Below are 44,725 nucleotides of genomic sequence, written 5' to 3'. Positions count from 1 at the left end.
AAGCGATGCCTAGCGGGGCAGCCTCAAAAAAATCTTCAGAGACAGTTGCTCCCACAGGGATAGCACAGCCTTTGAGGCCAATACAGTTGCGGCGTCGATCATGGGGAAAGCCCTGCGGCGGTGTAAATAGGATTATTTCCAATTTACACCGCCGCAGGACCAAGCGGTTTGTTACCTGTCAGGCAATCGCCGCATCCACCAGCACCTGTGCTTCCTGCACCAGGCGCTGCAGGTGCGCCTCGTCGATGAAGCTTTCGGCGTAGATCTTGTAGATGTCCTCGGTGCCCGACGGGCGCGCGGCGAACCAGCCATTGGCGGTCATCACCTTCAGCCCGCCAATCGCCTGGCCGTTGCCCGGCGCATGGCTGAGGATCTGCACGATCGGCTCACCCGCCAGCTCGGTCGACTTCACCTGCTCCGGCGCCAGCTTGCTCAGCAAAGCCTTCTGCCGGGCATCGGCCTTGGCTTCGACACGGGTGGCGAACGGCTTGCCCAGCGCCTCGGTCAGGTCGGCGTAGGCCTGGCTCGGGTTGCGCCCGGTGCGGGCGGTCATTTCGGCGGCCAGCAAGGCCGGGATCAGCCCGTCCTTGTCGGTAGCCCAGACCGAGCCATCACGGCGCAGGAACGAAGCCCCCGCACTTTCCTCGCCACCAAAGCCCAGCGAGCCGTCGAACAGGCCCTGGGCGAAGAACTTGAAGCCCACCGGCACTTCGTAGAGCTCGCGGCCCAAGCGCTGAGTGACGCGGTCGATCAGGCCGCTGGACACCACCGTCTTGCCGACGGCGGCATCGCTGCGCCATTGCGGGCGGTGGCGATACAGGTAGTCGATGGCCACGGCCAGGTAGTTGTTCGGCTGCAGCAGGCCATCCGGGGTGACGATGCCATGGCGGTCGTGGTCCGGGTCGCAGGCGAAGGCCACGTCGAAGCGTTCGCGCAGGCCGATCAGGCCCTGCATGGCGTATGGCGAGGACGGGTCCATGCGGATCTGGCCGTCCCAGTCGACGGTCATGAAGCGGAAGGTCGGGTCGACCTCGGTGTTCACCACTTCCAGGTCCAGCTGGTAATGCTCGGCGATCGCCGACCAGTAGCGCACCCCTGCCCCGCCCAGCGGGTCGACACCCAGACGCAGCTTGGCGCCGCGGATGACGTCGAAGTCGATGACGTTTTCCAGGTCGGCCACGTAGTTGCTCACGTAGTCGTGGCGCCGGGTGGTGGATGCCCGCAGCGCCTGGGCATGGTCCATGCGCTTGACGCCCGCCAGGTCAGCGGCCAGCAGTTCGTTGGCCTTGGCCTCGATCCACTTGGTCACGTCGCTGTCGGCCGGGCCGCCATTGGGTGGGTTGTACTTGAAGCCACCGCTTTGCGGTGGGTTGTGCGACGGGGTGATGACGATGCCGTCGGCCAGGCCCTGCGCGCGGCCACGGTTATGGCAGAGGATGGCGTGGGATACCGCCGGCGTCGGCGTGTATTCGTCATCCTTGGACAGCATCACCTGCACGCCATTGGCCGCCAGCACTTCCAGGGCGCTGGCAGTGGCCGGTGCCGACAGCGCGTGGGTATCGGCGCCGATGAACAGCGGGCCGTCGATGCCCTTCTCCTGGCGATACAGGCAGATGGCCTGGGTGATGGCCAGGACGTGGTACTCGTTGAAACTCAATTCAAGCGAAGTGCCCCGGTGCCCCGAGGTGCCGAAGGCCACCCGCTGGGCCGCCACGGCAGCATCGGGGCGGCCGGTGTAGTAGGCGGTGAGCAGTCGGGGAATATCGACCAGCACGCTGGCCGGAGCCAGCTTGCCTGCCAAAGGACTGAGCGTCATGCAGAAACCTCGAGTTCAACGGATGTTGGTGTTGGAGCGTGCAGTGTACTGAGAGTTGCAAAGGCGCGCGATGGGCGGCAGCAAAGAATCTGTGAGCGCACCGCACACCCTGTGGGAGCGGCTTTAGCCGCGAAGAATCCAACGCGGTGCATGGCACCGGCTGCGCCGGTGTTCGCGGCTAAAGCCGCTCCCACAGGGTACTTGCCAGCCACCGCGGTGCCTGCTTCGCGGGCTCGCCCGCTCCCACAATTGACCCGCGCATGCCCCTCATATCTGTAATGACCGTCTAGAGTGGTACCCATACCCCCGAAAACGAGGCCCCATGGCTTTCCACCGCCTGACCCACACCCACCCGCGCCTGAGCATCGCCACCGTGGTCGGCCTGCTCGGCGCCTGGCTGATCCCCGCTGGCGACAGCGTGCAGCACATCCTCGCCGGCTGGAACCTGGGCGTGTGGCTGTACCTGCTGCTGGTGCTCTACCTGAGCTGGAGCGCCAGCGCAGAGAAGGTGCGCAAGGTCGCCCGCGTCGAAGACGAAAACGCCGGTCTGGTCCTGCTCACCGTATGCATCGCCGCCATCGCCAGCCTTGCCGCCGTCACCCTGCAACTGGTGTCCAGCCGAGGCCTGCAAGGCAGCGCCCTGGCCTTGCACTACCTCTACACCGGCCTGACCGTAGCCGGCTCCTGGCTGCTGATCGGCTGCATCTTCAGCCTGCACTACGCACGGCTGTTCTATACCGGACAAAACCACGAACCGCCGCTGCGCTTCGTCGATGGCGAACGCAACCCCGATTACTGGGACTTCCACTACTTCTCGTTCACCATCAGCGTGGCGGTACAAACCTCAGACGTGGGCGTCGCCGGGCGGGGCCTGCGGCGGGTGGTGCTGGCGCATTCGCTGGTGGGGTTCGTGTTCAATACGGCGATTTTGGGATTCACCATCAATATCGCTGCTGGCCTGCTGGGCTGAGCCTGCCATCAATTCTGCTAGTTGCAACCGTTCGGCCCACCAAGAGACTCTTGATGCCCGAAGTGTAAAAGGGTTAAGCCATGAAAACGACTGGTTCGAAAAGTTTGCTGATTCAAGCCGACACCGCAAGTACGATCATGGGCACGGCTGCAACGCCATCGCAACAGGTGTATTCACCTTATGGGGTTAGTAAGCCGAATTCCGTTGAAAGCTTGTTAGGTTTTACTGGAGTTCTCTATGACGCTGCTTCCAGAACCTATTCGCTTGGAAATGGCCATAGAATCTATAGCCCTTTACTAATGCGCTTTTACCAACCAGACAGCTTTTCGCCTTTCCATGACGGCGGTCTGAACTGTTATGTCTACTGCCAAGATGACCCTATAAATTTCACCGATCCAACGGGCCGTTTCAAAATGCCGCGTCGACCAATGGCACAGGCCAGAACAAATGGCGTCCCGAAAAATAGCTTCCGCGCATCCCAAGGTTTTACTACCCAACGCCCTCGCAGAGTTCAACAAAGGGCCGAGCAACGACAGCAGCAACGAGCACAACGCCCGCAGGGCCGGCCGCAAAGAGAACCACAAGATAATCACCAGGCCCCGCAGCCGCACCAAGCTCCGGAAATGAACCTTGCACAACTGATGCAAGTGATGGATCAGGCCGTCTTGCAAGCACGGAATATCGGCCTCCAGGCTGTAATCACTCAACAAATCCACCCTGCTGAGCTAACTCTCGGGGGCATGACGCTCGCCATGTCAGGAGCTTCGATCCTGGAGGCGGTCGTTACATGGATGACGACGGGAACCGTCAGGAATCCCATGGATACTACCCGTGCGATGGCAAACTACGCCCGGTTATTCACTTCGACGTCCTCCCGTGGGCTGAGGAGCAATGCCGCTCGTCCGAAAGTACCATGCCCCAGTATCAATTGCCCCTGCAGAGTTCATCGGAATATCTGCCGCCATCGCACGCGGAAAACGTTTGCCTGAGCGACGGTCTCCAAGCTGCCGTCCCTCACAAGGATGTGACCGCTGTCATGCATTAGCACATTTGTCGTATTTGCAGCCGAGAATACTCCGTGGCAGGTGCTATGGTTAATTTCCCGGCGGCCGCATCGATGTGGCCACCCGCTCACCACGTCCAGGTACGGACAAGGAGGCTGGCATGAACAAGATGACGTTCCCCAACGCCTGCCAGGTGATGCGCTGGCATTTCCACCCGCTGGGCTTCGAAGCCAGCATGGATGCGCCACGCAGCATGGTTGCGCGGCTGTTTGACCGCGCCACCGGCGAAACCCTGCTGGCGATTGCCGGCATCCCCTGCTCGGCGATCATGGCCGCCGCCGATGTAGAGCGCATCATCGAGGCCGTCGAGGCGGAGATGGATACCTTCATGCCCGCCTCCACCTTGCGCGACGCGGTCTAGCCCGCTGCCGTGCTTTCCTGGTGCATGGCCTGCAACTTGCCCATGAACTGCTCGGCTGGCACCGGCTGGCCCAGCAGGTAGCCTTGCAACGAATCGCAGCCCAGGCGGGTCAGGAAGTCCTGCTGCTTGTCGGTCTCCACCCCTTCGGCAACGATGCGCAGGCCCAGCGCCTGGCCTAGCGCGACGATGGCTGACACGATCGCCGCATCGTCACTGTCCTGCTCCAGCTCACGCACGAAGCCGCGGTCAATCTTCAGCTCGTTGGCTGGCAGGCGCTTGAGGTACATCAGGCTGGAATAGCCGGTGCCAAAGTCATCGATGGACAGGTCCACGCCCATGTCGGACAACTGCTGCAGCACCGTGAGGCTGGCATCGGCGTCGTGCATGGCGGTGGTTTCGGTAATTTCCAGGGTCAGGCAGTTGGCCGGCAGGTTGCTCTGCTGCAGGGCCCGGGCCACGCTCTCGACCAGCCCGGCATGGCAGAACTGGATGGCCGACAGGTTCACCGCCATGCGCCAGCCCTGGTACCCCTGGTCCAGCCACTCGCGCATCTGCCGGCAGGCTTCGATGAGCACCCACTCGCCAATAGGGATGATCAGGCCGGTCTTTTCCGCCAGGCCGATGAAGCGGTCAGGCAGCAACAGGCCCTGCTGCGGGTGCTCCCAGCGCAACAAGGCCTCGGCCCCGATCGGCTGGCAGGCCTGGGCGTCGAACTTGGGCTGGTAGTGCAGGCGGAACTGACGCTGCTCGAGGGCCTGGCGCAGGTCCTGCAATAGCTGCAATTGCTGGCGGGCGTTGCTGTTCATCGACACGTCAAAGAAGCTGTAGCCATTCTTGCCGGCGCTCTTGGCGTGGTACATGGCGGCGTCGGCATTGCGCAGCAGCTCGTGCTGGTCCTGGCCATTGCCCGGGTACAGGACGATGCCCAGGCTCGCCGTCAGTTGCAGGTCATGCTCGGCCACGCGGAACGGCCGTGACACAAGGTTGACCTGCTTGACCGCCACATCCATGGCATCGTTCGGCTCCCGCAGCTCCACCAGCAGCACGAATTCGTCGCCGCCGATGCGCGCCAGCGTGTCCTGGCTGTGCAGGTGACCGCGCAGGCGTGTCGCCACGGCCTTGAGCAGCAAGTCGCCGACATGGTGGCCAAAGGCATCGTTGACCGGTTTGAAGCCGTCCAGGTCGATGAACATCAGGGCAAAACAGCCGCCCTGCTCCGCTACCTTGGCGATGGCCTGCTCGATGCGGTCGGCCAGCAGGGTACGGTTGGGCAGGTCGGTGAGGGTGTCGTGCAGGGCCAGTTGGGTCAGTTCCTGGTTGGCCAGGGTCAGCGAGCGGGCCAGCTCGGCGGTGCGCGCCTCCAGGCGGGCGTCCAGCACCGAAGTGAGCAAGGCCACCGCCAATACTGCCAGGGTGGTGATCAGCACCAGGTAGACCAGGCCGTCACCTTGCAGGCCTCCCCCCGCCAGCGCACCGCAGAAGCTGCCCTCGGGGAAATTCGCCGCGGCCATGCCGGTGTAGTGCATGCCGACGATGGCAAAGCCCATCACCACCGCCGCCAGGCCGCGGATCTGCCGCACATAGGGGGTGTGCGCACGTAGACGGAAAGCGATCCACAAGGCCGCTGCCGAGGCGCCCACGGCAATCAGCAGCGAAGCACCGAACAGCGTCGGGTCATAGTCTATGCCCGGCAGCATGCGCAGCGCGGCCATCCCGGTGTAGTGCATGCAGGCAATGCCAGCGCCCATGATCAGCGCACCAAACCCCAACTGCAGACCCGGCAGGCTCGGCTGGCTGACCAGCCACAAGGCAAAGCCCGAGGACAACACGGCAATCAGCAGCGAGAACGCGGTCAGGGCGAGGTCGTAACCCAGGTCGATGGGCAGGCTGAAAGCGAGCATGCCGATAAAGTGCATCGACCACACACCGATGCCCATGGCCAACGCGCCACCACCCATCCACAGGCAGGCAGCCCGGCCTTTGGCCGTGGCGATGCGGCCGGTCAGGTCAAGGGCGGTATAGGACGCCAGGATCGCCACGCACAGCGAAATCAACACCAGCGAAGAGGAGTAGCTACCGGTCAGCATTGGGAGTTCCAGCGGCGGGACGGGAGGCCCGGAAAAAGCTGACGATTGTACTCAAGCTTAAGCGAAACGCACGGGGTTTTTGCGAATGGGAAAGGATCCAGAGAGAAGACGCTAAACCGCCTCGCAGAAATGCATTCTCTTTTGTGGGAGCGGCCTTGTGTCGCGAAAGGGCTGCGAAGCAGCCCCAGCAATATCAGCCATTGTGCCGAGAACCTGGGGCCGCTTTGCGGCCCTTTCGCGACACAAGGCCGCTCCCACAAAGCACTGCGAATATTTCAATCCCGCTCGGCAAACGCCTGTTCCGCATCCCAACCACCGCCCAGCGCGGCAACCAGCTGCACGCTGGCCACCAGGCGCCCCTGCAGCAGGTTCAACACACTGCGCTCGTTGCTCAGCGCCGTGGTCTGCACGTTGACCACATCCAGGTAGCCGATCAACCCGGCGCGGTACTGGTTCTCGGTCAGACGCAGCGACTCGCGGGCGGCATCCAGTGCCTCCTGGCGCACCACCGCTTCATCGCCATACACCTTCAACTGCACCAGCAAGTTTTCCACTTCCTTGAAGCCGTCGAGCACTGTCTGGCGGTACTGCGCCACGGTCTGGTCATACACCGCCACCGTGCGGTCCACCTCGGCGCTGCGCTTGCCGGCGTCGAACAAGGTCAGCGCCAGCTGCGGGCCAACCGACCAGTAGCGGTTGGGCAGTTCGATCCAGTTGCTGAAGCTGCTGCTGGAATAGCCGCCGCTCATGCTCAGGCTCAGGTCCGGGAAATACGCCGCCCGCGACACGCCGATGTTGGCGTTGGCAGCCATCACGTTGCGTTCAGCAGCAGCGATGTCCGGGCGTCGCTCCAGCAACTGCGAGGGCAAGGCCACCGGTATTTGCGGCAGCGCCGGAATGGCCTTGCTGTCGGCCAGGGCGAAGTCGGCAGGGGGCTTGCCCAGCAACACGGCAATGGCGTTCTCGAACTGCGCGCGCTGCCAGATCAGGTCGATCAGGTCGGCCTGGGTGGTCTTGAGCTGGGTACGCGCCTGGGCCACTGCATCCGGGCCGGCGACGCCGGCGCGGTACTGGTTTTCGTTCATCCGCAGCGAGCGCTCATAGGCTGCCACGGTGGCTTCCAACAGGCGCTTCTGCTCGTCGATCACCCGCAACTGCAGGTAGTTCTGCACCAGTTCCGACTGCTGGCTGAGGCGGATCGAGGCCAGGTCGGCCAGGCTGGCTTCGGCACTGGCTTCGTTGGCGTTGAGGGTCTCACGCAGCTTGCCCCACAAGTCGATTTCCCAGCTGACACCCAGCTGCGCGTTGTAAGTGTTGCGAATGCCGCTGCTGTTGTTGGACAGGCTCGAACTGGAGCTGCCGGTGCCCTGGGCCGAGCGAGTCTTGCCAACGCTGAGGTCCAGGCTGGGGAACAGCGCCGCCCGACTGCTGCGCACCAGCGCCTGGGCCTGGCGGTACTGGGCTTCTGATTGCGCCACGGTCTGGTTGCTGCGGTTGAGCTCTTCGACCAGCGCATTGAGCCCGGCATCGCCGTAGATTTCCCACCAGGCGCCGCGGGCGATGGCATCGGACGGCGTGGCCTGGGTCCAGCCTTCGGCGTGCTTGAACTGCGCAGTGCTGCTCAGCTCCGGGCGGTGGTAGTCCGGGCTCAGGGTGCAGGCGCTGAGCAAGGCGACGCACAACCCGGCGCCGAGCAGGCGCGAGCCACGCCCACGGGTCAGCGTCTGCAGGGCGCGGTGAAGTGGGGTCTGGGCAAAAGTCATAGCGGGGTTTCCAGGGCGGCGTCGGTGCGCACGCCACGCCAACGGTTGAAACGGTGACGCAGGCGGTCCAGGTACAGGTAGACCACCGGTGTCGTGTAAAGGGTGAGGATCTGGCTGAACACCAGGCCGCCAATGATGGTCAGGCCCAGTGGCTGGCGCATTTCCGCGCCTTCGGCGCGGCTCAGCAGCAGCGGCAAGGCACCGAGGATGGCCGCCAGGGTCGTCATCAGGATCGGCCGCAGGCGTAGCAAGCAGGCCCGGCGGATCGACTCTTCCGGTGTCAGGCCCTGGTGGCGCTCCAACTGCAGGGCCAGGTCGATCATCAGGATGGCGTTCTTCTTCACCACGCCGATCAGCAGGAACAGCCCCAGCAGCGAGATCAGGCTGAACTCGCCGCCGGTGACGTACAGCGCCAGCAAGGCACCGACGCCGGCCGAGGGCAGTGTCGAGAGAATGGTCAGCGGGTGAATGTAGCTTTCGTAGAGAATGCCCAGCACCAGATAGACAAGCACCAGCGCGCCAAGGATCATCAGCGGCTGGCCTTCCTGGGTCTTGGCAAAGGCATCGGCAGTACCACCAAGCTTGGCGATCACTTCCTCGGGCAAGCCCAGCTTGGCCACCGCACGCTCCAGCGCCGCCATGGCCTGGTCGGGGCTGTAGCCTTCGGCGACGTCGAAGGCGATGCTTTCGGCGGCGAACTGGCCTTCGTGGCTGACCCGGTCGTTGGCCAGGCTGTTCTCATAGTGGGCAATGGTCGACAGCGGTACGCGGGCACCGTCGGCGGTAATCACCTGCACCTGCTCGAGGGTGCTCGGGTCCCAGGCGTACTTCGGGTTGATCTCCAGCACCACCTGGTACTGGTTGAGGCTGTCGTAGATGGTGGAAATCTGCCGCTGGCTGTAGGCGTTGTTCAGCACCGTGGTGACCATGTCCATGTCGATGCCCAGTCGCTTGGCCTGGTCGCGGTCGACCACCAGGGTCACCTGCTGGGTGCCGGCGCCGTCGCGGGCGTCGATGGCAGTCAGCTGCGGCAGTGCACGCAGCGCCGCCACCACTTTCGGGAACCATTCGCGCAACGCCGCCAGGTCGCCGCTCTGCAGGGAGTACAGGTACTGCGAAGAGGTCTGGTCACGGCCCCCGCCGCCCAGTTGCAGGTCCTGGTCGGCCATCAGGAACAGGCGCCCACCGGGTACCTTGGGCATTTCCTTGCGCAAGCGCTCGATCACCTTCTGCGCATCGATCTTGCGCTCGCTGATCGGCTTCAGGCGTACCAGCACAAAGGCATTGTTAGTCCCGCTGTTGCCACCGATGAAGCCGGCAACGCTCTGCACCGCCGGGTCGGCCAGCAAGGCGCGGCGGTAGATTTCCATTTTTGGCTGCATCACGCTGAACGACAGGCCATCGTCGCCACGGATGAAGCCCATCAGCTGGCCGGTATCCTGCTGCGGCATCAGCGTCTTGGGCACCACCACGTACAGGGCGATGTTGATACCGATGGTGGCCAGCAGGCTGATCAGAGTCAGGCGCTTGTGACGCAGGGCCCAGCCCAGGCTGCGGTCATAGGCCTCGACCATGCGCTGGTGCAACTGGTCGCTCCAGCGCTGCAGGCGGGTCTGTTCGGCCTGGTGTGGTTTTAGCCAACGGGCGCACAGCATCGGCGTGAGGGTCAGCGACACCACCAGCGATACGATGATCGCCGCCGCCAGGGTGATGGAGAACTCCTGGAACAGGTTGCGCACGATGCCGCCCATGAACAGGATGGAGACGAACACTGCCACCAGCGACACGTTCATCGACAGCAAGGTGAAACCCACTTCCTTGGCCCCGAGGAAGGCCGCCTTCATCGGCGGCTGGCCATCCTCGATGTGCCGGGAGATGTTCTCCAGCACCACGATGGCGTCGTCCACCACCAAGCCGGTGGCGAGGATCAACGCCATCAGCGACAGGTTGTTGAGCGAGAAACCGCACAGGTACATGACCGCGAAGGTGCCCACCAGCGACACCGGCACCGCCAGGCTCGGGATCAGCGAGGCACGCAGGCTGCCGAGGAACAGATAGACCACCAGAATCACCAGCACCACGGCGATCAGCAGGGTGTGCTCGGCTTCCTTGAGGGTGGCCTTGATCACAGGCGAGCGGTCCATGGCCACGTTCAGTTGCACGCTGGCCGGCAGCAGCGACTGCAGGGCCGGCAGCTGTGCCTTGATCTGGTCAACCGTTTCGATGATGTTGGCGCCGGTCTGGCGGTTGACCACCAGCAACACCGCGCTCTGGTCATTGAAGAAGCCGCTGTTGTAGCGGTTCTCGACGCCGTCGGTGATGGTCGCCACATCGGACAGGCGCAGGATGGTGCCGTTCTGCTGGCGGATCACCACCGGCTCGTAGTCCTTGGCGCTTTCCAGCTGGTCGTTGGCACGCACCTGCCAGCTGCGCTCGGCGTCCTCGACAAAGCCCATCGGCCGCCGCTGGTTGGCGTTGGATACCGCCGTGCGTACTTCATCCAGAGAAAGGCCGTACTGGTTGAGCAATTGCGGCTCGACAGCAATCCGCACCGCCGGCAGCGAACTGCCGCCGATCTGTACCTCGCCTACCCCCGGTACCTGGGCCAGGCTCTGCGACAGGATGGTGTCGGCCAGGTCGTACAGCTGGCCTTTCTGCAGCACGTCCGAGGTCAGCGACAGCACCATGATCGGTGCCTGCGACGGGTTGATCTTCTTGTAGGTGGGCATGCTGCGCATACCGCTGGGCAGCAGGTTGCGGGTGGCGTTGATCGCCGCCTGTACCTCGCGCGCCGCGCCGTCGATGTCGCGGCCCATCTCGAAGCCGATGATCACCCGTGTGGAGCCCTGGTTGGAGCTGCTGGTCAGCGTGGTTACGCCGGCAATGCTGCCCAGCTTGCGCTCCAGCGGTGTGGCCACGGTGGCCGCCATGACTTCCGGGCTGGCGCCAGACAGGTTGGCCGACACCACGATCACCGGGAAGTCCATCTGTGGCAGCGGTGCCACCGGCAGCAGGCCGAAGCTGACCCCGCCCAGCAGCATGATCGCCAGGCTCAACAGCATGGTCGCCACCGGACGACGGATGAAAGGACCGGACAGATTCATGCCTCGACCTGCTTCACGTCAGTGGCCGGGCGCCAGCGACGGGCCAGGCGGTCGAAATACAGGTAGATGACCGGGGTGGTGAACAGCGTCAGCACCTGGCTGACCAGCAACCCGCCGACCATCACCAGGCCCAGCGGCTGGCGCAGCTCGGCGCCGGAACCGGTGGCGAGCATCAGCGGCACGGCGCCGAACAGCGCGGCCAGGGTGGTCATCAGGATCGGCCGGAAGCGCAGCAGCGCCGCCTGGTAGATGGCATCGCGCGGGCTCATGCCCTGCTGGCGCTCGGCCTCGAGGGCGAAGTCGATCATCATGATCGCGTTCTTCTTGACGATGCCGATCAGCAGGATGATGCCGATGATGGCGATCATGCCCAAGTCGTTACCGCTGATGAGCAAGGCCAGCAAGGCGCCGACCGCCGCCGACGGCAGGGTCGAAAGGATAGTCACCGGGTGGATGTAGCTCTCGTACAGCACGCCCAGCACGATGTACATGGTCACCACCGCCGCCAGGATCAGCAGCAAGGTACTCGACAGCGATGCCTGGAAGGCCTGCGCTGCGCCCTGGAAGCGGGTCTGCACGCCCAGCGGCATGCCAATGTCCTTCTGCACCTGCTCGATCACCTGCACCGCCTCGCCCAGCGAAGCGCCGTGAGCGAGGTTGAACGACAGGGTCACCGCCGGGAACTGGCCGATGTGGGAAATGGCCAGCTGGGCCTGGCGCTGCTCGATGCGCGCCAGCGCCGACAGGCGCACCTGGCCGCCATCGGTGGCCTTGACGTGGATCGACTCCAGCGCCTGCGGGCCGATCACCGCCGCATCCTGCGATTGCAGCACCACGCGGTACTGGCTGGCCTGGGTGTAGATGGTCGAGATCTGGCGCTGGCCGAAGGCATCGTACAGGGCGTTGGTGATCTGCGACACGCTGATGCCCAGGCGGCTGGCCATGTCGCGGTCGATCACCAGGTACACCTGCAGGCCCTTGTCCTGCAGGTCGCTGGCCACGTCGGCCAGTTCCGGGCGCTGCTGCAGCGCCTGGACCAGCTTGCCACTCCACTGCGCCAGCAGCTCGGCGTCCGGCGATGACAGGCTGAACTGGTACTGGGTACGGCTGACCCGGTCTTCGATGCTCAGGTCCTGCACCGGCTGCATGAACAGGCGGATGCCCACCAGCCGGTCGACTTGCGGCTGCAGGCGGTCGATCACCTCGCTGGCAGTGACATTACGCTCGCCATGAGGCTTGAGGTTGATCAGCAGGCGGCCGCTGTTGAGCGTGGCGTTGTCACCATCGACGCCGATGTAGGACGACAGGCTCTGCACTGCCGGGTCCTGCAGGATCACCTTGCTCAGGGCCTGCTGGCGTTCGCTCATGGCGGCGAACGAGGTGGACTGCGGCGCTTCGGAAATGCCCTGGATCACCCCGGTGTCCTGCACCGGGAAGAAGCCCTTGGGCACCACCATGTACAGGAACACGGTGAGTGCCAGGCTGGCCACGGCCACCAGCAGCGTCAGCGGCTGACGCTTGAGTACCCACTGCAGGGCACTGCCGTAGTGCCTGATCAGCCAGTCGATCCAGGCGCCACTGGCGCGGTAGAACCGGCCCTGTTCCTCTTCCTTGGGCTCGCGCTTGAGCAGGCGCGCGCACATCATCGGCGTCAGGGTCAGCGATACCACCAGGGAAATCAGGATGGCCACCGCCAGGGTAATGGCGAACTCGCGGAACAGGCGGCCGACCACATCGGCCATGAACAGCAGCGGGATCAGTACCGCAATCAGCGAGAAGGTCAGCGAGATCAGGGTGAAGCCGATTTGCCGGGCGCCCTTGAGCGCAGCCTGCATGGGCGTCTCGCCCTCCTCGATGTGCCGGGAGATGTTCTCCAGCATGACGATGGCATCGTCGACCACGAAGCCGGTGGCGATGGTCAGGGCCATCAGCGTCAGGTTGTTGACCGAGAAGCCGGCCAGGTACATCACGCCAAAGGTGCCGATCAGCGACAATGGCACGGCGATCGACGGAATGAGGGTGGCACTGAAGCGGCGCAGGAAGACGAACGTGACCATTACCACCAGGGCGATGGCGATCAGTAGTTCGTGCTGTACGTCCTTGACCGCGGCGCGGATGGTCTGGGTGCGGTCGGTGAGCACCGAAACATCGAGGCCGGCCGGCAGGTTGTCGGTGATCGACGGCAGCAGGGCTTTGATGCGGTCGACCACTTCGATGACGTTGGCGCCCGGCTGGCGCTGGATGTTCAGCAGCACCGCGTGGTTTTCATTGGCCCAGGCAGCCAGGCGCTCGTTTTCGGCGCCGTCGACGATTTCGGCCACGTCTTTGAGACGCAGTGGTGCGCCGTTGTTGTAGGCCAGGATCAGGTTGGCGTATTCCTCAGGGGAGCGCAGCTGGTCGTTGGCGTCGAGCATCGACACCCGGGTCGGGCCGTCGAAGTTGCCCTTGGGCTGGTTGACGTTGGAGGCGCCGATCAGGGTGCGTACGTCATCCAGGTTCAGGCCATTGGCGGCCAGGGCATCGACGTTGACCTTGATCCGCACCGCCTGGCGCTGGCCGCCGGCAATGCTGACCATGCCCACACCGCTGATCTGCGCGAGCTTCTGTGCCACGCGGGTATCGACCAGGTCGTTGAGCTTGGGCAGCGGCATGGTCTTGCTGGCGATGGCCAGGGTCAGCACCGGGGTGTCGGCCGGGTTGACCTTGTTGTACACCGGTGGCGCCGGCAGGTCGCTGGGCAGCAGGTTGCTGGCGGCGTTGATCGCGGCCTGCACCTGTTGCTCGGCAACGTCCATGTTCATGTCGAGGTTGAAGCGCAAGGTCAGCACCGAGGCGCCGCCGGAGCTGGTCGAGGCCATCTGCTCCAGGCCCGGCATCTGGCCGAACTGGCGTTCCAGCGGCGCGGTAACGGCGCTGGTCATGACCTGCGGGCTGGCACCGGGGTACAGGGTCATGACCCGGATGGTCGGGTAATCCACCTGCGGCAGGGCGGAAACCGGCAGCAGCTTGTAGGCGATCAGGCCGGCCAGGACGATGGCCAGCATGCTCAGCGTGGTGGCAACCGGCCGCAGGATAAACAGGCGCGAGAGGTTCATGCGCCCGCCTTGCCTGCTGCTTTGCCAGGCTGTGCTTCACCAGCTTGCGCCGCCCCCTTGGCTTCCTGGCCTTGCAACTGCTGGCCCGGCGTGGTCGGCACTTGCGAGCTGTCTTCGACCACTTCCACCTTGGTGCCTTCGCGCAGGCGGTCGGTGCCTTCCAGCACCAGGCGTTCGCCGGCCTTCAGGCCTTCGAGGATGACGCTGTTCTGGCCGTCGCTGGCCCCCACCTTGAGCTTGCGCACATTGACCTTGCTCTCGGCGTTGACCACATAGGCGAAGGTACCGTCGTTACCGAACTGGATGGCCGCCGCCGGGGCCATGGTCACCTGCTTGAGGGTGTCGGCCAGCAGGCGCACGTTGACGAATTGGTTGGGGAACAGGGCCAGGTCCTTGTTCTCGAAGCGGCCCTTGAACTTGAGCGTGCCGGTGGTGGTGTCGATCTGGTTGTCGATGCTGCCCAGCACACCGGTGGACTGCAGCTTGCTGTCACTGCGGTCCCAGGCCTCGACCGGCAGGCTGGCGCCGCTGCGGTAGCGCTCCAGCACGGTGCTCAGCTCGGTTTCCGGCAGGGTGAACGCGACGCTGATCGGCTCGGTCTGGGTAATCACCACCAGCGCGGTGGTGTCGTTGGCCGCCACCAGGTTGCCCAGGTCGAGCTGGCGCAGGCCCACGCGGCCGTTGATCGGCGCGCGGATCTGGGTGAAATCGAGGTTCAGGCGGGCGTCGTTGACCTGCGCCTGGTTGGTCTTCACCAACCCCTGGAACTGCGCCACCTGCGCTTCGGCGGTGTCGAGGGTTTGCTTGGCAATGCTGTCTTCGGCGTACAGGCCCTTATAGCGGGCCAGGTCGACCTGGGCATTCTTCAACTGCGCCTGGTTCTGCGCCAAGGTGCCTTCGGCCTGTTGCAGGGCAATGCGGTACGGGCGCGGGTCGATCTCGGCGAGCAGGTCGCCGGCCTTGACCTGCTGGCCTTCCTTGAAGTGGATCTTGACCAGCTCACCAGCCACGCGGCTACGCACGTTGACGGTGTTGGTCGCGGTGACTGTGCCCAGGGCCTTGTAGTACAGCGGGAAGTCGCCCACCCGCACCGGCTCGACGCGCACCGGCACCGGGTCGCTGGAGCCGCCGAAGCCCGGGCGCCCGCCCATCATGCCCATGCCCTTGCCACCGCGCCCGCCACCGGCTTCTTTAGGCGCAGGCGCTGCTGCGGGCCACAGCCACCAGGCCAGTGCAGCCACCAGCAGCAGGATCAGCAGGCCTACAAGCCAGCGACGAGGGGAACGGGAATTGGACGCTTGCATGGGTTGAACGAACCTTGTTCGGAATGACGACTTGGGGAGGATGAACGATAAGCACTGGCATCGTTTTAGCAAAGCGCCTTTACCAGAGGTTTACCTTTGCCTGACGTTGCCAAGGGGTTGAACTTTAAATGAAAACGGCCCGGAACGTGTTCCGGGCCGTTTACAGGGTGTTGCCTGGAGCGGTGGCGGGCTGAAAGGTTTCGGTTGCCTGTGCCGGCCTCTTCGCGGGCTTGCCCGCTCCCACAGGTACAGCACAGGTTTCAAAGGCTGTGATATCCCTGTGGGAGCGGGCAAGCCCGCGAAGAGGCCGGTACAGGCAACAGATGCCCGCCCTGCCCCACACAACGCTTACTTCAGCACAGCCAGAGCTGCGTCGTAGTTCGGCTCATCAGCGATTTCGCCAACCAGCTCGCTGTGCAGCACCTTGTCGTTTTCGTCCAGCACCACCACGGCACGGGCGGCCAGGCCGGCCAGCGGGCCATCGGCGATGGCCACGCCGTAGTTTTCGAGGAACTCGCGGCCACGCAGGGTCGACAGGTTCTTCACGTTGTCCAGGCCTTCGGCGCCGCAGAAGCGTGCCTGGGCGAACGGCAGGTCAGCGGAGATGCACAGCACCACGGTGTTGGCCACATCGTTGGCCTGGGCGTTGAACTTGCGCACGGAGGTAGCGCAGGTCGGGGTGTCGACGCTCGGGAAGATGTTCAGCACCTTGCGCTTGCCGGCAAAGTCTTTCAGCGACTTGTCAGCCAGGCCTTCACCGACCAGGGAGAAAGCCGGCGCCTGGGCGCCGGTTTTCGGCAGTTCGCCTTTGACCTGAACCGGGTTGCCTTTGAGAGTCACTTGAGCCATGACGAAATCCTTATGCGGGGTTTGAAAAGGACACTGAGTTAAGCATGAAGGCGGGCGGGTGCCTATGGGGGCAGGTAAAATTGTTCTATTGCCGGACAATTCCTGTGGACAAAAAAATGCCCGGGTCGCGACAAGCGACCCGGGCATTCGTTATTGCAGGCGGTGTATCAGCCGAGCAGGCCGTATACCACCGAGGTCAGCGCAACCAGACCGACTACCACCACGAACACGTTGGAGGCAGCACCGCTGTACTTGCGCATCGACGGCACGCGGCGAATGGCGTACATCGGCATCAGGAACAGCAGCACCGCGAGGATCGGGCCGCCGAGCGACTCGATCATGCCGAGGATGCTCGGGTTGAGGGTGGCGACGATCCAGCACACCACCAGCATCAGCGCGGCAACCACGCGGTCCAAGGCCTTGGCGCTCGGGCGAGCGCCGGCCTTGGTGATGATGCCCTTCAGGCCTTCGCTGGCGCCGATGTAGTGGCCGAGGAACGACTTGGCGATGGCCACGAAGGCAATCAGTGGCGCAGCGAACGCGATGGTCGGGTTGCTGAAGTGGTTGGCCAGGTACGACAGGATCGACAGGTTCTGCGCCTTGGCCTCGGCCAGCTGGGCGCTGCTCAGGGTGAGCACGCAGCTGAACACGAAGAACAGCACCATCACCACCATCAGCAGGTGGGCACGGCGCAGGATCTGGCCGCTACGCTCATCGGCATGCTCGCCGTAGCGGCGCTTCTGGTCGACGGCAAAGGCGGAGATGATCGGCGAGTGGTTGAACGAGAACACCATCACCGGAATCGCCAGCCACAGGGTGTGCAGGAAAGCCGAGGCCGGCGGCACCTGGGCGGCGCTGTCGAGAATGCCACCGGTCCAGTGTGGCACCAGGTACAGGCCCAGCAACGCCAGGGCAACGATGAACGGGTAGACCAGCAGGCTCATGACCTTGACCGTGGCCTGCTCCCCGCAGCGCACGATGGCCAGCAGGCCGAGGATCAGCACGAACGACAGGATGGCCCGTGGCGGCGGCTGCATGTGCAACTGGTGCTCCAGGAAGCTGGACACGGTGTTGGTCAGCGCCACGCTATAGATAAGCAGGATGGGGAAGATCGCGAAAAAGTACAGCACCGTGATCGAGGCGCCGGCGGTGATGCCGAAGTGCTCCTTGACCACTTCGGTGATATCGCCGCCATCGCGCCCGGAAAGGACGAAACGGGTCAGCCCGCGGTGAGCGAAATAGGTCATTGGGAAGGCCAATATGGCCAGGATCAGCAGCGGCCAGAAGCCGCCGAGGCCGGCGTTGATCGGCAGGAACAGGGTTCCGGCGCCGATCGCTGTGCCGAACAGGCCCAGCATCCAGGTGGTGTCGTGACGCGACCAGCTGCCGAGGGTGGCGGGGGTCGATTCTGCAAAGCGTTGTTCAACGCTTGGGGCCTGCTCATTCATTCCGGGTGAAGCTCCACTCGCAAGACTGCAACAGGCTGAGAATGGCGAAATAGACGTTTCGCCCAACTCAACCGAAAAAGGGAGCGCGATTGTGCACTGAAAGGTTGCACTTGCGAAGCCCTTTTCCGAGGAGCGGTTGCACTTGTCTTTACAAGCGGGTTATGCCGGTGGACTGCAGGGGGGATTTGGGAGGTGTGGGAGCGGCCTTGTGTCGCGAAAGGGCCGCAAAGCGGCCCCGGCAATATTCGCGGCGAAGCTGCAAACGCCGGGGGCGCTGCGCACCCCTTTCGCGACGCAAGGCCGCTCCCACAAAGGCCACACTGCCACAAAGGCCGCGGCCCCGTGCAGCGTTACTTCTGGACGGCGGCGAACGCTTCGGCAACCCGTTGCAGGTTGGCCGGGCGCAGGCCGGACATGCACACGCGGCCGCTGTCGATCAGGTACACGCCGAACTCGTCACGCAGGCGGCGCACCTGCTCGACGCTGAAGCCGGTGTAGCTGAACATGCCGCGCTGGCGCAGGAAGAACTGGAAGTCCTGGCCTGGCAGCAGCACGGCCAGGGCATCGACCAGCGCCTGGCGCATGTCGAGGATACGTTTGCGCATCACTTCGACTTCCTCGGCCCACTGGGCATTGAGGGCGGCATCGCTCAGCACCCCAGCGACCAGCTGGGCGCCGAAGTTGGGCGGGCTGGAGTAGTTGCGGCGCACGGTAGCCTTGAGCTGGCCGAGCACGCTCTGGGCAGTGGCATCATCGTCACAGACCACCGACAGGCCGCCGACCCGCTCGCCATACAGCGAGAAGATCTTCGAGAACGAGTTGCTGACCAGGCACGGCACGCCGGCGCGGGCCATTTCGCGGATGGCGTAGGCGTCTTCCACCAGGCCTTCGGCAAAGCCCTGGTAGGCGATGTCGAGGAACGGGATCAGTTGGCGTGCCTTGACCACTTCAACCACTTGTTGCCACTGGTGCTGTTCCAGGTCGGCACCGGTGGGGTTGTGGCAGCATGGGTGCAGCAGCACCACGCTGTTGGCCGGCAGGGTCTGCAGGGTGGCCAGCATGCCATCGAAGTCCACGCCACGGGTGGCCTGGTCGAAGTACGGGTAGGTGTGCACCTTGAAACCGGCGCCTTCGAAGATGGCGCGGTGGTTGTCCCAGGTCGGATTGCTGACCCAGACTTCGGACTGCGGGAAGTAGCGCTTGAGGAAGTCGGCACCGACTTTCAGGGCGCCGGAGCCACCCACGGTCTGCACGGTGGCCACGCGCCCGCCGGTCACGGCCGGGTGATCGGCGCCGAACAGCAGCGCCTGGATCGCCTGGCGGTAGCTGGCCAGGCCTTCCATCGGCAGGTACAGCGAGGCTTCGTGGTCCTGGCCGGCAATGCGTTTTTCCACCGCATCCACAGCCGCCAGTTGCGGCACCACGCCGGCCTCATCGTAGTACAGGCCGATGCTCAGGTTGACCTTGTCGGCGCGCGGGTCGGCCTTGAAGGTTTCCATCAACGAGAGGATCGGGTCGCCGGCATAGGCATCGACATGTTTGAACACAGCGTGCAGCTCCTTGGATCAGGACAGTTCGAAAAGGCAGCCCTGAGCATACCCGGAGTGCGGGCTCAGGAACATCCACTATTGTGCAAGGTTGTCTATGCAACATTGCATGGCCGAAGATCTGTGCTGGATTCTTCGCGGGCATGCCCGCTCCCACAGGGACTGCACAGGTCTCAATGGCGGTGATATCACTGTGGGAGCGGGCTTGCCCGCGAAGAGGCCGGGTCAGCCAAGCAACTCTTTCAGGCCTTGCAGCTCCTGCTCGGTCACCGCCACCCCCTCCTCATCGGCCACCTCACGCTCGCGGTAACGCCGCTCGCCCGGCATGCGCGTCAGCCCCACGGCCTGCATCTGCTCGACCAGTTCGCGGCTGCGCTGGGCAAACCGCTCGCCCTCGGCCTTGCTCGGGTCGATGACGATGATCAGCTGCCCGGTCCACGGTGTCTTCGCCCCCGGGTGCCCCGACCAGTCGAACTCCCAGGAGAAATGCCCGCCGGTCAGCGCCGCCGCCAGCAACTCGACCATCATCGACAAGGCCGAGCCCTTGTGCCCGCCAAATGGCAGCAAGGCGCCACCTTCCAGAATCGCCTTGGGGTCGGTGGTCGGCTCACCATTGGCATCCACCCCCATGCCCTCCGGCAATTGCTGGCCAGCGCGCGCGGCAATCTGCACGTCACCGTGGGCCATGGCGCTGGTGGCCATGTCGAAGACGATCGGGTCATGTTCGGCGCAGGGTGCGGCAAAGGCGATGGGGTTGGTGCCGAACAGCGGCTTGCGAGCGCCGTGCGGCACCACGCAGGTCATGCTGTTGACCACGCTCAGGGCCACCATGCCCTCTTCGGCGAATGGCTCCACATCCGGCCACAGCGCGGCGAAGTGGTGCGAGTTGTGGATCGCCAGCACGGCGATACCGGCGTTGCGTGCCTTCGCCACCAACAATTCACGGGCCGCCGCCAGCGCCGGCTGGGCAAAGCCGCCCGCTGCATCGACACGAACATAACCGGGCGCCACGTCGCTGACCTTCGGCGTGGCCTGGCCATCGACCCAGCCGCTGGCCAGGGTCGAGACATAGCCGGGCATGCGGAACACCCCATGGCTATGGGCACCATCGCGCTGGGCGCTGGCGCAGTTGTGGGCCAGCACCCGGGCCACGCTTTCGCTGCAGCCATGGCGCTGGAAGATGGCCTGCAACAGGCCCTGCAGCTCGGTAAAAGGCACGCGCACGACGGTGCTGGTGGAAGGTGCGGACATCTGAAGCTCCTTGTTGGAATTGGAATGGCTACAGCGTTGCAACGACAAAAACTTTCCTGCATGTGACAGCTATCTGTCAAATGTTGACTTGATGACAGAAAACAGCCATTTTCTTTCGCAAGCCTCACCCCTGGAGCCGCAGCATGAGCCAACTGATCAAGCAACGCCTGGAAAACAGCCTCGAAGGGGCCGCTGCTTCGGGCCGCAAGATCGCCAGCTACATGCTCGCCAACCTGCATGAACTGCCATTCCAGACCTCGGCCAGCATTGCCGTCAAGCTGGGCGTCAGCGAATCCAGCGTCGGCCGTTTCTGCCGTTCATTGGGTTATGCCCACCTCAAGGCGTTGAAGCAAGACCTGCAGAACGACCTGGGCGATGGCCCGTGGCTGGTGGGTGACCGCCTGCAAGATTACCGCCAGAACCAGGACGGCAGCGACAACGCCGGTAGCCTGGAGCTGGAAATCGCCGCCCTGGTACGCGTGCACGAGTATCGCCAGAGCAGCGCCTGGCACAGCGTCGCGCAACGCCTGGCGAGCAAGCACCGGGTGTTCATCGCCGGCTTCCAGACCGAGCGCGGCATCGCCATGTGCATGAGCCACCTGCTGCAGTACCTGCGCGATGGCGTGCAGCTGGTCGATATCAGTGCCGGGCACTTTGGTGAAGTGTTACTGGGCCGCGCCGAAGACAGCGCCCTGGTGGTGTTCGAGGCACGCCGTTATTCGCGCCATGCCCTGCTGTTGTGCCAGAAGGCGCGCGAGGCTGGCATTGCGGTCACCCTGGTGACCGACCCCTTCTGTGACTGGGCCGATGCCAACGCCGACGAAGTGTTCCGCATCCCCACCGAATTCAACCTGTTCTGGGAGTCCACCTCGACCATGCTGTCGTGGGTGCACCTGATGGTCAACGAGGTCTGCAAGAAGCTCGGGCCGGATGTTGAAAAACGCTTGGAAGCAACTGCCGCTCTACATAACGAATTCGTTGGCTACACCTCGTGGTCGACGGGAAAACAACAATAGCAAGAGTGCAATGAGGTGCGAGATGAACAAGACCATGGCCTTGGTGGGTGCGTGCGCCCTGCTGCTGTCGGGTGCCGCCAGTGCCGAAACCCTGCGCTTCGCCACCGAGGGCGCCTACCCGCCCTTCAACTACGTCGACGCCAATAACCAGTTGCACGGCTTCGACGTCGACATCACCCATGCCCTGTGCGAGCAGATGAAAGTCGAGTGCACGCTGGTGGCCCAGGACTGGGAAGGCATTATCCCGGCGCTGATGGCACGCAAGTACGATGCAGTGGTCTCGTCGATGATCAATACCGAAGAACGGCGCAAGAAAATCGCCTTCACCGACCGCTACTACCGCACCCCGCTTACCGTTGCCGTGGCCGAGGACAGCAAGATCAACGACGCCCAGACCAACTTCGACGGCTACACCGTTGGCGCTCAGTCGTCGTCCACCCAGGCCATCTACGCCGAAGACGTCTACGCCAAGGCCGGTGCCGACGTGAAGCTGTACCCGACCATGGACGAAGCCAACGCCGACCTGGCCGCGGGCCGCCTGGATGGCGTGATTGCCGACAAATTCCCGCTGCACGAGTGGATGACCAAGAACGGCGGGGACTGCTGCAAGATCCTCGGCGACGTGGCCAACACCAAGGCCGATGCCGCCATTGCCGTGCGCAAGGACGACGAAGCCCTGCGCCAGCGCCTGAACGTTGCGCTGCAACAGATCGTGGCCAACGGCACCTACCAGAAGATCGCCAGCAAGTACTTCGCTTTCGATATCTACAACTGATCTTCAGGAAGTTTTGCGCAACCCCTGTGGGAGCGGCCATGCGTCGCGAAAGGGTCGCGTAGCGGCCCCGGCAATCTGTGCAGTTGCATGAATCCTGGGGCCGCTACGCAGCCCTTTCGCGACGCAAGGCCGCTCCCACAGAGATCGCACTACCCGCCCAAGGGGTTTGTCATGCTCGATCAATTGTCCTTGCTGTCCTTCGCCAGCGGAGGCTGGGGCCAGGCGCTGCTGGCCGGCGCGCTGGTCACCGTTTCCCTGGCCCTGGCCTGCCTGCCCATCGGCCTGCCGCTGGGCCTGGTCGTCGCCCTCGCCGCACGCTCGCGCAAGCGCTTGCCGCGGGCCTGGGCCACCACCTTCTCCACCGTGTTCCGTGGCCTGCCCGAACTGCTGACACTGCTGATCATCTATTACGGCTGCCAGATCGCTGCGCAGAAGATCCTCACGGCCATGGGCTACGAGGGTGAGTTCCTGATCAATACCTTCCTTGCCGCGATGATCGCCTTCAGCCTGGTGTTCGCCGCGTTCTCCAGCGAGATCTGGCTGGCAGCCTTCAAGACCCTGCCCAAGGGCCAGCTGGAGGCCTGCTCGGCGCTGGGCCTGAGCAAGCGCACCGGTTTCTTCAAGGTGCTGCTGCCGCAACTGACCCGCATCGCCCTGCCCGGCCTGTCCAACAACTGGCTGTCGCTGCTCAAGGACACCTCGCTGGTATCCACCATCTCGCTGGTCGACCTGATGCGCCAGACCAACCTGGCCGTCAGCGTGACCAAGGAGCCGATGTTCTTCTATGGCGTCGCCTGCCTGGGCTACCTGTTGTTCGCCGCCATTTCCGGACGTGTGTTCGCCTTCATCGAACGGCGCAGCAACCGCCACCTGCAAGGAGCACGCGCATGAGCTTCGAACAACTGCTGGCACTGGTCCTCGACCCCGACCTGCTGGACCGCTACGGCCCGCGCTTCCTCGATGGCCTGCTGGTAACCGCCAAGCTGGTGGCGATTTCCTTCAGCCTGGGTGCCGTGCTCGGCCTGTTGCTGGCCCTGGCGCGCATGTCGCGCAGCCTGCTGCTGCAGCGCATGGCCGCCGGCTACGTGTACTTCTTCCGCGGCTCGCCGCTGCTGGCCCAGCTGTTCCTGCTGTATTACGGCCTGGGTTCGCTCAAGGGCTTCTGGCAGGACGTCGGCCTGTGGTGGTTCTTCCGCGAAGCGTGGTTCTGCACCCTGCTGGCGTTCACCCTGAACACCGCCGCCTACCAGGCCGAGATCTTCCGCGGCAGCCTGATGGCCGTCGCCCCCGGCCAGCATGAAGCGGCGCGGGCGCTGAACCTGAAGCGCTCGACCACCTTCTTCAAGGTGATCCTGCCGCAGTCGCTGCTGGTCGCCATCGGCCCGCTGGGCAACGAACTGATCCTGATGATCAAGGCCAGCGCGATCGCCTCGCTGGTGACCATCTACGACCTGATGGGCGTGACCAAACTGGCCTTCTCGCGCAGTTTCGACTTCCAGATCTACCTGTGGGCCGCTGTGCTCTACCTGCTGATCGTCGAACTGGTGCGGCGCCTGCTGAAACACCTGGAAGCCCGCCTGGGCCGCCACCTGAACTGACCGAAGGATACGTTCCATGCATTGCCAGACCCTTGTCCTCGGCGCCGGCATCGTCGGCGTCAGCACCGCGCTGCACCTGCAGGCCCGCGGGCGCCAGGTGATCCTGATCGACCGCGACGAACCGGGCAGCGGCACCAGCCACGGCAACGCCGGGCTGATCGAGCGTTCCAGCGTGATCCCCTATGCCTTCCCCCGGCAACTGGGCGCGCTGCTGCGCTACGGCCTGAACCGCCAGCCCGATGTGCGCTACAGCCTGCTGCACCTGCCCAAGGCCGCCCCCTGGCTGTGGCGCTACTGGCGCCAGTCGGCCCCCGGGCGACTGGCCGGGGCCGCCGCCGACATGCTGCCGCTGGTGCAGCGCTGCGTCGAAGAGCACGACGCACTGATCACTGCCGCTGGCCTGGAAGAGCTGGTACAGGCCAAAGGCTGGATCGAGGTGTTCCGTGACCCGGCGCTGTTCGAGCAGGCCAAGGCCGACGCCAAGGGCCTGAGCCGATATGGCCTGCAGTTCGAAATCCTCGAATGCGGGCAGTTGCAGGCCCGCGAACATCAGCTGGACGCCAGCGTGGTCGGTGGCATCCACTGGCTCGACCCCAAGACCGTGAACAACCCCGGCGCCCTCACCCGTGGCTACGCCACCCTGTTCATGCAACGCGGCGGGCAGTTCCTGCATGGCGATGCGCGCAGCCTGCGCCAGGTCGACGGCCAATGGCAGGTAGACAGCCGCCGCGGCCCGATCACCGCCAACGAGGTGGTGGCCTGCCTCGGCCCGCAATCGGCCGACCTGTTCAGCGGCCTGGGCTACCAGATCCCGCTGGCGATCAAGCGTGGCTACCACATGCATTACAGCACCCGTGACGGCGCGCAACTGGAGCATTCCATCTGCGACACCCAGGGCGGCTACGTGCTGGCACCAATGGCCCGTGGCGTGCGTCTGACCACCGGCATCGAGTTCGACGCCAGCAGCGCGCCGGGCAACCAGATCCAGCTGGGCCGCTGCGAAGCCTTGGCGCGCAAGCTGTTCCCGGCCCTGGGCGAACGTCTGGACGACACCCCCTGGCTGGGCCGTCGCCCATGCCTGCCCGACATGCGCCCGGTGATAGGCCCGGCGCCGCGCCACCCGGGGCTGTGGTTCAACTTCGGCCACGCCCACCACGGCCTCACCCTGGGCCCGGTCAGCGGCCGCCTGGTGGCCGAGCTGGTCACCGGCGAACGCCCCTTCACCGACCCCGCGCCTTACAGCGCGACCCGTTTCGACTGAACCCCTGCGGGAGAACAACAAGATGACCGCACCACTGAGCCTTGCCACCCTTGCCCCCGAACCCGACCCGCGCCCGGTGCTGATCCGCATCGAAGGCCTGAACAAGCACTACGGCGCGTTCCACGTGCTGCGCGACATCGACCTGCAGGTGCGCGAAGGCGAACGCATCGTGCTGTGCGGGCCGTCCGGCTCGGGCAAGTCGACCCTGATTCGCTGCATCAACCGCCTGGAAGTGGCCCAGCAGGGCAGCATCAAGGTGGATGGCATCGACCTGGCAGCCACCACCCGCGAAGCGGCGCAGGTGCGCAGCGACATCGGCATGGTGTTCCAGCACTTCAACCTGTTCCCGCACATGAGCGTGCTCGACAACTGCCTGCTTGCCCCCACCAGCGTGCGTGGGTTGTCGCGCAAGGATGCCGAAGAGCGGGCGCGCATGTACCTGAAGAAGGTTGGTATCGAAAGCCAGGCGCATAAATACCCCAGCCAGTTGTCTGGCGGGCAGCAGCAGCGCGTGGCGATTGCCCGGGCGCTGTGCATGAAGCCGCGGATCATGCTGTTTGACGAGCCCACCTCGGCGCTGGACCCGGAGATGGTCGCCGAAGTGCTGGATGTGCTGGTGCAACTGGCCGGCACCGGCATGACCATGCTCTGCGTCACCCATGAAATGGGCTTTGCCCGCCAGGTGGCCGAGCGAGTGCTGTTCCTCGAGGGCGGGCAGATCATCGAAGACAGCCCGCCGCAGGTGTTCTTCAACCAGCCGCGTACCGAGCGGGCCAAGGGGTTCCTGGCGCAGATACTGCACTGACACCTGTACCGGCCTCTTCGCGGGCTCGCCCGCTCCCACAGGATCACCTCGGCCTTCGGGCCCCATGGTGAACCTGTGGGAGCGGGCATGCCCGCGAAAAGGCCGGTACAGGCGACCCCTTCATTGCACCGCTGCAAAGACCCAACTGCATCGTTAAATATTATTGACCACACCCCCCGCCAAACCCACGCCGCAGCAGGCCCGCATCGGTTTCACCCCCCAAAAACCGGCGCATTCCGCACCCCAAAGCCCTCTCCAGTCGTTTGACATATCGAACGGCTCTGGCAAGCTATCTACAAGCCCCGACCGGAATCGTCGCCTCCGACGAGCCGGCAGTGCTCGGGGCTACAGGTTGCACCCAGGGCCTCGCGCCGTGCGCCTGCATAACAACGACAGGTCGAACCTGTCCCAAGGTGACATATGTCCAACAGCAACATTGGCAACAAGCAACCCTCCCTGCGCAAACCCGTCGTCCTGATGACCATGGGCAGCCAAGAGCGCAAAGGCCATGACTACCAGGTCATGACCCACAAATACATCACCCCGCTGGTCGAGTTTTCCGATTGTGTCCCGGTACTGGTGCCCACCTGCTGCGGCATCGAAGACCTCGAGACCTATCTGGACATGGCCGACGGCGTGTACCTGACTGGCGCCGGCAGCAACATCGACCCGGCCCTGTACGGCCAGGAGAACGAGACCCCCGGCAAAGGCCAGGACAAGAACCGCGACCTGTTCGACATCCCGCTGGTCAAGGCGGCGATCAAGCGTGGCCTGCCGATCTTCGGCATCTGCCGTGGCATGCAGGAAATCAACGTGGCCCTGGGTGGCGACATCTACCAGAAGGTGTACGCCGAGCCTGGCTTCAACGACCACCGGGAAAACCCGGAAGACCCGGTCGAGGTGCAGTACGCACAGGTGCACGGCGTGAAGATCAAGCCGGACAGCTGGCTGCGTGACACCCTGGGTACCGACGAAATTCGCGTCAACTCGCTGCATGGCCAAGGCCTGCACAAGCTCGGCGCCGGCATCGAGGCCATCGCCCACGCCGAAGACGGCCTGGTCGAGGCGATCCATGCCCCGAGCATTTCGCCGTTCCTGTTCGCCGTGCAGTGGCACCCGGAGTGGCAAGCGGCGAAGAACCCGGATTCGATCAAGATCTTCCAGGCTTTCGGCGATGCTTGCCGGGCCCAGGTACGCAAGGCGCAGATCAAGCGCCAGCACGCTGCCTGACCTTCGGTTTCCTCTGCTTTGATCGCGGGGCGGCGCAAGGCCGCCCCCGTTTTCCCCGGTCACCCTCTGCTGGTCCCAGAACACTTCCCGTGGAAACGGGCGGCGGGCTTGTGCCTGTCTCCGCGATCGTTTTTTCTCCCCCCACCAAGAGATACGATGACTGGTATGTGGTCGCCGAGTCATTTTTAGCGCCTGTGAGATCGAGCGCCGCCCGCGCGGCGCATCGCGAGCAAGCTCGCTCCTACATTTGTTTCGGGCCAGTTATTCGTGAGGTAGAGGCGCGCGTCCCCTTGGCGTACACCTCGATATTGTGCCAGGCCAACAAGGCGGTCGTGCGCGACGGCACAGGCGATACTGGCCCGAAACAAATGTAGGAGCGAGCTTGCTCGCGATGCGCCGCGCGGGCGGCGCTCGGTATATGCCCCACCACAAATCTTCAGGCAGGCACCTAAAAAATTATCTGGGGGGGGACTAGTCATCGTACATGTTGTACGATAACTTACCTCCATCGCAGAACAACACCCTTCACCCAAGCGCCACAGGATGCCTACAACAATGACCCCACAAGAACTCAAATCCATCCTCTCCCACGGCCTGCTGTCTTTCCCGGTCACCGACTTCAACGCCCAGGGCGACTTCAACCCGGCTGGCTACATCAAGCGCCTGGAATGGCTGGCCCCATACGGCGCCAGCGCCCTGTTCGCCGCCGGTGGCACCGGTGAGTTCTTCTCCCTGGCTGCCAGCGAATACAGCCAGGTGATCAAGACCGCCGTCGACACCTGCGCCAAGTCGGTACCCATTCTCGCTGGCGTCGGCGGCTCCACCCGCCAGGCCATCGAATACGCACAAGAAGCCGAGCGCCTGGGAGCCAAGGGCCTGCTGCTGCTGCCGCACTACCTGACCGAAGCCAGCCAGGAAGGTGTCGCCGCCCACGTCGAAGCGGTGTGCAAATCGGTAAACATCGGCGTAGTCGTCTACAACCGCAACGTCTGCCGCCTGAACGCCGACCTGCTGGAAAAACTGGCCGAGCGCTGCCCGAACCTGATCGGCTACAAGGACGGCCTGGGTGACATCGAGCTGATGGTGTCGATCCGTCGCCGCCTGGGCGACCGTTTCAGCTACCTGGGTGGCCTGCCGACCGCCGAGGTGTATGCTGCCGCCTACAAGGCCCTGGGCGTGCCGGTGTACTCCTCCGCCGTGTTCAACTTCGTGCCGAAGACCGCCATGGACTTCTACAACGCCATCGCCCGTGACGACCACGCCACCGTGGCCAAGCTGATCGACGACTTCTTCCTGCCGTACCTGGACATCCGCAACCGCAAGGCCGGCTACGCCGTGAGCATCGTCAAGGCCGGCGCCAGGATCGCCGGTTACGACGCCGGCCCGGTGCGTACCCCGCTTACCGACCTCACCGCCGACGAGTACGAAAAACTCGCCGCGCTGATGGACAAGATGGGCCCGCAGTAAGCGCCGCCCGCGGCCTGCCAGATGCCGCGCCCGGAGTGGGCCAGCCCCACTCCGGTTACAATTCGTGAGCCCGCACAAAAATAACTAGTGGGAGTACTACCAGCATGCAAGCGACGAAGAAGACGCATGTGCGCTACCTGATCCTGTTCATGCTGTTCCTGGTGACCACGATCAACTACGCCGACCGCGCCACCATTGCAATCGCGGGCTCCAGCCTGCAGAAAGACCTCGGCATCGATGCCGTTACCCTCGGCTACATATTCTCCGCCTTCGGTTGGGCGTACGTGGCTGGCCAGATTCCCGGTGGCTGGCTGCTCGATCGCTTCGGTTCCAAGAACGTCTACGCCTTCAGCATCTTCACCTGGTCGCTGTTCACCCTGCTGCAGGGCTTTGTCGGCGGCCTGCCGGTGGCCTGGGCGGTGGTGACACTGTTCACCCTGCGCTTCCTCGTCGGGTTTGCCGAAGCCCCGTCGTTCCCGGGTAATGCGCGCATCGTCGCGGCCTGGTTCCCGACCCAGGAACGCGGCACCGCCTCGGCCATCTTCAACTCGGCACAGTACTTCGCCACCGCCCTGTTCGCACCGATCATGGGCTGGATCGTGTTCAGCTTCGGCTGGGAGCACGTGTTCGTGGTCATGGGCGCACTGGGCATCGTGTTCTCCATGGTGTGGCTGAAGACCATCCACAACCCGCGCCAACACCCACGCATCAGCCCAGGCGAACTCGAGCACATCGAGCAGAACGGTGGCCTGGTGGACATGGACCAGAAGCGCGGCAACGACGGCCCGAAATGGGGCTACATCAAGCAACTGCTGACCAGCCGCATGCTGCTGGGCGTGTACCTGGGCCAGTACTGCATCAACGCCATCACCTACTTCTTCCTCACCTGGTTCCCGGTGTATCTGGTGCAGGAGCGCGGCATGACCATCCTCAAGGCCGGCTTCATCGCCTCGCTGCCGGCGGTCTGCGGTTTCATCGGTGGTGTGCTGGGTGGCGTGATCTCCGACTGGCTGCTGCGCCGCGGCAACTCGCTGACCTTCTCGCGCAAGCTGCCGATCGTCTGCGGCCTGCTGCTGTCGACCACCATGGTGTTCTGCAACTACGTCGACGCCGAGTGGATGGTGGTCGGCTTCATGACCCTGGCGTTCTTCGGCAAAGGCATCGGCGCGCTGGGCTGGGCGGTGGTCGCCGACACCTCGCCGAAACAGATCGCCGGGCTGTCGGGCGGGCTGTTCAACACCTTCGGCAACATCGCCTCGATCACCACGCCGATCGTCATTGGCTACATCATCAGCGCCACCGGCTCGTTCAAGTGGGCCCTGGTGTATGTCGGCGCCAATGCCCTGGTAGCGGTGTTCAGCTACCTGGTGATCGTCGGCCCGATCAAACGTATCGAGCTGCGTGAGAGCCCAAAGCCTGAAGCCGGGCCAGCGGCCAGCAGCGAACTGGCCGGCTCGCGCCACTGAGTGAACACGCCCGCGCCGGCGACCCCGCTGCGGGCGGATGAACAAAAGCCTGAGAACCTGACAAGTAGGGCCCGAACATGCAGTTGATCGAACATTCCGACTCGCCCCGCTACGTCCGCCTGCACGACGACGACAATGTCGTGGTGGTGGTCAACGATGGCGGCCTGGGAGAAGGCGCCCGCTTCGCCGATGGCCTGACCCTGGTCGAAGGCGTGCCACAGAGCCACAAGGTGGCCACCGTGGCCATCGCCAAGGGCGAGCCGGTGCGCCGCTACGGGCAGATCATCGGCTACGCGCTGGAAGACCTGCGCCAGGGCAGCTGGGTGCAGGAGAGCCAGCTGGCCATGCCGGCCGCGCCGGAACTGGACAGCCTGCCACGCTGCGACGCCGTCCCGCAGCCGCTACCGCCGCTCGAAGGCTTCACCTTCGAAGGCTACCGCAACGCCGACGGCACCGTCGGCACCCGCAACATCCTCGGCATTACCACCACCGTGCAGTGCGTGGCCGGCGTGCTGGAGCATGCGGTCAAGCGCATTCGCAGCGAACTGCTGCCCAGGTACCCCAACGTCGATGACGTGGTAGCCATCACCCACAGCTATGGCTGTGGCGTGGCGATCAACGCGCGCGATGCCTACATCCCGATCCGCACGGTGCGCAACCTGGCGCGCAACCCTAACCTGGGCGGTGAAGCCCTGGTCATCAGCCTGGGCTGCGAAAAGCTGCAGGCCGGCCAGGTGATGCACGACAACGACCCCTCGGTGGACCTCAGCGACCCATGGCTGTACCGACTGCAGGACGCCAGCCTGGGCTTTGTGGAAATGATCGAGCAGATCATGGAGCTGGCCGAAACCCGCCTGAAGAAACTCGACCAGCGCCGCCGCGAAAGCGTGCCGGCCAGCGAACTGATCCTGGGTATGCAGTGCGGCGGCAGCGACGCCTTCTCGGGCATCACCGCCAACCCGGCGCTGGGCTACGCCGCCGACCTGCTGGTACGCGCCGGCGCCACCGTGCTGTTCTCGGAAGTGACCGAAGTGCGCGACGCCATCTACATGCTCACCTCGCGCGCGGAAAACCAGGAGGTCGCAGACGCCCTAGTGCGCGAAATGGACTGGTACGACCGCTACCTGCAACAAGGCGCCGCCGACCGCAGCGCCAACACCACGCCGGGCAACAAGAAAGGCGGCCTGTCGAATATCGTCGAGAAGTCCCTGGGTTCGATCGTCAAGTCCGGTAGCGGCGCCATCCAGGGCGTACTTGGCCCGGGCGAGCGGGTCAACCGCAAAGGCCTGATCTTCTGCGCCACCCCGGCCAGCGACTTTGTCTGCGGCACCCTGCAACTGGCGGCCGGCATGAACCTGCATGTGTTCACCACCGGCCGCGGCACCCCGTACGGCCTGGCCATGGCGCCGGTGGTCAAGGTATGCACCCGCAGCGAGCTGGCCCAGCGCTGGCCCGACCTGATCGACATCGACGCCGGGCGCATCGCCAGTGGCCGCTCGACCATCGAAGAACTGGGCTGGGAGCTGTTCCACTACTACCTGGACGTGGCCAGCGGCCGCAAGCAGACCTGGGCCGAACAGCATCGCTTGCACAACGACATCACCCTGTTCAACCCGGCACCGATTACCTGATGACCCGGCTTCTCGACAGTGTCGCGGTCCCTGTGGGAGCGGGCGCGTCGAGGCGTCGAACCGCCGCGAACACCGGCGTAGCCGGTGCCATACACCGTGTTGCCTGCTTCGCGGGCACGCCCGCTCCCACAGGGGGCCGTGTCAACCTATCGATTGCACTCCGCCCATTCCACCCTTAAGCCCACAGGAGCACCCCATGCCTGAAATCCTCGGCCACAACTTCATCGCCGGCCAGCGCAGCGCCGCTGGCCCACAGCGCCTGCAGAGCCTGGACGCCAGCACTGGCGAGGCCCTGCCCTACAGCTTCGCCCAGGCCACCGAAGCCGAAGTGGACCAGGCCGCCAAGGCCGCCGCCGCCGCCTTCGCCGAATTCCGCCAGCTGGCCCCGGCGCGGCGCGCCGAATTCCTCGACGCCATCGCCGCCGAACTGGACGAACTGGACGACGCTTTCGTCGCCATCGTCTGCCGTGAAACCGCCCTGCCCCCCGCCCGCATCCAGGGCGAGCGCGGCCGCACCAGCGGCCAGATGCGCCTGTTCGCCCAGGTGTTGCGCCGTGGTGACTTCCTCGGTGCGCGCATCGACCTGGCCCTGCCGGAGCGCCAGCCCCTGCCCCGCGTGGACCTGCGCCAGATGCGCATCGGCGTCGGCCCGGTCGCGGTGTTCGGCGCCAGCAACTTCCCGCTGGCCTTCTCCACCGCCGGTGGCGATACCGCTGCGGCCCTGGCCGCCGGTTGCCCGGTGGTGTTCAAGGCCCACAGCGGCCACATGGCCACCGCCGACCTGGTCGGCTGTGCCATCCAGCGCGCCGCCGAGCGCACCGGCATGCCCAAGGGCGTGTTCAACATGGTGTTCGGTGGCGGCGTCGGCGAGTGGCTGGTCAAGCACCCGGCCATCCAGGCCGTCGGCTTCACCGGCTCGCTGAAAGGCGGTGACGCCCTGTGCCGCATGGCCGCCGAGCGCCCACAGCCGATCCCGGTGTTCGCCGAGATGTCCAGCATCAACCCGGTGATCATCCTGCCGGGTGCCCTGGCCAAGCGTGGCGAAGTCATCGCCCGTGAGCTGGCCGGCTCGGTGTGCCTGGGTGCTGGCCAGTTCTGCACCAACCCGGGCCTGGTGATCGGCCTGCAGTCGCCGCAGTACAGCCAACTGCTGGCCGAGCTTGGCCAGCACCTGGACCAGCAGGCCGGCCAGACCATGCTCAACGCTGGCGGCCTGCGCAGCTACGCCGGTGGCCTGGAGCACCTGCATGCCCATGCCGGCATCCAGCACCTGGCCGGCCAGGCGCAGGCAGGTAGCCAGGCGCGTGCCCAGCTGTTCAAGGCCGATGCCCGCCTGTTGGTGGAATCTGACCCGCTGCTGCAGGAAGAAGTGTTCGGCCCCACCACCGTTGCCGTGGAAGTGCAGGACAACGACCAACTGCGCGCCGCCTTGCTCGGCCTGCGCGGCCAGCTGACCGCGACCCTGATCGGCGAGCCTGAAGACCTGCAGGCCTTCGCTTGGCTGGTGCCGCTGCTGGAGGAGAAAGTCGGGCGGATCCTGGTCAACGGCTACCCGACCGGTGTCGAGGTGTGTGATGCGATGGTGCACGGTGGGCCTTACCCGGCCACGTCGGATGCGCGCGGCACGTCGGTCGGCACCCTGGCCATCGACCGCTTCCTACGCCCGGTGTGCTACCAGAACTACCCGCAGGCGCTGTTGCCCGAGGCACTGCGTGACGGCAACCCGCTGGGGCTGCGGCGGCTGGTGAATGGCCAGTGGCGTGAGGGCGCGATCTGATCGCCCCTTGAAACCAGAAAGCCCCGCGCATGGCGGGGCTTTTCTTTTGCCTGTACCGGCCTCTTCGCGGGTACGCCCGCTCCCACAGGGATCACCTTACCCTCAAGGGCACAGTGATACTTGTGGGAGCGGGCGTGCCCGCGAAGAGGCCGCTACAGCCGACAAAAGCTTCAGGCCCCCTGCGCCTCAGCCTCTGCATGCGCCTGGCGCAAGCGCTCGCGGCTATTGCTCAGGTGCATGCGCATGGCCATCTTCGCGCCTTCGCTGTCCCGCCGGGCGATGGCTTCGTAGATCGCCTCGTGCTCATGCATCAACCGGCTCATGTAGTGTGCCTGGTCATCATGGGCCAGCCGTGCCGAATTCAGCCGGGTACGCGGGATGATACTGGTGCCCAGGTGGTTGATGATATCGGCGAAGTAGTGGTTGCCGCTGGCCTGGGCAATGCGCAGGTGGAACTGGAAGTCCGCCGACACCGCATCCGTGGCGTGGGCAGCCCCTTCGTTGAGTTCGTCCAGCGCCGCACGCATGCCAGCCAGCTCTTCATCACTGCGCCGCTGCGCCGCCAGGCCCGCCGATTCGATCTCCAGGGCAATGCGCAATTCCAGCACCGCCAATACTTCGCGCAGGGTGACCACGGTCGCCGGGTCGATACGGAAACCACCCGTGGCTGGCGCGTCCAGCACGAAGGTGCCAATGCCGTGGCGGGTCTCGACCTGCCCGGCGGCCTGCAGCCGCGAGATCGCCTCACGCACCACCGTGCGGCTGACGCCTTCTTCGGCCATGATCTGCGATTCGGTCGGCAGCTTGTCGCCGCGCTTGAGCTGGCCGCTGCGAATGCGCTCGGTCAGCACCGTGACCAGTTCCTGGGCCAGACTGCGCGGCTTGCGCCGGGTCTTTGCCTGTACCTGCTGCTCTGTCATTGCCCTGAATTTCACCTTGAAAGACAGCGCTCATCATAGCGCAAGCAGTTGTACGATCACATACACGCAATGCGGTATTTCTCGGCGCCCGCAGTCGACACCCGGCCCTGAACAAAACACTGGAATACTGGCCCGACGCAGGCGAAAGCCTGTACTGTGCGGTTTCACGCTCGTCCATGGAAGGAAACCACAGCATGAAACCCCTCGAACGCCTGTTGCTCGCCATCGGCCTGCTGATCCCCCTTTGGCTGCTGGCCGGCGTATGGTTCACCGCCCAAGCCTACCCCGGCTACAACCACCTGCAACAGGCCATGAGCCAGCTCGGCGCCGTCGGTTCGCCGACCCAGAACTGGTCGCCACTGATCAATAACTTCCCCCTAGCCATACTGTTTACGCTGTTTGCCTGGGGCCTGGTACGACGCTGGCACGGCTCAAAGCTGGCGTTGCTGAGTGCGGCGCTGGTGCTGCTGCATGGCCTGGGCAGCCTAGGCACCGGCTGGTTTCCCTGCGACCAAGGTTGCGCACCGGCGCAGCCTTCCCGGTCGCAACAACTGCACAACCTGTCCGGCCTGCTGATGTTTTTCTCGCTTACCCTGGCAAGCGCGTTGTGGGCCTGGCTAGGCAATCGCATTGCCGGTTCCAGGGCACTGGCGCTGTTTTCCCTGGCCTGCGTGGTACTGGCGATCATCACCGTCGCGCTCATGGGCCACGCAGCACAAAACGGCCAGTTGTTCGGCCTGTACCAGCGCCTGAACTACGGCGTATCGGTGATCTGGGTCGCCAGCCTGGCCTGGACCAGCCTGCGCACACCCGTCGCCAGCCCGTTGCGCATGGCCACAACCTGACGGCAAATTGCTGGCCCCCAGCGTCTTCAAGCGAAGGCAAACTTCGTTTTTCTTCAGATGCTTAGGACAGCAACATGCGAGTACTTCTAGCAACGATGGCCGGCTGCCTGCTGGCCACGCTCGCTTTCGGCGCCCAGGCACGGGCGTTGAGCCAGAACGATCGCCACACCTGCGGCTGGGGCGCGCAGATTGCCGCCGAGGCCCAGCAGGCCAAGCTTTCCGGGGTAACCCTGTATGCCACGCGCAAGAAGCTGCAGGTGCGCAAATTTCCCAAACCGTGGATGCGCATGACCGCCTTCGGCATTACCGAGCAGACCTACAACAGCCGCTCGCGGCTCAAACCTGCAGCGATCAAGCAGACCTATTACGAGCAGTGCGTGCAGCATGCTGTAGCAAGGCGATAACGATTGCCCGCGTACCCTGTGGGAGCGGCTTTAAGCCGCGAAGAAGCCAACGCGGTGCATGGCACCGGCTACGCCGGTGTTCGCGGCTAAAGCCGCTCCCACAGGGTCCCTGCTAATTCAATTAGTTATGTGCAATTCTATAGCCGCCATGGTGCGCCGGCCTCGAAGCGTGCTTCCAGCCACGCCTTGAAAGCCACCAGGGCGGCAGTGTTGAGGCGCGCGGTCGGCCGTACCAGGTAAATGCCTGCCGCCACATCCAGCTGCCATTGCGGCAGCACCCGCACCAAGCGCCCGGCAGCGAGGTCCTCGCCCATCAGCCAGTCTCCTCCGGCCAGAATACCCACGCCACGGCGCGCCGCCTCCAGCAGGGCTTCGTTGTCATTACTGCGCAAGCTGCCGGCAACCTTGACACTCACCTGCCGCCCGCCACTCATCAGTCGCCATTCGGGGAAACTTCGCAAGCCACTGAAACCCAAGCAGTCATGCCCAGCAAGATCCTCCGGCTGCACCGGTACGCCATGCCGGGCCAGGTACTCGGGCGACGCACACAGGATGCGCAGGTGATCGCACAGTTTCCTGGCCACCAAACGGTTGTCGGCCAGCTCGCCAATACGGATGGCGGCGTCGAAACCTTCGCCGATCAGGTCGACGAAACGATCGGCATACTCGGCCTCTACCATCACCTGCGGATGGGCCAGCACGAAATCGGCCAGCATCCCGCTCAACCAGCGCCGCCCCATGGCTGCCGGCAACGCCAGGCGCAGGCGCCCACGTACCGTCGCCGCCCCTTCGGCCGCTTCCTGTTCCGCCTCGGCGATCAGCCGGTTGGCCTCGCGCACCTTGGCAACCAGCCGCTCGCCTTCATCGGTAAAGCGCAACTGCCGCGTACTGCGCTCCACCAGGCGAATGCCCAGGCGCGCCTCCAGTGCACTCAGGCGCTTGGACAGCACCGTGGGGTGGCGCTCCAGCTGCCGCCCGGCAGCGGCAAACGAGCCCTGCTCGTGCAGCGCCAGCAAGGTGGCAAGTTCATCGGCGCGGCGGCTGTCGAAGGCATCCATGGCAAGGCTCGGCACTAGGCAGTGGGGTCAGGAATCAGGCAGTAAGGACCAGCGCGCCCTCCGACAGCCCGTGCTCCAGGTCCCCGTGGGCCCTGGCCGCTTCGGCCAGCGGGTAGCGACGCCAGACCCGAGGCTGGATGATACCCTCGGCGACCGCCGCCAGCACATCGGCAGCGCGCTGCTGGTACTCGTCGACCGTGCGGGTGTGCGCCGCCAGCGAGGGTCGGGTCAGGTACAGCGAGCCCTTGGCGTTGAGCGTGGCAACCTCGATGGCCGCCGGCGCACCGGAGGTGCCGCCGAACGACACCAGCAAACCACGTACCCGCAGGCTGTCCAGCGAGGCTTGCAGAGACACCTTGCCGACACAGTCATAAACCACATCCACCCCTTGGCCCTGGGTCAACTCGCGCACTTGACTGGCCAAGGTTGCCGCGTCGAACACCAGCACATGGTGGCAGCCCGCTGCCTGTGCCCTTGCCACACTCTGCGGGCGCGACACCACGCCGATCACCGTCGCCCCCAGATGCCGTGCCCAAGGCGCCATCAACTGGCCCAAGGCACCGGCGGCACCGTACAGCAGCACTTGGCTACCCGGGCCCACGGCATAGGTGGTCTTCAGCAAGTATTGCGCCGTGATGCCCTTGAACAGCACGGCGGCGGCGGCCTGGTCATCCAGTTGCGGCGGTAGCTTGACCAGGCGCTCGGCCGGGTACAGACGGCCGCTGGCGTAACCGCCGACCGGGCCCATTGCATAGGCGACCCGGTCGCCCACCTGCACGTCATGTACCCCATCGCCGACGGCAGCGACCCGCCCGGCACCTTCCAGCCCCAGCCCGGACGGCAAGTCCAAGGGGGCACCACCCTTGCGCTGCAACAGGTCGAGCGGGTTCACACCCATGGCCGTCTGTTCCAGCCACACCTGCCCGGGCCCTGGAGGTTGTGCCTGCAAGTGTTCAAGCTGCATGACATCGGCAGTGCCGGTGCTGTTGAGAATGATGCGGGTAGCCATGATCGAATCCTGTTGGATGGGAGTTCGAGTCAGGCTAATCAGGCAGCGCCAGTAGAACAATCAGGTGAAATGCAGATGATTTCTGCATCCCTTGCAGCAATTCAGTCAGTGCCAAGGTCAGCATGACCATCTGCGCGCGCCGAACCGCGTCAGCCTCGGTATTTGTTAAGCTGATCGAAATCGTCATAGATGACCAAGACCATTCGCACCATGGATGAACTACGCAAGATCGACCTCAACCTGCTGCTCGCCCTGCACGCCCTGCTGAGCGAAAAGCACGTGACCCGCGCCGCCCTGCGCCTGCACCGCAGCCAACCCGCGGTAAGCCACGCCCTGGCGCAGTTGCGCAAGCACTTCGACGACCCCTTGCTGGTGCGCCAGAACGGCCGCATGGCCTTGACCGCCCGCGCCCAATCGCTGGCCAAGCCGCTGCAGGACGCCCTGGGCAACCTCAACGGCCTGCTGGCCGCCCCACAGTTCGAACCGGCCAAGGCCCAACGTCGCTTCAGGCTCTCGCTGTCCGACTACTCCTCACGGATCATCCTGCCCCCCCTGCTGCGCCACCTGCGCCAGGTCGCGCCCGGGGTGGACCTGGCCATCAGCCAGGCCAGCCGCGAAACCATGCTGGCCCAGTTGCTCGATGGTGAACTGGACCTGGCCCTGGGCATCTTCCCGGACCTGCCCCAGGCCATCACTGCGCAGCCGCTGTTCGCCGACAGCTTCATCAGCGTTGCCGATCGCCAAGTGCTGCCGGCCAGCGGCGGCCTGGCCCTGGCCGACTGGCTGGCCCGCCCGCATGTGCTGATGGCCATGCGCCCGGACGCCTTCGATGAGATCGAGCGCGCCCTGGCCGCCCACGGCCTGCGTCGGCGGATCGCCCTGGCCTTGCCGCACTGGAGTGCGGCGGTCGAGGTGCTGGCCGGCACCGACCTGATCCTGACCGTGGCCAGCCGCGCGGTGGGCTCGCTGCACCCGCACAAGACATTGCGCCAGTTCGAGCCGCCACTGGCGATTCCTTCGTTCGATTACCAGCAGGCCTGGCACAGCCGCAAGGACGATGACCCTGGGCATCGCTGGCTGCGTGAAACCGTGTGGACGTGCAGCCAGCCGGGGTGCTGATCAGCCTTCCGGCTGTTTCACCACGGCAGTGGCGCTGGCCGGCGAGCCCGCCGACCAGGTGCCCTGCACCAGCAGCACGCCGCAGAGGATCAGCACTACACCCGCCAGCCTGGCCAGGTTGAGTGGTTTGCCCCCCAACCCCATCACCCCGAAGTGGTCTGCAACCACCGCCGTAATGATCTGCCCCGCCACCACCAGCACCAGGAACCCCGCCGCGCCCAGCTTAGGGGTGAGCGCCGCGGCACCGGCCACGTACAACGCCCCCAGCACACCGCCAACCCACAGCCACCAAGGCCCCTGCAAGGCCTTGCCCATGTCTGGCGCGGGCACCCTGAGGAGCAGCAACGCGGCGATCACTACCAGCGAACTTACCGTCAACGATGTGAACGCGCCCCACAACCAATGCCCCAGCGCCCGGCCGACGGCGGCATTACCCGCAGCCTGGAACGGCAGCACGGCACCGGCAAGCAACGCCAGGGCAAAGGGAAGCACCAGAAGGCACAAGGTTTTGCTGAACATGGCAGTCCTCATTCATGACATATGTTCAGGCGATGATCGGAAAATTCCCTTTATCCATGGAAATCGAAAGTGTGCACTCATGCTATTCGCCACATGGATACCCGCCAATTGGGCTAGGATGCTGCCCAGCCGCGGCACCTGAGGCTCCAACCTGCGGGTTCACGGCTGAAACCAGACCAAACCGTATGTGATGGAGCACATTCGATGACAGATGAACGCACAACCCTGATCGACCATGGGCAGTTGCCCACCCGCAACCTGGCCGAATGCCTGGCAGTGGATCAAAGAACCCTGGTCAGTGCATTGGCAGGCCAGCTGCCCGACACGCTGATCGAACAGCTGGCTACCTGCGCCGAAGAAACATGCTCGCAGGGCCTGTCCAAAAAAATCACGGGTATCGGGCTTACCCTTGGGCAGTGGCTGGAATCAGCATCTGCACCCCAGCGTCAGCAGGTGTTCGAGCAGTGCAGCGCACACAGCTCCGATACGGTGCGCAGCTGGGCGGCCTTCGCCCAGGCGCACCTGTCGCGCACGGTCGATCTCGAGGCCGCATTGCTGGCCCAGCTGCGTTTTGCTCGCGATGAACATTTTGGCGTGCGCGAATGGGCCTGGATAGCCCTGCGCCCGCGCCTGGCTCAAGCGCTGGATAACGCCCTTGCCCTGCTTGCCCGGCATGCCGGCGACAGCAACCCACTGGTACGACGCTTCTGCATCGAGGTACTGCGCCCGCGTGGCGTCTGGTGCGAGCACATCGCCGCGCTCAAGCTGATGCCGGAAGCGGCCGAGCCACTGCTGCTGCCCCGCCTGGCCGAAGCCGACAAGTATGCCCAGGACTCGGTTGCCAATTGGCTCAACGATGCCAGCAAGACTCGGCCCGACTGGGTGATCCAGCTGTTCGAACGACATCCGCCGTCATGCAAGGCATCACGGCGGATCCATACCCGGGCAACCCGTAGCCTGCCCCAATGAATGGTCAGCGCGAGGTTTCGACGCGCAGCACTTCGGTGTAGATCGCGTCGACCGTCTGGCCGACCTTGAGGTTCTTCATGCGTGCCTGCAGGTCAGGGTTCTCGACCTTGACCACCTGCAGCTTGCCCTCCGGCGGCAGCAGGCTCACCTCATGCGCCTTGAGGTCGATCTTCTTGATCTGCGAGGTCACCTTGACCTGGCGGAACGCTTCGCCGCCCGGGTTGGGGTTGTCCGCAGTGGCGCGGATGGTGCCGGACTCTTCAGTCGCCTTCGGCGCCCCGCCTACTTCGGGATTCAGCACATAGGCCACCGCACGGGTCACATAGATGTCGACCTGGTCACCCACCTTGAGGTTGGGCAGCGCCTTGGCCTTTTCCGTGAGCTGGAAGGTCACATCCTTCTTGTCGTCGGGGCCTTTCACCGTGACCTGGCGGCTGGCCAGGTCGATGGCCGTGACCTGCGTGGTGACGTGGCTTTCCAGCGCCTCGCTGCCAATGGGAATACCGGCAGCCTGCACCGTGAGGCTGGCGGCGGACGCCAGGGTGGCGAGGGCAACAGCACGAGCGAGAGTACGAATTGGATTCATAGGCCTGCTTCCATGTGATCAAGACCGGATAGGTGCGTGAAACGCTCACGCGCCAACAAGCATAGCCCTTGCCTGCCACATTGCCGGCCCCTCTCCCTTGCGACGCATTTCGTCCATTTTTGCCACCTACCTCCTTGCAACAGCAAATGCGAATTCTTTACACTTGCTTTACATTTACAAATCATTACTATTCGTGACCTCAAATACAACAAAGAGTCACCTGTAATGGCAAAAAAGTCTGTTGCCACAGCGTCCATTTCCATGCTGGGCCTGCTGGTTGTGCCTGCTGTTCATGCGGCTGTTCAGCCTGAATCGCAGGGTGCCCTCGCCTTGCCCGCCACTGCCGTCACCAGCGCCTACGAGCAGCAAAGCTACAAGGCCAGCGAAAGTCGCAGCGCCATGAAGATCGACGCCCCGCTGCGCGACATCCCGCAAACCGTCAACGTCGTGCCCGAAAGCGTGATCAAGGACCAGGGTGCGCAGTCCATGGAAGACGTACTGAAGAACGTGCCCGGCGTCGGCCTGTCCAACGGCGACGGCCAGCGCGACCAGGTGACCATTCGCGGTTTCAGCGCCATTGGTGACATGTACATCGACGGCGTGCGTGACGACGCCCTGTACTTCCGTGACCTGTCCAACATCGAGCGGGTCGAAGTGATCAAGGGCCCAGCCGCAGTGCTGTATGGCCGTGGCTCTTCGGGCGGCCTGATCAACAGCATCAGCAAGAAACCGAGCTTCACGCCCAAGCGCGAGGTCGGCATGAGCTTCGACAGCGAGGGCAAGCGCCGCACCCAGTTCGACACCGGCTGGGCCGACCCGCAAAGCAACCAGGCCTACCGCTTGACCGGTGCCTTCGAAGACAGCGACACCTTCCGCGACGATGGCTACATCGACCGCAAGGCCATCGCGCCGTCGGCCTACTTCCGTCTCTCCGACGACCTGGAACTGAACCTGGGCGCCACCTACCTGTACGACAAGCGCCTGATCGACTTCGGCATCCCGGCGCTGGGTAACCGTCCGGTAGACGTGGACCGCGACAAGCGCTTCGGCTCCGGCGATGCCGACCAGGATTACGCCCGCAGCGAAGTGTTCTCGCTGACCGCAAGCCTGGACTACCGCATCAATGACGACTTCACCCTGACCAACACCAGCCGGTATTACCGCTACGACCTGGACCGCAACAACACCCTGGCCGACAGCAGCCCGACGCGCTTCGTCACCGCGCCCAACGGCGAACTGCTGGTCAAGCTCAACCGTGGCAACGTGGCCCGAGACGAGTACGGTGTGTTCAACCAGACCGAACTCAAGCAACAGGCGCAGTTCGCCGGAATGCAGCACAACCTGCTGTATGGCGTGGAAGTAGGCTTCCAGGACAAGCACCAGCGGGTGCTGAGCCAGAACAACGTGGCCCAGGTGCCGGTGTTCCGCGACGCCCTGGTGCCGGTGCCGGAGCACGCCGCCAACCTGTCGTCCAAGGGCACCAATTTCCAGCAGACCACCGGCCTGTATGTGCAGGACATGATCGAGCTGAACGAACACTGGAAGGCCTTGGTCGGTGTGCGTTATGACATCTTTGGCCAGGAGTACGACGACGACCGCGCGCAGAACGTCGACCTCGACCGTACCGACAAGACCTGGAGCCCACGTGCCGGCCTGGTCTACCAGCCGGATAACATCCAGTCCTACTATGCCTCTGTCAGCCGCAGCTACCAGCCTTCGGGCGAGGTGTTCGCGGTCAGCCCGACCAACCAGCACCTGGAGCCGGAAGAAACCACCAACTACGAACTCGGCGCCAAGTGGGACCTGCTCGACAGCCGCCTGTCGGTGACCGCAGCGGTATTCCGCCTCGAGCGCACCAACATGAAGACGGCCGACCCGGCCAACCCCAACCTGACCGTACTGGCCGGTGAACAACGCACCGACGGTTTCGAAGCCACCGTCAGCGGGCAGCTCACGGACAAGTGGCAGATCTACGCTGGCTATGCCTACCTGGATGCCGAGATCACCAAGTCCAACAGCAAGACCAACGGCGTGGCCAACGAAGGCCAGACCCCTACCCTGACGCCGCGTAACAGTGCCAATGTCTGGCTGGTGCGTACCCTGACCCCGGAATGGCGCGTAGCCGCTGGCGCCAACTACGTCGACGAGCGCTACACCGCACTCGACAATGTGGTGGTGATGCCGGGCTACACCACCTTCGACGCCGCGCTGCTGTACAGCGTGCCGCAATGGGACGCCGCGCTGCGCCTGAAGAACGTGTTCGACCGCGACTTCTATGCCTCCGCGCACGGTTCGGTGGACCTGATCACCCCGGGTGCACCGCGCACGCTGGAGGCCAGCTTCAGCTACCGGTTCTGATCCCCTGCCCCAAGGCGCAAGGCCTTGCTGTGGTGCAAGGCCTTGCGCTGCATCTGGTGCAATGCAAGCGTTCACCGCTTCGCTTGAATGCAATATCCTGCGCAGTGAATGGCACCGACTTTGCCGGTGTTCGCGGCGGTGCGCCGCCTCGACAAACCCGCTCCCACAGTGTGGACAGCACCTTGCTTGCGATCACAGCGTCCCGCCCCTCAGTAAGGAGAGCATATGAGCAACAAACCTAATCGCCCATACACACCTTGGGCGCTGACCACCCTGCTCGCCTTCAGCCTGGCACTCACCGCCGGCTGCTCCAGCAAGACCAGCAAGGCCCGCTACGCGACTCCCGCAACAGGCTCCAACTGCTTCGCCAAGGCCGTCCCCACCACCGGCGAAGGCGGCCTCGCGTGGGGCAATACCCTGAGCATTGCCCGGCAGAAATCGCTGAACAACTGCGTGCGTTATGCAAGCCGGTCAGGGGGCACACCGAAGACTTGCCAGGTGGTGATGGCCAAGTGCAAGAACTAAATATTTATAGACAAATTATAAAGTAAGACCTTTCTTACAAATATACCCGCACTGCTTCTCCTTCATGAGGAGCACTTGAGCAACATCCGATTCACCCAAATATACTCTTACACTTTCGACCTCGACTCAAAACGGCAGTCGAGGCATTGTCTTGCCATTGAAACTTGACACGCCCTATCCGTGGCAACCCAAAACAAGAACTTTCCTACAACATACAGCCCATCAAGAAAACCAGGGTACGGCACACCCGCGGGATATACGTCAATAACGCTTCAATATATCCCCATGAAATAGATAACAACAGGCTGACCAGCAATCAAGCAGGCCATTTTTTATTTCGTGAGCAAGAAAGTTTGACACTGAGCAAGGAGCTCCCATGACTGACGCCTCCGTCAGCAGCGCCACCTCCGGCCCTGCCTGTAGCGCACGCATCCCTATCCTGCCGGTACGCTATGCCATCGTGCCACGCACCGGCGATATGCCCGCCTGCCGCTATGCCGATGCAGGCTTCAACCTCGAACAAGGCTTCGGGCCACTGCAACACTCTGCCTACACCCTGCGCGCGCTGCGCCCGGGCTATGTCTACGTGTTTATGCAAGGCGCCCTGGGCCAGAAACTGGTCATTCACGAGTACGTCGGCGCGGGCCTTTACAAGGAACTGCGCTATCGCGGGCTGGACGACTACCACCGGCGTGATCGCTACCTGTCCAGCCACACCCTGGGCTGGG

36 protein-coding genes and 1 pseudogene (1 of these 37 only partly in view) are annotated in these 44,725 nt (G+C 64.3%); 21 read left to right on the top strand and 16 right to left on the bottom strand.

What is annotated here, in order from left to right; translation table 11 throughout:
• Nucleotides 1-178 precede the first annotated feature (178 nt).
• On the bottom strand, nucleotides 179-1,816 hold the full coding sequence (pgm, locus tag A4C63_RS24465; RefSeq protein WP_063915015.1) for a phosphoglucomutase (alpha-D-glucose-1,6-bisphosphate-dependent): 1,638 nt from the start codon (nucleotides 1,814-1,816) through the stop codon (nucleotides 179-181).
• A 322-nt stretch (nucleotides 1,817-2,138) separates the two neighbouring features.
• Here pgm and A4C63_RS24460 point away from each other — a divergent pair, with 322 nt between their 5' ends.
• The 3 genes from A4C63_RS24460 to A4C63_RS24445 all read left to right on the top strand — a co-directional run bounded on the left by A4C63_RS24460 (nucleotide 2,139) and on the right by A4C63_RS24445 (nucleotide 4,211).
• Nucleotides 2,139-2,786 (top strand): DUF1345 domain-containing protein, encoded by a 648-nt coding sequence (locus tag A4C63_RS24460; RefSeq protein WP_063915014.1) that lies wholly within the window; start codon nucleotides 2,139-2,141, stop codon nucleotides 2,784-2,786.
• An 80-nt stretch (nucleotides 2,787-2,866) separates the two neighbouring features.
• Nucleotides 2,867-3,775 (top strand): RHS repeat-associated core domain-containing protein, encoded by a 909-nt coding sequence (locus A4C63_RS26170; protein WP_082888416.1) that lies wholly within the window; start codon nucleotides 2,867-2,869, stop codon nucleotides 3,773-3,775.
• Between the two features lie 175 nt (nucleotides 3,776-3,950).
• The gene (locus A4C63_RS24445) at nucleotides 3,951-4,211 is read left to right on the top strand and encodes a DUF1652 domain-containing protein (protein WP_063915011.1); all 261 of its coding nucleotides are present in this window, start codon (nucleotides 3,951-3,953) and stop codon (nucleotides 4,209-4,211) included.
• On the opposite strand, the gene A4C63_RS24440 is transcribed toward A4C63_RS24445, so the two are convergent.
• The 9 genes from A4C63_RS24440 to A4C63_RS24400 form a co-directional block, all read right to left on the bottom strand.
• On the bottom strand, nucleotides 4,208-6,298 hold the full coding sequence (locus tag A4C63_RS24440; RefSeq protein WP_063915010.1) for a bifunctional diguanylate cyclase/phosphodiesterase: 2,091 nt from the start codon (nucleotides 6,296-6,298) through the stop codon (nucleotides 4,208-4,210). The two genes, A4C63_RS24445 and A4C63_RS24440, sit on opposite strands and share 4 nt — an antisense overlap.
• A gap of 275 nt (nucleotides 6,299-6,573) precedes the next feature.
• The gene (locus A4C63_RS24435) at nucleotides 6,574-8,061 is read right to left on the bottom strand and encodes an efflux transporter outer membrane subunit (RefSeq protein ID WP_063915009.1); all 1,488 of its coding nucleotides are present in this window, start codon (nucleotides 8,059-8,061) and stop codon (nucleotides 6,574-6,576) included.
• The gene (locus A4C63_RS24430) at nucleotides 8,058-11,165 is read right to left on the bottom strand and encodes an efflux RND transporter permease subunit (RefSeq protein ID WP_063915008.1); all 3,108 of its coding nucleotides are present in this window, start codon (nucleotides 11,163-11,165) and stop codon (nucleotides 8,058-8,060) included. The genes A4C63_RS24435 and A4C63_RS24430 overlap by 4 nt, the downstream gene beginning before the upstream one ends.
• Nucleotides 11,162-14,260 (bottom strand): MdtB/MuxB family multidrug efflux RND transporter permease subunit, encoded by a 3,099-nt coding sequence (locus A4C63_RS24425; RefSeq protein ID WP_063915007.1) that lies wholly within the window; start codon nucleotides 14,258-14,260, stop codon nucleotides 11,162-11,164. The genes A4C63_RS24430 and A4C63_RS24425 overlap by 4 nt, the downstream gene beginning before the upstream one ends.
• On the bottom strand, nucleotides 14,257-15,564 hold the full coding sequence (locus tag A4C63_RS24420; protein WP_063915006.1) for an MdtA/MuxA family multidrug efflux RND transporter periplasmic adaptor subunit: 1,308 nt from the start codon (nucleotides 15,562-15,564) through the stop codon (nucleotides 14,257-14,259). The genes A4C63_RS24425 and A4C63_RS24420 overlap by 4 nt, the downstream gene beginning before the upstream one ends.
• Nucleotides 15,565-15,912: 348 nt before the next feature.
• Nucleotides 15,913-16,413 carry a thiol peroxidase gene (gene tpx / locus A4C63_RS24415; RefSeq protein WP_063915005.1) on the bottom strand — a complete coding sequence of 167 codons (501 nt, stop codon included), beginning with the start codon at nucleotides 16,411-16,413 and terminating at the stop codon, nucleotides 15,913-15,915.
• 167 nt (nucleotides 16,414-16,580) lie between these two features.
• Nucleotides 16,581-17,861 carry a serine/threonine transporter gene (locus A4C63_RS24410; RefSeq protein WP_063915004.1) on the bottom strand — a complete coding sequence of 427 codons (1,281 nt, stop codon included), beginning with the start codon at nucleotides 17,859-17,861 and terminating at the stop codon, nucleotides 16,581-16,583.
• A 350-nt stretch (nucleotides 17,862-18,211) separates the two neighbouring features.
• Nucleotides 18,212-19,408, bottom strand: a complete 1,197-nt coding sequence (locus A4C63_RS24405) for an amino acid aminotransferase (protein ID WP_063915003.1) — start codon at nucleotides 19,406-19,408, stop codon at nucleotides 18,212-18,214.
• 225 nt (nucleotides 19,409-19,633) lie between these two features.
• A complete protein-coding gene (locus A4C63_RS24400) occupies nucleotides 19,634-20,659 on the bottom strand; it encodes an Ldh family oxidoreductase (protein ID WP_063915002.1) in 1,026 nt (341 codons plus the stop codon).
• A gap of 143 nt (nucleotides 20,660-20,802) precedes the next feature.
• On the opposite strand from A4C63_RS24400, the gene A4C63_RS24395 reads away from it, so the two are divergent.
• From A4C63_RS24395 to A4C63_RS24345, 11 genes are all read left to right on the top strand, one after another.
• Entirely contained in the window at nucleotides 20,803-21,675 is an 873-nt protein-coding gene (locus A4C63_RS24395) for a MurR/RpiR family transcriptional regulator (protein ID WP_063915001.1), read from the top strand.
• 22 nt (nucleotides 21,676-21,697) lie between these two features.
• Nucleotides 21,698-22,450 (top strand): transporter substrate-binding domain-containing protein, encoded by a 753-nt coding sequence (locus A4C63_RS24390; protein WP_063915000.1) that lies wholly within the window; start codon nucleotides 21,698-21,700, stop codon nucleotides 22,448-22,450.
• A gap of 171 nt (nucleotides 22,451-22,621) precedes the next feature.
• Nucleotides 22,622-23,341 (top strand): ABC transporter permease, encoded by a 720-nt coding sequence (locus A4C63_RS24385; protein WP_063914999.1) that lies wholly within the window; start codon nucleotides 22,622-22,624, stop codon nucleotides 23,339-23,341.
• Nucleotides 23,338-24,048, top strand: coding sequence for an ABC transporter permease (locus A4C63_RS24380; protein ID WP_025338833.1), 711 nt, complete (start codon nucleotides 23,338-23,340; stop codon nucleotides 24,046-24,048). The genes A4C63_RS24385 and A4C63_RS24380 overlap by 4 nt, the downstream gene beginning before the upstream one ends.
• Nucleotides 24,049-24,064: 16 nt before the next feature.
• The gene (locus tag A4C63_RS24375; RefSeq protein WP_063914998.1) at nucleotides 24,065-25,309 is read left to right on the top strand and encodes an FAD-binding oxidoreductase; all 1,245 of its coding nucleotides are present in this window, start codon (nucleotides 24,065-24,067) and stop codon (nucleotides 25,307-25,309) included.
• A gap of 22 nt (nucleotides 25,310-25,331) precedes the next feature.
• Nucleotides 25,332-26,114: an amino acid ABC transporter ATP-binding protein gene (locus A4C63_RS24370; RefSeq protein ID WP_063914997.1), complete on the top strand. Its 783-nt coding sequence runs from the start codon at nucleotides 25,332-25,334 to the stop codon at nucleotides 26,112-26,114.
• A 420-nt stretch (nucleotides 26,115-26,534) separates the two neighbouring features.
• Nucleotides 26,535-27,344, top strand: coding sequence for a gamma-glutamyl-gamma-aminobutyrate hydrolase family protein (locus tag A4C63_RS24365; RefSeq protein ID WP_063914996.1), 810 nt, complete (start codon nucleotides 26,535-26,537; stop codon nucleotides 27,342-27,344).
• A 555-nt stretch (nucleotides 27,345-27,899) separates the two neighbouring features.
• Nucleotides 27,900-28,811 (top strand): 5-dehydro-4-deoxyglucarate dehydratase, encoded by a 912-nt coding sequence (kdgD, locus tag A4C63_RS24360; protein ID WP_063914995.1) that lies wholly within the window; start codon nucleotides 27,900-27,902, stop codon nucleotides 28,809-28,811.
• A 104-nt stretch (nucleotides 28,812-28,915) separates the two neighbouring features.
• Entirely contained in the window at nucleotides 28,916-30,277 is a 1,362-nt protein-coding gene (locus A4C63_RS24355; RefSeq protein ID WP_063914994.1) for an MFS transporter, read from the top strand.
• A gap of 77 nt (nucleotides 30,278-30,354) precedes the next feature.
• Nucleotides 30,355-31,908, top strand: a complete 1,554-nt coding sequence (gene garD, locus A4C63_RS24350; RefSeq protein ID WP_063914993.1) for a galactarate dehydratase — start codon at nucleotides 30,355-30,357, stop codon at nucleotides 31,906-31,908.
• Nucleotides 31,909-32,104: 196 nt separating this feature from the next.
• Nucleotides 32,105-33,685: an aldehyde dehydrogenase (NADP(+)) gene (locus A4C63_RS24345; protein WP_063914992.1), complete on the top strand. Its 1,581-nt coding sequence runs from the start codon at nucleotides 32,105-32,107 to the stop codon at nucleotides 33,683-33,685.
• A gap of 170 nt (nucleotides 33,686-33,855) precedes the next feature.
• Here A4C63_RS24345 and A4C63_RS24340 read toward each other — a convergent pair whose 3' ends face one another.
• Entirely contained in the window at nucleotides 33,856-34,605 is a 750-nt protein-coding gene (locus A4C63_RS24340) for a FadR/GntR family transcriptional regulator (RefSeq protein ID WP_063914991.1), read from the bottom strand.
• Between the two features lie 194 nt (nucleotides 34,606-34,799).
• On the opposite strand from A4C63_RS24340, the gene A4C63_RS24335 reads away from it, so the two are divergent.
• Both A4C63_RS24335 and A4C63_RS24330 read left to right on the top strand, forming a co-directional pair.
• Nucleotides 34,800-35,450 carry a DUF998 domain-containing protein gene (locus A4C63_RS24335; protein ID WP_063914990.1) on the top strand — a complete coding sequence of 217 codons (651 nt, stop codon included), beginning with the start codon at nucleotides 34,800-34,802 and terminating at the stop codon, nucleotides 35,448-35,450.
• A 74-nt stretch (nucleotides 35,451-35,524) separates the two neighbouring features.
• Nucleotides 35,525-35,854 (top strand): hypothetical protein, encoded by a 330-nt coding sequence (locus tag A4C63_RS24330; protein WP_063914989.1) that lies wholly within the window; start codon nucleotides 35,525-35,527, stop codon nucleotides 35,852-35,854.
• Nucleotides 35,855-35,991: 137 nt separating this feature from the next.
• On the opposite strand, the gene A4C63_RS24325 is transcribed toward A4C63_RS24330, so the two are convergent.
• From A4C63_RS24325 to A4C63_RS26455, 3 genes are read right to left on the bottom strand one after another with little or no spacing between them, the layout of a single operon-like run.
• Nucleotides 35,992-36,912: a LysR family transcriptional regulator gene (locus A4C63_RS24325; protein ID WP_063914988.1), complete on the bottom strand. Its 921-nt coding sequence runs from the start codon at nucleotides 36,910-36,912 to the stop codon at nucleotides 35,992-35,994.
• A 34-nt stretch (nucleotides 36,913-36,946) separates the two neighbouring features.
• Complete coding sequence (locus A4C63_RS24320; protein ID WP_063914987.1) at nucleotides 36,947-37,921, bottom strand: quinone oxidoreductase; 975 nt, start codon at nucleotides 37,919-37,921, stop codon at nucleotides 36,947-36,949.
• A gap of 34 nt (nucleotides 37,922-37,955) precedes the next feature.
• On the bottom strand, nucleotides 37,956-38,108 hold the full coding sequence (locus A4C63_RS26455) for a hypothetical protein (protein WP_156510923.1): 153 nt from the start codon (nucleotides 38,106-38,108) through the stop codon (nucleotides 37,956-37,958).
• 23 nt (nucleotides 38,109-38,131) lie between these two features.
• Here A4C63_RS26455 and A4C63_RS24315 point away from each other — a divergent pair, with 23 nt between their 5' ends.
• Nucleotides 38,132-39,040, top strand: coding sequence for a LysR family transcriptional regulator (locus A4C63_RS24315; protein ID WP_063915019.1), 909 nt, complete (start codon nucleotides 38,132-38,134; stop codon nucleotides 39,038-39,040).
• Here A4C63_RS24315 and A4C63_RS24310 read toward each other — a convergent pair whose 3' ends face one another.
• Nucleotides 39,041-39,559, bottom strand: coding sequence for a DMT family transporter (locus A4C63_RS24310; protein WP_063914986.1), 519 nt, complete (start codon nucleotides 39,557-39,559; stop codon nucleotides 39,041-39,043). It lies immediately after the preceding gene.
• Between the two features lie 204 nt (nucleotides 39,560-39,763).
• Here A4C63_RS24310 and A4C63_RS24305 point away from each other — a divergent pair, with 204 nt between their 5' ends.
• Nucleotides 39,764-40,528: a hypothetical protein gene (locus A4C63_RS24305; protein WP_063914985.1), complete on the top strand. Its 765-nt coding sequence runs from the start codon at nucleotides 39,764-39,766 to the stop codon at nucleotides 40,526-40,528.
• A gap of 4 nt (nucleotides 40,529-40,532) precedes the next feature.
• Here A4C63_RS24305 and A4C63_RS24300 read toward each other — a convergent pair whose 3' ends face one another.
• Entirely contained in the window at nucleotides 40,533-41,114 is a 582-nt protein-coding gene (locus A4C63_RS24300; protein WP_063914984.1) for a hypothetical protein, read from the bottom strand.
• A gap of 225 nt (nucleotides 41,115-41,339) precedes the next feature.
• Here A4C63_RS24300 and A4C63_RS24295 point away from each other — a divergent pair, with 225 nt between their 5' ends.
• The 3 genes and pseudogenes from A4C63_RS24295 to A4C63_RS24285 all read left to right on the top strand — a co-directional run.
• Nucleotides 41,340-43,472, top strand: a complete 2,133-nt coding sequence (locus tag A4C63_RS24295; protein ID WP_063914983.1) for a TonB-dependent siderophore receptor — start codon at nucleotides 41,340-41,342, stop codon at nucleotides 43,470-43,472.
• Nucleotides 43,473-43,697: 225 nt separating this feature from the next.
• Complete coding sequence (locus A4C63_RS24290) at nucleotides 43,698-43,997, top strand: hypothetical protein (protein WP_063914982.1); 300 nt, start codon at nucleotides 43,698-43,700, stop codon at nucleotides 43,995-43,997.
• Between the two features lie 376 nt (nucleotides 43,998-44,373).
• Nucleotides 44,374-44,725, top strand: a pseudogene (locus tag A4C63_RS24285) (T6SS effector BTH_I2691 family protein) (its annotated part continues 1,145 nt past the right edge of the window); the annotation flags it as partial.

Source organism: Pseudomonas sp. p21 (assembly GCF_001642705.1).
Taxonomy (GTDB): Bacteria; Pseudomonadota; Gammaproteobacteria; order Pseudomonadales; family Pseudomonadaceae; genus Aquipseudomonas.
This window is presented reverse-complemented; position numbering and strand designations above follow the sequence as displayed.

Coding starts and splice junctions, on each gene's coding strand:
- pgm (WP_063915015.1), bottom strand. CDS start 1,816: ATGACGCTCAGTCCTTTGGCAGGCAAGCTGGCTCCGGCCAGCGTGCTG.
- A4C63_RS24460 (WP_063915014.1), top strand. CDS start 2,139: ATGGCTTTCCACCGCCTGACCCACACCCACCCGCGCCTGAGCATCGCC.
- A4C63_RS26170 (WP_082888416.1), top strand. CDS start 2,867: ATGAAAACGACTGGTTCGAAAAGTTTGCTGATTCAAGCCGACACCGCA.
- A4C63_RS24445 (WP_063915011.1), top strand. CDS start 3,951: ATGAACAAGATGACGTTCCCCAACGCCTGCCAGGTGATGCGCTGGCAT.
- A4C63_RS24440 (WP_063915010.1), bottom strand. CDS start 6,298: ATGCTGACCGGTAGCTACTCCTCTTCGCTGGTGTTGATTTCGCTGTGC.
- A4C63_RS24435 (WP_063915009.1), bottom strand. CDS start 8,061: ATGACTTTTGCCCAGACCCCACTTCACCGCGCCCTGCAGACGCTGACC.
- A4C63_RS24430 (WP_063915008.1), bottom strand. CDS start 11,165: ATGAATCTGTCCGGTCCTTTCATCCGTCGTCCGGTGGCGACCATGCTG.
- A4C63_RS24425 (WP_063915007.1), bottom strand. CDS start 14,260: ATGAACCTCTCGCGCCTGTTTATCCTGCGGCCGGTTGCCACCACGCTG.
- A4C63_RS24420 (WP_063915006.1), bottom strand. CDS start 15,564: ATGCAAGCGTCCAATTCCCGTTCCCCTCGTCGCTGGCTTGTAGGCCTG.
- tpx (WP_063915005.1), bottom strand. CDS start 16,413: ATGGCTCAAGTGACTCTCAAAGGCAACCCGGTTCAGGTCAAAGGCGAA.
- A4C63_RS24410 (WP_063915004.1), bottom strand. CDS start 17,861: ATGAATGAGCAGGCCCCAAGCGTTGAACAACGCTTTGCAGAATCGACC.
- A4C63_RS24400 (WP_063915002.1), bottom strand. CDS start 20,659: ATGTCCGCACCTTCCACCAGCACCGTCGTGCGCGTGCCTTTTACCGAG.
- A4C63_RS24395 (WP_063915001.1), top strand. CDS start 20,803: ATGAGCCAACTGATCAAGCAACGCCTGGAAAACAGCCTCGAAGGGGCC.
- A4C63_RS24390 (WP_063915000.1), top strand. CDS start 21,698: ATGAACAAGACCATGGCCTTGGTGGGTGCGTGCGCCCTGCTGCTGTCG.
- A4C63_RS24385 (WP_063914999.1), top strand. CDS start 22,622: ATGCTCGATCAATTGTCCTTGCTGTCCTTCGCCAGCGGAGGCTGGGGC.
- A4C63_RS24380 (WP_025338833.1), top strand. CDS start 23,338: ATGAGCTTCGAACAACTGCTGGCACTGGTCCTCGACCCCGACCTGCTG.
- A4C63_RS24375 (WP_063914998.1), top strand. CDS start 24,065: ATGCATTGCCAGACCCTTGTCCTCGGCGCCGGCATCGTCGGCGTCAGC.
- A4C63_RS24370 (WP_063914997.1), top strand. CDS start 25,332: ATGACCGCACCACTGAGCCTTGCCACCCTTGCCCCCGAACCCGACCCG.
- A4C63_RS24365 (WP_063914996.1), top strand. CDS start 26,535: ATGTCCAACAGCAACATTGGCAACAAGCAACCCTCCCTGCGCAAACCC.
- kdgD (WP_063914995.1), top strand. CDS start 27,900: ATGACCCCACAAGAACTCAAATCCATCCTCTCCCACGGCCTGCTGTCT.
- A4C63_RS24355 (WP_063914994.1), top strand. CDS start 28,916: ATGCAAGCGACGAAGAAGACGCATGTGCGCTACCTGATCCTGTTCATG.
- garD (WP_063914993.1), top strand. CDS start 30,355: ATGCAGTTGATCGAACATTCCGACTCGCCCCGCTACGTCCGCCTGCAC.
- A4C63_RS24345 (WP_063914992.1), top strand. CDS start 32,105: ATGCCTGAAATCCTCGGCCACAACTTCATCGCCGGCCAGCGCAGCGCC.
- A4C63_RS24340 (WP_063914991.1), bottom strand. CDS start 34,605: ATGACAGAGCAGCAGGTACAGGCAAAGACCCGGCGCAAGCCGCGCAGT.
- A4C63_RS24335 (WP_063914990.1), top strand. CDS start 34,800: ATGAAACCCCTCGAACGCCTGTTGCTCGCCATCGGCCTGCTGATCCCC.
- A4C63_RS24330 (WP_063914989.1), top strand. CDS start 35,525: ATGCGAGTACTTCTAGCAACGATGGCCGGCTGCCTGCTGGCCACGCTC.
- A4C63_RS24325 (WP_063914988.1), bottom strand. CDS start 36,912: ATGGATGCCTTCGACAGCCGCCGCGCCGATGAACTTGCCACCTTGCTG.
- A4C63_RS24320 (WP_063914987.1), bottom strand. CDS start 37,921: ATGGCTACCCGCATCATTCTCAACAGCACCGGCACTGCCGATGTCATG.
- A4C63_RS26455 (WP_156510923.1), bottom strand. CDS start 38,108: ATGACGATTTCGATCAGCTTAACAAATACCGAGGCTGACGCGGTTCGG.
- A4C63_RS24315 (WP_063915019.1), top strand. CDS start 38,132: ATGGATGAACTACGCAAGATCGACCTCAACCTGCTGCTCGCCCTGCAC.
- A4C63_RS24310 (WP_063914986.1), bottom strand. CDS start 39,559: ATGTTCAGCAAAACCTTGTGCCTTCTGGTGCTTCCCTTTGCCCTGGCG.
- A4C63_RS24305 (WP_063914985.1), top strand. CDS start 39,764: ATGACAGATGAACGCACAACCCTGATCGACCATGGGCAGTTGCCCACC.
- A4C63_RS24300 (WP_063914984.1), bottom strand. CDS start 41,114: ATGAATCCAATTCGTACTCTCGCTCGTGCTGTTGCCCTCGCCACCCTG.
- A4C63_RS24295 (WP_063914983.1), top strand. CDS start 41,340: ATGGCAAAAAAGTCTGTTGCCACAGCGTCCATTTCCATGCTGGGCCTG.
- A4C63_RS24290 (WP_063914982.1), top strand. CDS start 43,698: ATGAGCAACAAACCTAATCGCCCATACACACCTTGGGCGCTGACCACC.